General features: G+C 71.1%; 51 protein-coding genes, 1 pseudogene and 1 riboswitch (1 of these 53 running past the window's edge). Of the genes and pseudogenes, 27 read left to right on the forward strand and 25 right to left on the reverse strand.

From position 1 onward, the window contains the following. The first annotated feature begins 255 nt into the window (after positions 1 to 255). Complete coding sequence (locus ABZ453_RS18295) at positions 256 to 2,919, forward strand: glycosyltransferase family 4 protein (protein WP_359015977.1); 2,664 nt, start codon at positions 256 to 258, stop codon at positions 2,917 to 2,919. Positions 2,920 to 2,977: 58 nt separating this feature from the next. Here ABZ453_RS18295 and ABZ453_RS18300 read toward each other — a convergent pair. From ABZ453_RS18300 to ABZ453_RS18310, 3 genes and pseudogenes are all read right to left on the reverse strand, one after another. After that, positions 2,978 to 3,164, reverse strand: a pseudogene (locus ABZ453_RS18300) (TetR/AcrR family transcriptional regulator C-terminal domain-containing protein); the annotation flags it as partial. 135 nt (positions 3,165 to 3,299) lie between these two features. Then, a complete protein-coding gene (gene leuE, locus ABZ453_RS18305) occupies positions 3,300 to 3,950 on the reverse strand; it encodes a leucine efflux protein LeuE (protein ID WP_359015978.1) in 651 nt (216 codons plus the stop codon). A gap of 70 nt (positions 3,951 to 4,020) precedes the next feature. Further along, a complete protein-coding gene (locus ABZ453_RS18310) occupies positions 4,021 to 5,601 on the reverse strand; it encodes a methylmalonyl-CoA mutase family protein (protein WP_359015979.1) in 1,581 nt (526 codons plus the stop codon). A gap of 234 nt (positions 5,602 to 5,835) precedes the next feature. Here ABZ453_RS18310 and ABZ453_RS18315 point away from each other — a divergent pair, with 234 nt between their 5' ends. Then, positions 5,836 to 6,651 (forward strand): L,D-transpeptidase family protein, encoded by an 816-nt coding sequence (locus ABZ453_RS18315; protein WP_359015980.1) that lies wholly within the window; start codon positions 5,836 to 5,838, stop codon positions 6,649 to 6,651. 226 nt (positions 6,652 to 6,877) lie between these two features. On the opposite strand, the gene ABZ453_RS18320 is transcribed toward ABZ453_RS18315, so the two are convergent. From ABZ453_RS18320 to ABZ453_RS18340, 5 genes are all read right to left on the reverse strand, one after another. Continuing rightward, complete coding sequence (locus ABZ453_RS18320) at positions 6,878 to 8,104, reverse strand: hypothetical protein (protein ID WP_359015981.1); 1,227 nt, start codon at positions 8,102 to 8,104, stop codon at positions 6,878 to 6,880. Next, entirely contained in the window at positions 8,104 to 8,766 is a 663-nt protein-coding gene (locus ABZ453_RS18325; RefSeq protein ID WP_359015982.1) for an RNA polymerase sigma factor, read from the reverse strand. The genes ABZ453_RS18320 and ABZ453_RS18325 overlap by 1 nt, the downstream gene beginning before the upstream one ends. 299 nt (positions 8,767 to 9,065) lie before the next feature. Continuing rightward, entirely contained in the window at positions 9,066 to 9,803 is a 738-nt protein-coding gene (locus tag ABZ453_RS18330; protein ID WP_359015983.1) for a hypothetical protein, read from the reverse strand. After that, positions 9,796 to 10,089, reverse strand: a complete 294-nt coding sequence (locus ABZ453_RS18335; RefSeq protein ID WP_359015984.1) for a hypothetical protein — start codon at positions 10,087 to 10,089, stop codon at positions 9,796 to 9,798. Before ABZ453_RS18335 ends, ABZ453_RS18330 begins: the two co-directional genes overlap by 8 nt. Next, on the reverse strand, positions 10,086 to 10,703 hold the full coding sequence (locus ABZ453_RS18340; protein ID WP_359015985.1) for an RNA polymerase sigma factor: 618 nt from the start codon (positions 10,701 to 10,703) through the stop codon (positions 10,086 to 10,088). Before ABZ453_RS18340 ends, ABZ453_RS18335 begins: the two co-directional genes overlap by 4 nt. A 510-nt stretch (positions 10,704 to 11,213) precedes the next feature. Here ABZ453_RS18340 and ABZ453_RS18345 point away from each other — a divergent pair. Then, positions 11,214 to 13,265: a peptidoglycan recognition protein gene (locus ABZ453_RS18345; protein WP_359016103.1), complete on the forward strand. Its 2,052-nt coding sequence runs from the start codon at positions 11,214 to 11,216 to the stop codon at positions 13,263 to 13,265. A 22-nt stretch (positions 13,266 to 13,287) separates the two neighbouring features. Here the strand turns inward: ABZ453_RS18345 and ABZ453_RS18350 are convergent, their stop codons facing one another. Next, the gene (locus ABZ453_RS18350; RefSeq protein ID WP_359015986.1) at positions 13,288 to 14,760 is read right to left on the reverse strand and encodes an MFS transporter; all 1,473 of its coding nucleotides are present in this window, start codon (positions 14,758 to 14,760) and stop codon (positions 13,288 to 13,290) included. Between the two features lie 75 nt (positions 14,761 to 14,835). Next, entirely contained in the window at positions 14,836 to 15,225 is a 390-nt protein-coding gene (locus ABZ453_RS18355; protein ID WP_359015987.1) for a hypothetical protein, read from the reverse strand. Between the two features lie 167 nt (positions 15,226 to 15,392). On the opposite strand from ABZ453_RS18355, the gene ABZ453_RS18360 reads away from it, so the two are divergent. Further along, the gene (locus ABZ453_RS18360; protein WP_359015988.1) at positions 15,393 to 15,836 is read left to right on the forward strand and encodes a DUF1877 family protein; all 444 of its coding nucleotides are present in this window, start codon (positions 15,393 to 15,395) and stop codon (positions 15,834 to 15,836) included. On the opposite strand, the gene ABZ453_RS18365 is transcribed toward ABZ453_RS18360, so the two are convergent. The 3 genes from ABZ453_RS18365 to ABZ453_RS18375 form a co-directional block, all read right to left on the reverse strand. Continuing rightward, the gene (locus ABZ453_RS18365) at positions 15,825 to 16,409 is read right to left on the reverse strand and encodes a hypothetical protein (protein WP_359015989.1); all 585 of its coding nucleotides are present in this window, start codon (positions 16,407 to 16,409) and stop codon (positions 15,825 to 15,827) included. The two genes, ABZ453_RS18360 and ABZ453_RS18365, sit on opposite strands and share 12 nt — an antisense overlap. Positions 16,410 to 16,515: 106 nt before the next feature. Then, the gene (locus ABZ453_RS18370; protein WP_359015990.1) at positions 16,516 to 17,022 is read right to left on the reverse strand and encodes a hypothetical protein; all 507 of its coding nucleotides are present in this window, start codon (positions 17,020 to 17,022) and stop codon (positions 16,516 to 16,518) included. Between the two features lie 102 nt (positions 17,023 to 17,124). Further along, on the reverse strand, positions 17,125 to 18,753 hold the full coding sequence (locus ABZ453_RS18375) for a family 20 glycosylhydrolase (RefSeq protein ID WP_359015991.1): 1,629 nt from the start codon (positions 18,751 to 18,753) through the stop codon (positions 17,125 to 17,127). Between the two features lie 194 nt (positions 18,754 to 18,947). Here ABZ453_RS18375 and ABZ453_RS18380 point away from each other — a divergent pair, with 194 nt between their 5' ends. The 6 genes from ABZ453_RS18380 to ABZ453_RS18405 all read left to right on the forward strand — a co-directional run bounded on the left by ABZ453_RS18380 (position 18,948) and on the right by ABZ453_RS18405 (position 23,825). After that, the gene (locus tag ABZ453_RS18380; protein WP_359015992.1) at positions 18,948 to 19,460 is read left to right on the forward strand and encodes a 2-oxo-4-hydroxy-4-carboxy-5-ureidoimidazoline decarboxylase; all 513 of its coding nucleotides are present in this window, start codon (positions 18,948 to 18,950) and stop codon (positions 19,458 to 19,460) included. Between the two features lie 251 nt (positions 19,461 to 19,711). Beyond that, the gene (gene sdhC / locus ABZ453_RS18385) at positions 19,712 to 20,092 is read left to right on the forward strand and encodes a succinate dehydrogenase, cytochrome b556 subunit (protein ID WP_133043130.1); all 381 of its coding nucleotides are present in this window, start codon (positions 19,712 to 19,714) and stop codon (positions 20,090 to 20,092) included. A 5-nt stretch (positions 20,093 to 20,097) separates the two neighbouring features. After that, positions 20,098 to 20,580, forward strand: coding sequence for a succinate dehydrogenase hydrophobic membrane anchor subunit (locus ABZ453_RS18390; protein WP_359015993.1), 483 nt, complete (start codon positions 20,098 to 20,100; stop codon positions 20,578 to 20,580). Between the two features lie 19 nt (positions 20,581 to 20,599). Next, positions 20,600 to 22,354: a succinate dehydrogenase flavoprotein subunit gene (gene sdhA, locus ABZ453_RS18395; protein ID WP_358593302.1), complete on the forward strand. Its 1,755-nt coding sequence runs from the start codon at positions 20,600 to 20,602 to the stop codon at positions 22,352 to 22,354. After that, entirely contained in the window at positions 22,354 to 23,127 is a 774-nt protein-coding gene (locus ABZ453_RS18400) for a succinate dehydrogenase iron-sulfur subunit (protein ID WP_133043133.1), read from the forward strand. Before sdhA ends, ABZ453_RS18400 begins: the two co-directional genes overlap by 1 nt. A 125-nt stretch (positions 23,128 to 23,252) precedes the next feature. Continuing rightward, entirely contained in the window at positions 23,253 to 23,825 is a 573-nt protein-coding gene (locus ABZ453_RS18405; protein ID WP_359015994.1) for a hypothetical protein, read from the forward strand. Positions 23,826 to 23,828: 3 nt separating this feature from the next. On the opposite strand, the gene ABZ453_RS18410 is transcribed toward ABZ453_RS18405, so the two are convergent. Together ABZ453_RS18410 and ABZ453_RS18415 are read right to left on the reverse strand one after the other, a co-directional pair. After that, complete coding sequence (locus ABZ453_RS18410) at positions 23,829 to 26,294, reverse strand: DUF4132 domain-containing protein (protein WP_359015995.1); 2,466 nt, start codon at positions 26,292 to 26,294, stop codon at positions 23,829 to 23,831. Position 26,295: 1 nt separating this feature from the next. Then, a complete protein-coding gene (locus ABZ453_RS18415) occupies positions 26,296 to 26,688 on the reverse strand; it encodes a hypothetical protein (RefSeq protein WP_359015996.1) in 393 nt (130 codons plus the stop codon). A 68-nt stretch (positions 26,689 to 26,756) separates the two neighbouring features. Here ABZ453_RS18415 and ABZ453_RS18420 point away from each other — a divergent pair, with 68 nt between their 5' ends. The 3 genes from ABZ453_RS18420 (at position 26,757) to ABZ453_RS18430 (ending at position 28,646) form a co-directional block, all read left to right on the forward strand. After that, positions 26,757 to 27,167, forward strand: a complete 411-nt coding sequence (locus ABZ453_RS18420; RefSeq protein WP_359015997.1) for a VOC family protein — start codon at positions 26,757 to 26,759, stop codon at positions 27,165 to 27,167. Positions 27,168 to 27,218: 51 nt separating this feature from the next. Next, complete coding sequence (locus tag ABZ453_RS18425; RefSeq protein ID WP_359015998.1) at positions 27,219 to 27,962, forward strand: TetR family transcriptional regulator; 744 nt, start codon at positions 27,219 to 27,221, stop codon at positions 27,960 to 27,962. Between the two features lie 66 nt (positions 27,963 to 28,028). Next, complete coding sequence (locus tag ABZ453_RS18430; RefSeq protein ID WP_359015999.1) at positions 28,029 to 28,646, forward strand: Uma2 family endonuclease; 618 nt, start codon at positions 28,029 to 28,031, stop codon at positions 28,644 to 28,646. On the opposite strand, the gene ABZ453_RS18435 is transcribed toward ABZ453_RS18430, so the two are convergent. Continuing rightward, positions 28,639 to 31,047, reverse strand: coding sequence for an MMPL family transporter (locus ABZ453_RS18435; RefSeq protein WP_359016104.1), 2,409 nt, complete (start codon positions 31,045 to 31,047; stop codon positions 28,639 to 28,641). The genes ABZ453_RS18430 and ABZ453_RS18435 overlap by 8 nt on opposite strands. A 166-nt stretch (positions 31,048 to 31,213) precedes the next feature. Between ABZ453_RS18435 and ABZ453_RS18440 the strand changes: the two genes are divergently transcribed. Next, complete coding sequence (locus ABZ453_RS18440) at positions 31,214 to 31,903, forward strand: response regulator transcription factor (RefSeq protein WP_356762454.1); 690 nt, start codon at positions 31,214 to 31,216, stop codon at positions 31,901 to 31,903. Then, positions 31,900 to 33,354: a HAMP domain-containing sensor histidine kinase gene (locus ABZ453_RS18445; RefSeq protein WP_359016000.1), complete on the forward strand. Its 1,455-nt coding sequence runs from the start codon at positions 31,900 to 31,902 to the stop codon at positions 33,352 to 33,354. The genes ABZ453_RS18440 and ABZ453_RS18445 overlap by 4 nt, the downstream gene beginning before the upstream one ends. A gap of 24 nt (positions 33,355 to 33,378) precedes the next feature. On the opposite strand, the gene ABZ453_RS18450 is transcribed toward ABZ453_RS18445, so the two are convergent. The 4 genes from ABZ453_RS18450 to ABZ453_RS18465 all read right to left on the reverse strand — a co-directional run bounded on the left by ABZ453_RS18450 (position 33,379) and on the right by ABZ453_RS18465 (position 37,197). After that, a complete protein-coding gene (locus ABZ453_RS18450; protein WP_208778529.1) occupies positions 33,379 to 33,780 on the reverse strand; it encodes an ATP-binding protein in 402 nt (133 codons plus the stop codon). A 97-nt stretch (positions 33,781 to 33,877) separates the two neighbouring features. Then, positions 33,878 to 35,434, reverse strand: coding sequence for an ABC transporter substrate-binding protein (locus ABZ453_RS18455; protein ID WP_359016001.1), 1,557 nt, complete (start codon positions 35,432 to 35,434; stop codon positions 33,878 to 33,880). A 206-nt stretch (positions 35,435 to 35,640) separates the two neighbouring features. Next, positions 35,641 to 36,885 carry a metallophosphoesterase gene (locus ABZ453_RS18460; RefSeq protein WP_359016002.1) on the reverse strand — a complete coding sequence of 415 codons (1,245 nt, stop codon included), beginning with the start codon at positions 36,883 to 36,885 and terminating at the stop codon, positions 35,641 to 35,643. 72 nt (positions 36,886 to 36,957) lie between these two features. Next, a complete protein-coding gene (locus ABZ453_RS18465) occupies positions 36,958 to 37,197 on the reverse strand; it encodes a hypothetical protein (RefSeq protein WP_359016003.1) in 240 nt (79 codons plus the stop codon). A 91-nt stretch (positions 37,198 to 37,288) separates the two neighbouring features. Here ABZ453_RS18465 and ABZ453_RS18470 point away from each other — a divergent pair, with 91 nt between their 5' ends. Beyond that, a complete protein-coding gene (locus ABZ453_RS18470; protein WP_359016004.1) occupies positions 37,289 to 38,566 on the forward strand; it encodes a D-alanyl-D-alanine carboxypeptidase in 1,278 nt (425 codons plus the stop codon). On the opposite strand, the gene ABZ453_RS18475 is transcribed toward ABZ453_RS18470, so the two are convergent. Further along, a complete protein-coding gene (locus tag ABZ453_RS18475; protein ID WP_359016005.1) occupies positions 38,514 to 39,467 on the reverse strand; it encodes a YihY/virulence factor BrkB family protein in 954 nt (317 codons plus the stop codon). The genes ABZ453_RS18470 and ABZ453_RS18475 overlap by 53 nt on opposite strands. Before the next feature lie 130 nt (positions 39,468 to 39,597). Between ABZ453_RS18475 and ABZ453_RS18480 the strand changes: the two genes are divergently transcribed. Then, complete coding sequence (locus ABZ453_RS18480; protein ID WP_359016006.1) at positions 39,598 to 40,353, forward strand: decaprenylphospho-beta-D-erythro-pentofuranosid-2-ulose 2-reductase; 756 nt, start codon at positions 39,598 to 39,600, stop codon at positions 40,351 to 40,353. 26 nt (positions 40,354 to 40,379) lie between these two features. Here the strand turns inward: ABZ453_RS18480 and ABZ453_RS18485 are convergent, their stop codons facing one another. Continuing rightward, complete coding sequence (locus ABZ453_RS18485) at positions 40,380 to 40,958, reverse strand: 2'-5' RNA ligase family protein (protein ID WP_133043147.1); 579 nt, start codon at positions 40,956 to 40,958, stop codon at positions 40,380 to 40,382. Positions 40,959 to 41,094: 136 nt separating this feature from the next. Beyond that, a complete protein-coding gene (trpS, locus tag ABZ453_RS18490) occupies positions 41,095 to 42,108 on the reverse strand; it encodes a tryptophan--tRNA ligase (RefSeq protein WP_359016007.1) in 1,014 nt (337 codons plus the stop codon). Between the two features lie 89 nt (positions 42,109 to 42,197). On the opposite strand from trpS, the gene ABZ453_RS18495 reads away from it, so the two are divergent. The 3 genes from ABZ453_RS18495 to ABZ453_RS18505 all read left to right on the forward strand — a co-directional run bounded on the left by ABZ453_RS18495 (position 42,198) and on the right by ABZ453_RS18505 (position 44,715). Beyond that, positions 42,198 to 42,800: an RNA polymerase sigma factor gene (locus ABZ453_RS18495; protein ID WP_359016008.1), complete on the forward strand. Its 603-nt coding sequence runs from the start codon at positions 42,198 to 42,200 to the stop codon at positions 42,798 to 42,800. Between the two features lie 139 nt (positions 42,801 to 42,939). After that, entirely contained in the window at positions 42,940 to 43,833 is an 894-nt protein-coding gene (locus tag ABZ453_RS18500) for a hypothetical protein (RefSeq protein WP_359016105.1), read from the forward strand. Positions 43,834 to 43,998: 165 nt separating this feature from the next. Then, positions 43,999 to 44,715, forward strand: a complete 717-nt coding sequence (locus tag ABZ453_RS18505; RefSeq protein WP_359016009.1) for a hypothetical protein — start codon at positions 43,999 to 44,001, stop codon at positions 44,713 to 44,715. Positions 44,716 to 44,794: 79 nt separating this feature from the next. Here ABZ453_RS18505 and ABZ453_RS18510 read toward each other — a convergent pair whose 3' ends face one another. Beyond that, positions 44,795 to 46,246, reverse strand: coding sequence for a glycine hydroxymethyltransferase (locus ABZ453_RS18510; protein ID WP_359016010.1), 1,452 nt, complete (start codon positions 46,244 to 46,246; stop codon positions 44,795 to 44,797). A gap of 43 nt (positions 46,247 to 46,289) precedes the next feature. Next, positions 46,290 to 46,379: riboswitch (ZMP/ZTP riboswitch) on the reverse strand. Positions 46,380 to 46,498: 119 nt separating this feature from the next. On the opposite strand from ABZ453_RS18510, the gene rocD reads away from it, so the two are divergent. Together rocD and ABZ453_RS18520 are read left to right on the forward strand one after the other, a co-directional pair. After that, positions 46,499 to 47,704, forward strand: coding sequence for an ornithine--oxo-acid transaminase (gene rocD / locus ABZ453_RS18515; protein ID WP_359016011.1), 1,206 nt, complete (start codon positions 46,499 to 46,501; stop codon positions 47,702 to 47,704). Positions 47,705 to 48,047: 343 nt separating this feature from the next. Further along, complete coding sequence (locus ABZ453_RS18520) at positions 48,048 to 48,911, forward strand: DMT family transporter (RefSeq protein ID WP_359016106.1); 864 nt, start codon at positions 48,048 to 48,050, stop codon at positions 48,909 to 48,911. A gap of 388 nt (positions 48,912 to 49,299) precedes the next feature. Here the strand turns inward: ABZ453_RS18520 and ABZ453_RS18525 are convergent, their stop codons facing one another. Then, complete coding sequence (locus ABZ453_RS18525) at positions 49,300 to 50,079, reverse strand: DUF3050 domain-containing protein (protein ID WP_359016012.1); 780 nt, start codon at positions 50,077 to 50,079, stop codon at positions 49,300 to 49,302. 183 nt (positions 50,080 to 50,262) lie between these two features. On the opposite strand from ABZ453_RS18525, the gene ABZ453_RS18530 reads away from it, so the two are divergent. The 5 genes in view from ABZ453_RS18530 to ABZ453_RS18550 are tightly spaced (at most 29 nt apart) and all read left to right on the forward strand, a layout consistent with a single transcriptional unit that may run on beyond the window. Further along, positions 50,263 to 50,868, forward strand: a complete 606-nt coding sequence (locus ABZ453_RS18530; RefSeq protein WP_359016107.1) for a hypothetical protein — start codon at positions 50,263 to 50,265, stop codon at positions 50,866 to 50,868. A 29-nt stretch (positions 50,869 to 50,897) separates the two neighbouring features. Next, positions 50,898 to 53,141 (forward strand): aminodeoxychorismate synthase component I, encoded by a 2,244-nt coding sequence (gene pabB / locus ABZ453_RS18535; protein WP_359016013.1) that lies wholly within the window; start codon positions 50,898 to 50,900, stop codon positions 53,139 to 53,141. Continuing rightward, positions 53,138 to 54,661: an AMP-binding protein gene (locus tag ABZ453_RS18540; RefSeq protein ID WP_359016014.1), complete on the forward strand. Its 1,524-nt coding sequence runs from the start codon at positions 53,138 to 53,140 to the stop codon at positions 54,659 to 54,661. Before pabB ends, ABZ453_RS18540 begins: the two co-directional genes overlap by 4 nt. 23 nt (positions 54,662 to 54,684) lie before the next feature. After that, the gene (locus ABZ453_RS18545) at positions 54,685 to 56,247 is read left to right on the forward strand and encodes a class I adenylate-forming enzyme family protein (protein ID WP_359016015.1); all 1,563 of its coding nucleotides are present in this window, start codon (positions 54,685 to 54,687) and stop codon (positions 56,245 to 56,247) included. Next, positions 56,244 to 56,513, forward strand: partial view of an FAD-dependent monooxygenase gene (locus ABZ453_RS18550; protein WP_359016016.1) — the 5' portion only. The gene runs 909 nt beyond the window's last position; the window shows 270 of its 1,179 coding nt (coding positions 1-270); the start codon lies at positions 56,244 to 56,246; its stop codon lies off the right edge, out of view. Before ABZ453_RS18545 ends, ABZ453_RS18550 begins: the two co-directional genes overlap by 4 nt.

Raw genomic sequence — 56,513 nt, forward strand, 5'->3', positions numbered from 1 at the left:
GGGCCGTGGGGGGGGGGGGCGGGGGGGGGTTTTCCACGCCGTACACGCCCTCACCGCGCCCCGCCCCCCTCCGCCCGTGGGGGCCGGCGGGTGGTGACACCGCGCGACCGCAAGGAGCTTCCTACTTTTTTGGCCCCTTTTGGTCTCCCGCATAGGAACCCCATAGGCTCGCATACCCAGCTGTTCACCGATGGTTCCCCCGAAGTTCGATTACGGAGGGAACCCGTTCGTATTTCATGCCCTCTTATGAAGGTTATGCGCATCGCAGTCTTCGTCGAGAACCGCAACGGTGTCGGTCTCGCGGCGGAGATCATGAAGGCCCCCGGAGCCCACGCCCACTCGTTCCACCTGGTCACCGCCGACCGGGACGGGGATGTGGCGGGCTGGATCGAGCAGGAGGCCGCGGCCCGTTTCGACGACCTCAAGGTGCACAACCTCTTCCAGGTCGACGAGCCGCTCAGCGCCGCCGAGTTCCTCGAGGAGGTGGGCCGCCGGATGCGCGCGTTCACCGAGCAGGAACACATCGACCGGCTGGTGTTCTTCAACGACCAGTCGCAGCGCGGCCGCCGGGTCGCCGGTGAACTCGGCCGGACCCTGCCGCTGGTCCTCGTCCAGGACGGGCACCTCGACTTCCACTTCAAGAGGACCGACGCGGGCCTGCGCGACCAGAACTGGTACTACGGCTCCTCCTCCCCCGCCGCCGTCTGCGTCTGGGGCCCGGCGACCGCGCACCACCTGCTGTTCCGCTCCGCGGACGCCGACGCGCCGGTCCACATCACCGGCGCGCTCGGCCACAGCGACGACCCGCTGCTGCTGCGCGCGGCCCGCTCCACGACCCACCGGCACGCCAAACGCCCCGGTGAGCCGCTGCGCATGGTCGTCCTCGACCAGCCGCTCAGCGACCAGCGCAAGCTCTCCCGCAACGACCACCGCGAGCAGCTGACGGAGCTGTGCGAAGCGCTCACCGCCTTCGGCGAGGTGGAGATCAAGCCGCACCCCTCCACCCTGCGCGGCCACCTCGAATGGCTGCGGACCCTGCCCGACGTGACCGTGCTGGACGAGAGCGCGCTGCTGGAGGCCGAGGCCCTCGACGGCTACGACCTCGCCATCACCTTCTTCTCCACCACCTATCTGCAGACGCTGCGCGCGGGCACCCCGCTGATCCTGTTCAGCCCGCCCGCGCTGAACATCGTCTTCCCGACGATCAACCACCCGCTGCTGCGCAACGTCGGCACGGTCGGCGAACTCGTCGACGTCGCCGCCGACCTGCAGCGCTCGGGCAAGTTCACGGCCAACGCGCACGGCGAGCCGGTCGAGCACTTCGTCACCTTCCATGACGACGTCCCGGCCCGTGTGCTGCGCCGCATCGAGGAGGCCGAGATCCCCCTCGAGCGGCCGGCGCCCCGCTGGTCCGCCCCCGAGGACGGGCCGCGGGGCCACCTCTCGCGCGCCGAGCGCGCCCTGCGGGCGGTCGAGGGCCGGATGAACCGGCCGCGCTCGCTGGCGATCCTCGGTCTCGGCTTCTCCTACGTCACCGGTGTGGCGATCCCCGTGCTCACCTACACCCAGGCCCTGCTCGCGCAGTCCCCGGTCGACATCCGCTACTTCGACCTCGGGGTGTACTCGCGCACCGAGGACGTGCTGGCCGACCTGGAGGGCACCGAGGTCGTCCTGATCAACAGCCTTGCCCCGTTCTGGCGTTCGGCGCTCGCCAACGAACTGACCGAGGCGCTCGTCGCCCTGGGCAAGTCCGTGGTGCTGTACGCGCACGAGACCGAGTACGTCATGAACTTCGAGGGTGAGCAGCACGCGCTGCGGCACGCCGAGATGCTCAAGGTGCTGCCGAAGATCAAGGTGCTGTGCGTGTCCACCGCGCAGGCCGACATGTTCCGGCAGATCGGCGTGAGCGACCCGGTCGTCGTCTACAACACCGTGCCGCTCGACACCCACCGCGCCCGGGCCCGGCAGACGCCGGGCGAGCGGCCGCGGATCGTGATGGTCGGCTCGATGCAGGACCGCAAGGGACTGGACCTGTTCTCACGGGTCGCCGAACTGGCGTACGCGCAGGGGCTGCCGTGGCGGTTCGCCTGGATCGGCCACAAGACCTGGCGGATCGGCCCCTCGACGCTGCTGTCGGACCGCGTCGAGTGGATGGGAGCGCTCTCCCGGGACCGGGTGCGCGAGGAACTCGCCGCCTCCGACGTCTTCTTCCTCTCCAGCGTGGACGACCCGATGCCGCTGTCGGTGGTCGAGGCGGTGCAGCAGCGGCTGCGGACCGTCACCTACCACCGGGTGGGCTCGCGCGAGGTGCTGGAGGGCGTGCCCGGCTACCGCTCCTTCGCCGAGTACACGCCGGAGGCGGCGCTGGACGCGCTGCGGCACGTCCTCGACGAGGAGGTCTCGGAGGAGGAGTACCAGGACGTCGAGGCGCTGTTCGACATCTCCGCCTTCACCGCCCGGATGACGACGGCGCTGGGCCTGGCCGGCCCCGAGGACGTGGCGCCCGCCGCGGCCACCGAGGAGCCGGACGGTGAGACCACCTACGGCGAGGGCCCCTTCTCCGCGGTGCTCTCCCGGCACGGCAAGTACCTCGCCGAGGACTTCACCCGGCACTTCACCGCGGGCAAGCACGACGACGCGCTGCGGGTCGGCACCGAGATCCTGCGCCGCCGGCAGCCCGTGGACGTGCTGATCGGCATGGCCGAGATCCGCTCCGGGCGCGGCGACGTCGACGAGGCGTGCCGTCTGCTGTCCGCCGCCGCGATCGCGGGCGGCGACCGGATGCGGGTCTGGTCGGAGATCTACCGGGTGGCCGGCGGCCTCGGGGCGCGCGGCAAGGCGATACGGCAGCTCGCCCGCAAGGAGTCGATCCGGATCGACCTCGCCAACCGCTCGGCGCGGCTGCTGAAGTCCGACTGAGGGTGACCCTCGTGGGGTGAGGGCCTGACGTTCGCGTCGGGGCCTCACCCCCTTTCCGCTGGTAACGGGCCTCGATCCCCGCGACGATCAGCGCCGGGCCCTCCTCGAAGTGCCGGTCGTAGTCCTCGAAGATCTCCGCGCCCACGGACGCCGACAGCGGGAACTCGGCCGGCAGCCGGGCCCGTTCCGCCACGTCGTAGCCCTCCCTGCGCTCACTCTGGCGCGGGTTGGACGCCCCGCTCCTGGGCCGCGGTGAACAGGCGCGGGTTCTCCTCCATCTCCCGGCCGGACGGTTACGTCGGCTGGGAGGACGACTCCGCGGCCGGACTGAGCGCCCACCTCACCCGGGTCGGCCTGAGCTGACCCCTGCGCCGTACGCCCTACGCGCTCGCCAGCGACAGTTTCACCGCGAACCCGAGGAACAGCACCCCCGCCGCCGAAGTCGCCGTCGCCGAAAGCCGCTTACGGCGGCGGAAGGCGGCGGCGAGCCTGGTGCCGCCGCATATCAGCGCGCTGAGGTAGAGGAAGCTGGCGAGCTGGGCGAAGGCGCCGAGGACGACGAAGGACAGGGCCGGGTAGGCGTACCCCGGGTCGACGAACTGCACGAAGAAGGCGACGAAGAACAGGATCGCCTTGGGGTTGAAGAGGCTGACGACGAAGGCACGGCGGTAGGGCCGCTCGTCGGTGACACCGGCGGCGTCCCCCTCCACGGCCGCCGGTCCCCGCCGGTCGCGCCACAGCCCCCACGCGGCCCGCATCATCCCGACCGCGAGCCACGTCAGATAACCGGCCCCCGCGTACTTCACGATCCCGAACAGCACGGCGTTGGCCTGGAGCAGGGAGGCCACCCCGGCGGCCGACAGGGTCATCAGCACGGCGTCCCCGCACCACACCCCGGCCGCGGCGGTGTACCCGGCCCGCACGCCCTTGCGGGCGGCCACGGACAGCACGTACAGCGAGTTGGGCCCGGGCAGCAGGACGATCAGGACGAGGCCTGCCAGATAGGTGGGGAGATCGATGACGCCGAACATGGAAGGGAGTCTCGCACGGGGGTCTGACACTCCCCGGTGCCGGTGCCGGTCAGAAGGCGTCCGGTGCTGATCAGAAGGCGTCCGAGGGCACGTAGGTGCCCCAGACCTCCCGCAGCGCGTTGCAGACCTCGCCGACCGTCGCGCGGGCGCGCAGGGCGTCCTTCATCGGGTAGAGGACGTTGTCCTCGCCCTCGGCCGCCTTCTTCAGGGCGTCCAGGGCCGCGTCCACCGCCTGCTGGTCGCGCTCGGCGCGCAGCTTCGCCAGGCGTTCGGCCTGCTGGGCCTCGATGGCGGGGTCGACGCGCAGGGGCTCGTAGGGCTCCTCCTCGTCGAGCTGGAAGCGGTTGACGCCGACCACCACCCGCTCGCCGGAGTCCGTCTCCTGGGCGATGCGGTAGGCGCTGCGCTCGATCTCGTTCTTCTGGAAGCCGTGCTCGATGGCGGAGACGGCCCCTCCGAGGTCCTCGACCTTCCGCATCAGTTCCAGCGCCGCCGCCTCGACGTCGTCGGTCATCTTCTCGATGACGTAGGACCCGGCGAAGGGGTCGACGGTCGCCGTCACGTCCGTCTCGTAGGCGAGGACCTGCTGGGTGCGCAGGGCCAGACGGGCCGACTTGTCGGTCGGCAGGGCGATCGCCTCGTCGAAGGAGTTGGTGTGCAGGGACTGCGTGCCGCCGAGCACCGCGGCCAGGCCCTGGACGGCGACCCGGACCAGGTTCACCTCCGGCTGCTGGGCCGTCAGCTGCACGCCCGCCGTCTGCGTGTGGAAGCGCAGCATCAGCGACTTGGGGTTCTTCGCGCCGAACTCCTCCCGCATGACCCGGGCCCAGATGCGCCGTGCGGCACGGAACTTGGCGACCTCTTCGAGGATCGTCGTGCGCGCCACGAAGAAGAAGGACAGGCGCGGGGCGAAGTCGTCGACGTCCATGCCGGCGGCGACCGCCGTGCGCACGTACTCGATGCCGTCCGCGAGCGTGAACGCGATCTCCTGCGCGGGCGAGGCGCCGGCCTCCGCCATGTGGTAGCCGGAGATCGAGATGGTGTTCCACTTCGGGATCTCGGCCTTGCAGTACTTGAAGATGTCGGCGATCAGGCGCAGCGAGGGCTTGGGCGGGAAGATGTACGTCCCGCGGGCGATGTACTCCTTCAGCACGTCGTTCTGGATCGTGCCGGTCAACTGGTCGGCGGACACGCCCTGTTCCTCGGCGACCAGTTGGTACAGGAGCAGCAGCAACGACGCCGGCGCGTTGATCGTCATCGACGTGGAGACCTTGTCCAGCGGGATGCCGCCGAACAGCACCCGCATGTCGTCGACCGAGTCGATGGCGACGCCCACCTTGCCGACCTCGCCGTGCGCGATCGGCGCGTCGGAGTCGTGGCCCATCTGGGTGGGCAGGTCGAAGGCGACCGACAGACCCATCGTGCCGTTGGCGATCAGCTGCTTGTAACGGGCGTTGGACTCGGTCGCCGTACCGAAGCCGGCGTACTGGCGCATGGTCCAGGGCCGGCCGGTGTACATGGAGGGATACACGCCCCGCGTGAACGGGTACTCGCCCGGTTCGCCCAGCTTCTCGGCCGGGTCCCAGCCCTCCAGGCTCCCAGGCCCGTAGACCGGCTCGATGGGCAGTCCGGACTCCGACTCGCGCGCCATGGTGTGATGCCTCCCGCTGAGCTACTGGCCAGTACAGACCGACCCTCCTGCGGAGCGTAGCGGTGCCCGTGCGGCCCTTGCAGGGGAGCACGCTGGGACCTTCCTCACAGGTGTTCTGCGGCCTCCGTCACAACCATGCACCGCCGTTCGCGAGGCGTCACCCGCGGGCAGCATGTCAGGTGACACACGGGCTCATCGGTGAGACGTCGGGGGTCGGATTTGCGTACTACGGGCATGGGCACCAAGGCCGCCGTCGGCGCGGCGCTCGTGGCTCTGGTGAGCGTCTGGGGCTGCACCGTGCAGGGAGGCGACGGCAAGGGCGGATCGCCGGTGCACATCGTGCTGCCGAGCAGCACCCCGTCGGCCTCCGGGTCCGACGGCGGGCGGAGTACGCCCCCCGCCACATCCGGCACCGGCGCCGCCGTGCTGTGGTCGCGCGGCGACTCGGGATCGGGCGTGCGGGAACTCCAGGCACGGCTGCGGCAGGTGGACTGGCTCTTCGACGGTCCGACGGGGTCGTACGACGATCTGACCGAGGCCGCGGTCAAGGGGTTCCAGGGCAGACGGGGGCTGCCGAAGACGGGTGAGACGGACAGCGTCACCTGGCAGCGGCTGAAGAAGATGACCCACGAGCCGGGCACGTGGGAGCTGTACCTGATGGGCGGGCAGCCCGCCGGCGCGCCCGATCCGCGCTGCACGACCGGGCGTGTGCTGTGCATCGACAAGACCACCCGCACCCTGCGCTGGATGATCGACGGCCGGACGGTCTCGGAGATGTCCGTCCGCTTCGGCGCCGTGGGCACGCCCACCCGGGAGGGCGTGTTCCACGTGTACTGGAAGTCCCGCGACCACTGGTCGACGCTGTACGACTCCCCGATGCCGTACGCCATGTTCTTCAGCGGCGGCCAGGCGGTGCACTACTCCTACGACTTCGCGGCCCGCGGCTACGCCGGCGGCTCGCACGGCTGCGTCAATGTCCGGGACGAGGCGGCGATATCGAGCCTGTACGCGCAGGTGCGCAACGGCGACAAGGTCGTCGTGTACCGCTGAGGCGTACGGAAGGGGATGTGTGGGGCGCGGGCGGGACCGGGGGAACGTGTCCCGCCCGCGCCGAGGTGCACGAGCCGTGGGTACGGGGGGAACCCCGGCTCTGTGCGACGGCCGATGACCAGTCGGCTCACTCACTACTGCGTCGGAACGGCCGAAAACGTTACCGGCGAGGCCGAGAAAACATCACGGATCGCGTCGGCCCAGGTCAGAGGGGGCGACTGGCGGTTCAGAGGGCGATGTAGGTCGGGGTCGGCGCCGGGGTGTGCGCCGCCAGGGGCGCGGCGGACGTGAGGGGGCCGTCGCCCGTGCCCGTTCCGCTGCCGCCGGAGCCGTCACCAGGCGCTATGTGGTTGCCTTCGTCGTCGCCCTGGTCGCCCTGGCCTCCGGAGCCGTTGCCCTCGCCCCGGCCGCCTTTGCCATTGCCCTTGCCGTTGCCCCGGCCGTCGTTGCCCTTGCCGTTGCCCTTGCCGTTGCCCTTGCCGTTGCCCTTGCCCTCGATGCCCTTGCCGCCCTTGGTGTTCTTGCCGTCGCGGGCGTTGTCCTCGGCGCCGAGGACGGTCTTGCAGTACTTCCAGACGCGGTCGGGCGTGGCGCCGCCGGCCGCGTTCTCCAGGGCCTGTCTGCGGTGGGCGGTCAGTTCCTTGCCGCCGAGCGCGTCACGGCATGTCGAGGGGGCCTGCTTCCGCCACCAACTCCCGGCTTCGGCACCGGACTTGGCCGTCGGGCCGTCGTCGGGCGTGCCGCCCGGCCTGCCCGCTTCGGGGGTACCGCCGGTGGAGTCGTCGGGCGTGGGCGCGACCTGGGCTCCGCTCGGCGTGGGCGAGACCGGCGGACGGTCGCGCGTGACCCCGGCCGAGACGGCCGGGCTCGGCCTGTCACGGCCGAACGGCGTGGGCAGGATTCCGCTTGTCGCCGCGGCGGCGACCCCGCCGACCATGCCGACCGCCAGCGCGGCGGCCATCCCGAACCGCGCGGGCCGGCTCCAGCGGGACCGCCGGGCGGCACGGCCGGGGGCCCCGATACTGATGAGCCCGGCGTCGTGACCGCCCACGGAAGGGCCGCTGTGACCACCTGCACGGCGATCGACATCGGAGGTCTGGCTTACCGTGGGGGCGCTCCGGCCTGGGGCGCGGGGGCCGACGGCGGTCACGCGGCCGGGATGAGCGGCCGAGGCATGTCCGTCACGGTGTCCGTCTCGGGGGCCCGCGCTGGTCTCCTCGGCGGCGCCCGCGCCGGCGTCCGCGGTCGAGCGTGCTGCGCGGAACGCGGCCAGGGCGGCTGCCTCGCCAGGGAGTTCGGCGTGGCCCGGCTCCTCCGGGGTGAGCGACTCCAGGGTCTTCGCGAGCCGTTCGGCCTGGTCGCGGGCGGCGGCGTCGACAGCGTCCAGTGACTCACCGCGCAGCAAAAGCTCCGCTGTTTCGCGGTCCAGCCACTTGTACTGCTCGTCGGCCATCACATGTCCTTCTGCGTCCGCGCGCGCAGACGCGTCACACTCGCGGACGTCACCGCACGCCCGTGCGGTTCTCGCTGGGGCGGCAGCGCGTCGAGGCCGCCGCTCGATTCCGGATCCTCGCCGAGCAGTTCGGCGAGACGCTTCAGACCGCGGTGCGCGGCCGTACGGACGGCGCCCGGCCGCTTGCCGAGCGTCTCGGCCGCGCTCTTGGCGTCGAGGCCCACGACCACGCGCAGCACGACCGCCTCGGCCTGGTCCTGCGGCAGCCGGGCGATCAGGGAGAGGGTGTGGTCGGTGGCGAGGGACTCCATGGCCTCGCCCGCCGTGTCGGACTCCGCGGGCCTGGCGGTCAGTTCCGTCTCGTCGCCGCCGATCGCGGGGCGGCGGCCGCGCATCCGTATGTGGTCCAGGGCCCGGTTGCGGGCGATCCGGGCCGCCCAGCCCCGGAAGCGGTCCGCGTCTCCGCTGAACCGGTCCAGGTCGCGGGCGATCTGCAGCCAGGCCTCGGAGGCCACGTCCTCCGCGTCCGGGTCGCCGACGAGGGTACGGACGTATCCGAGCAGCCGGGGGTGCACGGTTCGGTACACAGCACGGAACGCGGTCTCGTCCCCGTCCTGTGCCGCAAGCACCGCGGCGGTCAGCTCCGCGTCGTCCCCCAGCACCCGTAATTCCTCAGTCGAAGGTCGGCCGGTGGTCACGGCGATCATGCGAGAGCCACGCCCGGCGCGAAAGGCACGTTACGACCTGAAACCGCTGCTCGTCCATGTCCGTACAATTCTCAACCACTCCGTTACGGGACTGGTCGCACCCGGGGTGTGACAGAAACCGCACTCATGGCGCTGTAGAAGATACGGGCCGCCGCGCGGCCCGACCGCGCGACGGCCGGGGCCTCTCCTGTGGGGGGTGGCGGCCCCGGCCGTTGCTTCGGTGGCCGAAACCGCCGGGTTCGCGGGGGTGGCTGTCAGCCGTTCTTCCCGTTGCCCTTGCCGTTGCCCTTGTCGGCGCTCTTGCCGTTGTCGGACGTTCCGGCGTCGTCGGCTCCGTTGCCCTTGCCGTTGTTGGGCATGGTGCTGGCCGTCTGGAGTCCCAGCTGCTCGGCGCAGTAGGCCGCGACGTTCGCCTCGCCGCCCGCGGCCGCGATCAGCCGTTGCCAGGCCGTCGACTGCAGTGCCTTGCCGTTGCCCTTGACGTGTTCGTACGCCTTGCAGTGGGCCTCGGTGTCCTGTGCGGTGGACGGGTGGGCCGGGTGCGCGGTGCCGGGCGCGGTCGAGCCGTCCGACGGCCGGACGGCCGGGTGGGTGGTGGGTGCGGTGGGCCGCGCCTGGGGCGGGTTCTTGTGGTCGGGGCCGGACGAGCCGACGGTGCCGATCGCCGCGAACGCGACGCCGCCCAGGGTGAGACCTGCCAGCGACAGGGTGAGCGTGGCCCTCAGGGAACGGCGGGTGCGGGTGCGCTCACGCGGGCGCCAGTCGTCACTGCGCCGGGTCCTCGCGCGGTGCGCACCGGCGTCCCTCGCCTCCCGGAACGCGGCCACCGCCCGTCGCTCGGCCTCGCCGTCGACGCCGCCGGACCGCATGACCCCGGCCAGCAGGAACTCCAGTTCTGGTCCGTTCGCCCGCTGCCCGGCCCCGGACACGCTGCCGTCATGGTGCGCACGCCGACGACCGGGGGCACCGCCCTCGCTCTGCCGTTCACCCATGCCCGCATCCATCCGTGTCCGACGGCCGTCCGCCGTCGCCGTAACCGCCACCACCAGGCCCGACCCGAAAGCCGAGCCACGCACCCGCGCGACCGCCCAAGCCGCCACGCGAGCCACCACCGACACCTGCGCCGGCCCATGAACCGACACCGGCACCGGCAGCTCCCGTGTCGGAGTCGGTGCGCGGAGCCGTCGTGGTGTCCTCGTACGTCGTGCGTCCGGTCGGGTCCGTCGCGTCGTCGGCGTCCACGCCGTGGTTGACGTACGTTCCGTCGCTGACGTTCATTTCGACTCCCCCAGCGTCCGGGGGTCGTCATTCGTCACACCCGGGGCGTCGAGCAGGGCGGCAAGGCGCTTCAGGCCCCGGTGGGCGGCCGTGCGGACCGCGCCGGGGCGTTTGCCGAGGACGCGGGCCGCGGCGGGGCCGTCGAGGCCGACGACCACCCGCAGCAGCACGGCCTCGGCCTGGTCGCGGGGCAGTTCGCGGAGGAGTTCCAGGGCGCGCTCGGTGGACAGCGCCTCCAGGGCCTGGTCGTGGGTGCTGTGCGGCCCGGGCAGGTCCAGTACGTCCTGCTCCAGCCCCGCCGACCGGGGCCGTACCTTCTGCCGGCGCAGATGGTCCAGCGCGCGGTGCCGGGCGATGGTCGCCGTCCAGCCGCGGAAGCCCGCCCCGTCGCCGCGGAACCGTCCGAGATCGCGGGCGATCTCCAGCCAGGCGTCCGACGCCACGTCCTCCGCGTCGTCGCCGACGATCCCGCGCAGATAGCCGAGCAGTCCGGGCTGCACGATCCGGTACGCCGCCGCGAACGCGGCCTCGTCGCCCTCCTGGGCCCGCGCGACGGCCGCGCCCAGCTCCCCGTCGGACGCCTGCGTGCGGCGGGGTTCCCGTGCCTGGCCCAACGACTGTCCTCGTTCGTACGCGTGCGAAGGTGGCCCTGCCGGGCCCGCCCCGTGCGGCACCTCCGTCCGTGCGCACACCTCCACGCTCATCAGCGCCAGGCGTCACGGAAGTGTCACAGCCCGTTCAATCGGGAGCGCCCGGAACACCCGGGTGACGTTTGACCCTCGGTCAACGCTGTGTGTATGTGCCACCTGTGCAACACGAGTGACAGGGGTGGCAGATGTGGCACGTTTGACGATCACGGTCTTTTCTTTTCTAGGGGTGGGGTAGTGAGTCCACGCGGCACGCGTGCGTACAGACCGCTGAGCTTCAAGCGCCGGGCGTGGCTGACGCTCGGCGCGGTGGTGCTGGGGAGCGGGGGTGTGGTGACGTACGCCGTCGCCGGCCCGTCCGCCGGCCACGGCGCCGGTGTCCGGGCCAAGCGTCCGGTGAAGGTCTACGACCTGGCGCTGAAGGGCACCACGAGCGGCAGGCGGGAGCTGCCCCGCACCGGGACCAGGCAGTTCTCGATGCTCGGCGTCTCCTGGACGGGGCCGACCCAGCGGCTGCACGGCACCGCCGAGGTCCGTACCCGCAGCCTGGAGACCGGCGCGTGGTCCGCCTGGCGCGACCTGGAGACGGACACGGCTCCGCTGGTCGACCCCGAGGCCGGTCCCGACGCCCGCGGCGCGTCCGAACCGCTGTGGGTCGGACCCTCCGACGGCGTCGAGGTCCAGGTCGTCCACAAGGACGGCTCCACCAGCGCGGGCCTGCCGAAGGGCCTGCAGGTCAACCTGGTCGACCCCGGCGTCGCGACGACCGCCGAGACGAAGGCCACCGAGCCGGCGGCGTACGTCTCGGAGGCGAGCCCGACGGACGGCACGTCCCCGGGCGACAGCCCGAGCCCGAGCGACTCCGCGCCGCCGACGGACTCCGCGTCACCGACCGACTCCGTCTCGCCGAGCGACAGCGTCTCGGCACCGGCGAGCGACTCGGCCTCTCCGTCCACGAGTTCGTCCCCGTCGGCGAGCGCGTCCGTGAGCGTCCCGCCGGCGCCGCCGTCCACAGTCCCCGAGCCGCCGATCGTCTCGCGGGCCGGCTGGGGCGCCGACGAGTCGCTCAGCCCCGATCCGTCGGAGTACAACGCCGATGTGAAGGCCGTGTTCGTGCACCACACGGACGGCTCGAACGACTACTCGTGCGCCGACTCCGCGGCGATCGTGCGGGGCATCTACGCGTACCACACGCAGACCAACGGCTGGAACGACATCGGCTACAACTTCCTGGTCGACAAGTGCGGCACGATCTTCGAGGGCCGCAAGGGCGGCGTCGACCGCCCAGTGCTGGGCGCGCACACCTACGGCTGGAACCGTGAGTCGGCCGGCATCGCGGTGCTCGGCGAGTACACCACCACCGCCGCCTCCAACGCCGCGCTGGAGTCGGTCGCCCGGATCGCGGCCTGGAAGCTCGGCCAGTACGACGCCGACCCGGCGACGACCGTGCAGCTCAAGTCGGGCGCCACGCAGACGAACTACTTCAGCACCGGCTTCACCGCGGGCGGTTCCTACACCTTCAACCGGATCTCCGGTCACCGCGACGGCTACAACACACAGTGCCCCGGCAGCTCCCTCTACGCCCAGTTGCCGACGATCCGCGCCTGGGCGTCCGGCCCGGTGCAGGGCCTGAAGCTCACCTCGCTGTCCGGTGCGGCCCTGTCCGGCTCGACGTACTACACCAAGGGCGCCATCACGGCGAAGTGGTCGACGACGACCCCGGGTTCGCTGATCTCCCGGTTCGAGCTGCTGGTGGACGGCAAGGTCGCGGCCACGGCCTCCGGCACCGCCACCTCGGTCGGCGCCACACTGCCCTCGGGCCGTCACGGCGTCGCCGTACGGGCCGTGCACCAGTCCGGCAAGACCGCGACGAGCTCCGCGCTGACCGTCGTCACCGACACCACGGCGCCCACCTTCACGACCGCGCCGAAGATCTCCCTGCGCACCGGCACCGTCAACACCACGGCCGTCCCGGTCACCCTCGGCTGGAAGGCGGCCGACGACGCGGCCCTGAAGTCGGTGAGCCTGCTGTCGCCGACGACGGCCACCTTCGGCCCGACCACGACCAGCTCCAGCCGCACCGCCACGTCCGGTACGGCGAGCACCTGGTCGATGAAGGCGTACGACTACGCGGGCAACACCCGCACCTCGTCGCCGTCCTACACGCCGGTGATCCTGCAGGAGACCTCGGCCGTCAGGTCCGGCAGCTGGACGGCCCGTTCGTCCAGCAGCTACCTCGGCGGGAAGTCGTACTCCAGCGGTTCCAAGGGAGCGAGCCTGACCTGGACCTTCACCGGCCGCTCGGCTTCCTGGGTGGTGTCGCGGGCGTCCACCTCGGGTCAGGCGTACGTGTACGTCGACGGCGTGAAGGTGAGCACGGTCGACCTGAAGTCCTCGACGACCCTGTACCGCCAGGCGATCTGGACCAAGACCTGGTCCGGGAGCGCCAAACACACGGTGAAGATCGTGGTGGTCGGCACGAGCGGCCGTCCGACGGTCACCACGGACGGCCTCGTGTACATCAAGTAGATCGTGTACATCAAGAAGTACGTCACATAGCGGTGTCCACCGGTTCGGGCGTCCTCTCCTGCGCGGCTTGCGGGGTGGGCGCCCGGTCCGCGTTCACGACCACTCCGGCGATCAGCGCGGCCAGCAGCAGCGCCGCCATCGCCCACCAGGTGGCGACGTTGAAGCCGTGCACGGTGGCCTCGGCCGCGAGCTGCCGCCGGTTCACCCCGGGTCCCGCGTGCGCGGTCAGATAGCGCGCGGTCACGGTCGCGGCGATGGTGTTCAGCAGCGCCGTACCGATCGAACCGCCCACCTGCTGTGCGGTGTTGAAGGTCGCGGAGGCCGCGCCGGAGTCGCGCGGCGGGACGCTTCCGGTGGCCAGCGACACGGACGTCATCATCGCCGTGCCCATGCCGAGGCCCAGCATCAGCATCGCGGGCAGGATGTGCGAGGCGTAGGCGGGCTCCACGCCCACCTGCGCGATGATCGCCAGCGCGCCCGCGGCCAGCAGCAGCCCCGGCACCATCAGCGCCCGGGGCGGCACCCGGTTCAGCAGCCGGGCGGCGACCTGCGTGGAGCCGGTGATCATGCCGACCGTGATGGGCAGATAGGCGAGGCCCGTCTTGACCGGCGAGTATCCGAGGATGCCCTGCATGTAGTAGGTGAGGAACAGGAAGACGCCGAACATGCCGATGGTGGTCAGCAGCACGGTCAGGAACGCCCCGATCCGCTGCCGGTCCTTCACCACCGACATCGGCAGCAGCGCCACCCGCGCCCGTGTCTGCCACCATCCGAACACCGCGAGCAGGACGACCCCGGCGGCGAGCAGCGTCAGCACCAGGCCGTCGCTCCACCCCCGGGACTCCGCCTCGGAGAAGCCGTACACCAGCGAGAGCATCCCGGCCGACCCGAGCAACGCGCCCGGCACGTCCAGACGGGCGCCGGGGTGGCGGACGCCGGACTCCAGCAGGGCCATGGCGCCGAAGAAGGCGATCAGGGCGATGGGCACGTTGACGTAGAGGCACCAGCGCCAGTTCAGGTACTGGGTCAGGAACCCGCCCGCGAGCAGGCCCACCGCGGCACCGGCGCCGATGATCGCGCCGAAGATGCCGAACGCCTTCCCGCGGTCCTTGGGGTCGGTGAAGGTCGTGGCCAGCAGCGACAGCGCGGACGGGGCGAGCAGCGCGGCGAAGACGCCCTGCAGGGCGCGCGCGCCGAACAGCATCCCGGAGTTCGCCGCGGCACCGCCGAGCGCGGAGGCGGCGGCGAAGCCGAGCAGCCCGATGACGAAGGTCGTCTTCCGGCCGACCAGGTCGGAGACCCGGCCGCCGAGCAGCAGCAGCCCACCGAAGGCCAGTGTGTACGCGGTGATGACCCACTGCCGGTTCCCGTCCGACATGTGCAGCGCGGACTGGGCGGACGGCAGGGCGATGTTCACGATGGTCATGTCGAGGACGACCATCAACTGGGCGAGCGCGATGACGACGAGGGCCCACCAACGACGGTTGTCAGCCATGCCCCCCATCGTGCTCCGCGTCACACTCGTTTGGGAACGGCCGCGTCTCTTATTACGGCGATTTTGCTCCCGCCCTTACCGCGCCCCTGCTCCCGCCTCCCGGCACAGCAACCGCAGCGACCCGTCACCAAGGAAGCACCGCCGGGCCTCGTCGACCGGATCCCACAGTCGCCCGTCCGGCGTGCGCAGCCAGTGCTCGCCCCCGCTCGCCCACCACTCGGCACCGGTCTGACGGACGATCACCTCACCCGCGTACGCCCCGAAGCCGCGCAGCACCCGCTCCACGGCGGCGTACGGCGGCGCGTCGCGGCGCATCTCGTCGATCAGGCGGTCGACGCGCCACAGGCTCTGCGCCGAATAGTCGAGGCGCAGCCGCGCCCCCTCCCGCATCGTCGCCACCGCGTCCGCCGCCCACCGCACGGGCTTCGCCGCCGCGTTCGGCCTGGTCTCCTGGAAGGTAGTCACATAGCCATGAGCGGTCCGGGCGTGCCGTGTGTCACACGAAATCGGGCCCTTCCCCGGGACCGGCGCAGGACCGCCCCAGCTCCGCCCCAGCATGGTCACAGGAACCCCTCAGCTGGGCGTTGTGCCCGGGAGTGACGCTTCGCCCGTTCCGTGCGCTCCTCTCACTGATGAGCCTGTACTTCCATCTCCGCGCGGTGCCGCCCTCGGCGCTGCGCAACAGCGCGAACTGGTTGCAGCGGCTGTTCGAGGACGACTGGGACACCGTGCGCGAACGTATGGACCGCCACCGTGAGGAGGTGCTGGACACGACCTACCTGGACCAGCACGCCCTCTACGGCCCGGCGGCCGACGTGGTCCTCGGCGGCACCTCAGTGCCCCCGTTCCTGCTGCTGACGGCGGCCCAGGTGGCCCGGGTCAGCACGTTCCTGCAGACGACGGACTTCGAGTCCCTCTGGCAGAAGGCGAGGGACGACCTGCTGGCCGACTACGGCGGCCCCGACGCCGAACCGGAACTGCACGCCCTGTTCGCGGCGGCCCACCGCGACCTCGCCGCCTTCTACGCCCGCACGACGGAGTACGGAGACGCCGTGGTGAAGTGCCTACTGCGCTGAGGGCCCCCGGTGCGTCCGGGCCCGCCGCGAGACGACGGCCCGCAGCACCCGGCGCCCCTCCACCGACACCTCCAGCGCCCGCCGCAGCCCGGCGGGACCATGCCCGGCGAGCAGCTCCAGTACGGTCGTCTGCCGCCGCAGCTCCGCCGCCACCAGCGGCGACATGCCCTCCGTCAGCCCCTCCCGCCGGGAGTCGACCGAGGAGGCGCGGTCGGCGAGCGGGTCCAGCAGCCGGTGTATCTGCAGCGCGGCGACCGAACACCCGTCCGCCCACACCCGCATCTCCCCGCCCGACCGCTCCGCCGGCGCGGCGGCCAGCATCCGCCGAGCCAGCAGCGCCGCCTCGTCCTCGACGGACCCGGCGTACTCCTCCGCCCCGGCCAGCTTCCCCCGCACCTGCTCCAGCAGCGTCCCCCACTCCGCGTCGTCCCCGGCGTCGGACAGGCTCCCCCACAGCGGCCGCAGCACCTCGTCGTCGCCGCCCAGCAGCGGCACACAGCGATCCAAACAAGCCAGCCCGCTGGCGGCCAGTCCGCGTTCGTCGGCCTGAGCGATCAGTTCCACCAGGCTCATCCACGCCTCCCTCTGCGGGCCCCTGCGAGGCTCCACCGGGCCTTCAGCGGGCCCTTCCTTAACGGAGCCCGCACTTCCCCTTACTGCGCGCGACGGCCCGTGAGTGTCACAGGGGCACCACCCCGAGCCGGTCGAGCAGGCGGAAGAAAAGATTTTCGGCCAAGAGGTCGGGCTCCGCGGTCAGGACCTCGACCAGCGGCTCCGCACTCACCTCGTGCCCGGCCTCCGCGGCCCAGGTCACGGCCCGCTCGGCCGCTTCGCGCGGTTCCAGGAAGTAGTCCTCGAGGGTGAGCCCCTCGTTCCCGGCGTCGAGGTACCCGGCCATCGCGGCCCGCCCCAGACACGTGGTCCAGGCGCCGCTCTCCGGCGCCGCCGCCTCCACGACCACCGACGCGCTGTCCATGACGTACCCGAAGAGCGCCGGCGCGCCGGTCTGAGCGGCGAGGACGTTCATGTTCCCGAGCTCGCCGTCCTCGCTCGGGTACTCCCAGACCTGCCAGCCGCCGGGCGCCTCGGCCCGCAGCTCCATGCCCTCCTTGGCGCCGGCCAGCGCGTCCAGCCCGGCGAGCGGCCGCTCGCCGCGCCCGACGACGTAGTACCCCCAGTAGCCCATGTCCGATCCCCCACGGCTCGTCGGCTTCGGCTCGCGCCGAACACACCACAGTCCTACGACACGTACGACTGTTCGCAGCCCTATGGGAGAAGAGAGCCGGCGTCAACCCAGCCGGTCGGCCAGCGCCTTGAACCGCGTCCACGACAGCGCGGGCCGCCCCGGATCCCACAGCTTCTGGACGGTGGCCCGCAGCGGCATCCGGATGCCGGCCGCGACCTGGTCCTGGGTCTGCGAGTTCGACAGGTCGCACCACACGGCGAAGGAACCGCCGAGGATCTGCCCGTCGTACCGCGAGGGAACCGCCGTGGTGCCGCGCACCACGAGCGGGGTCCACTGCTCGTAGATGCGCTGCCCGGTCGGGTAGACGAAGTTGTTGGGCTGTCCGAGCACGTAGTACAGGTACTCGTCGTTGTAGTTGATGACCTTCCGCCCCGCGCTCAGATACTCGACCGGCTGACGGGCCCCGTACTCCTTGCCGGTCCAGTACCCGACCTGGAGGTCCTTGGCGGGCTGCACGGACGTGCCGCGGAGGAAGCCGTCGTTCCAGGCACGCATCGTGCGGTCGTGGGCGCGGATCGTGTCCGCGCGGTCGTTGAGCCACCCGGTCGTCAGGTCGGAGACGGTCGCGCCGGAGCCGTACTTGTCCCGGGCGGCGGCGGCCAGTTGCGGGAAGGACGCCTGCGGGTTGGACACGACGAGCGCCTGGTACTCGTCACCGCCGAGGTTCCACTGGTCGCCGGGGAAGAGACCGGCGTACTCGTTCAGCAGATCGTCGACGATCTTCGCCGCGGCGGGCTTGGAGATGTCGACCGCGCCGCGCACGGGCACGCCCCGGACGTTGCGCAGCTGCAGATCCGGATGAGCGGCGATCACCGCTCCCAGATGCCCTGGCGAGTCGATCTCGGGCACCACGGTGATGTGCCGCGAGGCCGCGAGCGCGACGATCCGCCTCACCTCGGCCTTGGTCAGATGCGGCTGCGAGACGACCTCGGGATGGCTGCTGGACTCGATCCGGAAACCCTGGTCGTCGGAGAAGTGCAGGCCCAGCTGGTTGAACTTCAGGTCACCGAGCTCCCGCACCCGGTCCTCGATCCACCGCGCGGTGAAGTTCTTGCGCGCGATGTCCAGCATGAACCCGCGCACCGGCTTGGCCGGCTGGTCGCGTACGACACCCTCGGGCGCCGTGCGGCCGCCGTGGACCTCCTGCTTCAGCGTGCGCGTGCCGTAGAACACCCCGGAGTCGGCGGGCCCGCTGATGCTCACCCGTCCGCCGCGCACGGTCATGACGTACGACTCCGGATTCGCGCCCTGGCCGCCGCCCAGCGCCAGCCGCACGTCCCCGGCCTTGACGTCGTTCTTCTCGCCGGCGTACGTCAGCCCCAGCTCGGAGGCGATCAGCCGACCCTCGTCGGCCAGCCGCGGATCGCCCACCACCACGCGCTCACCGCGTGCGGGGCGCCAGCCGGGTCCGCGCGCCGCGGTGTGCGAGCGCACGGCGGGAATGGTCTGCGGGGCCTGCGAGAGGGGGTACGAGCGGGTGGGGCTCGGTGTCGGGCTGCCCGCGCGCGGCGCGGTGGACGTGGGGTCCGAGCCGCCGCCGGAGTTCTGCGCCTGCTCCCGCGCGGACGCGGCGGGCGCACTGTCGTCGCCTCCGGAGGCCCACAGCCCGAGGCTCACTCCCGCCCCGACCGTCACGGCGAGCGCCGCTCCGATCACGATCCCTGGCTTCACGTTCCGCGCCGGCCGCCGACGCCTCCTGTGCTGACTCACTCCGCCAACCTAAGACTCCCGGGCGGACGCGGGGGTCCACCAAGCGTTCCGAAACTCTCCCCTGCGGGTGAAATTCGGGCATCCGTCGGACACGTCACGCCCACTCTCGATAACGTGACGTCACACCTCCCACAGCTTCCCCTGCCGAAACACACGTGACGCCCACACACCTTCCCGACCGAGCGGCCATACCGACGCTGCCCACCCTCCTGGGCGTCTTCAACACGGCCCCGGCCGACGACGCCCGCAAGCTCCTCCTGGACTGTCTGCGCAGCCTCCGCTGGGCCCACCGGGTGGCGGACCACCGCCCCTACCCGGACCTCGCCGCGCTGCTGGCCGCCTCCGACGAGGCGGCGTACGACCTGAGCCCGGCGGACCTCTCGGAAGCCCTGGCCGCCGAGACCCTCCCCACGCTACCCGACGACACATACTCAGCCGCCCATACCGCGATGAGAGCGGCACAAGCCGCATACGAGACGAAATTCGGCCACGCCTTCGTGATCTGCGTGGACGGTCTGCCTCCGGGCCAGGTACTGGACCACGTACTGGCAGCCATCCGGTCACGTTTGACGAACGATCCGGAGGACGAGCGGGTGGTAGCGGCAGAGGAACTCCGGCGCCTGGCGAAAGAACGGTTGTCCGGCATGCTCAGGGGCGCGGGGCTGTGACATGTGCGGCTACCGCCGCGTGAGCGCGACCAGCCACGACGGCGCCGCACCCGGCACATAGCAGAACAACCCACCCCAGAAGCCGCAGAGCTCACCCATCCGCGTGCCACTTTGATCACACCGGTAGGCCCGGCGTAAGCGCCGCAGGCAACGGTGGATACGATGCTGAGGGCCGGTGGACCGTACCCGGCCGGGCCCGACCGACAGCACAAGCCGGCGCGGCCCCAATCCCCGCTCCCGGAGGGACTTCCGTGCCGGCTGGAACGCTGTACCGCGGCCGGGAAGGAATGTGGTCCTGGGTGGCTCACCGAGTCACCGGCGTCCTCATCTTCTTCTTCCTGTTCGTTCACGTGCTGGACACCGCTCTCGTCCGTGTGTCACCCGAGGACTACGACAAGGTCGTAGCCACGTACAAGACCCCGATCGTGGGACTGCTGGAGTACGGCCTCGTCGCCGCCATCCTCTTCCACGCGCTCAACGGCCTGCGCGTCATCGCCGTCGACTTCTGGTCGAAGGGCCCGCGCTACCAGAAGCAGATGCTCTGGTCCGTCGTGGGCATCTGGGTCGTGCTGATGATCGGGGCGATCTACCCCGTCCTCGGCCACGCCGCTCGTGAACTGTTCGGGAGCTGACACCGATGGCCACCACCGAATCCACCCCCTCCGGCGTCGGCCCGGTCGAGGGCGAGTCCCTCTACAACGTCGACAACCCGGCGCCGTTCATCGAGGCCCCGCGCAAGCGCACCAAGAAGACCCCGAAGTCCACCCGGGGCAACTTCGAGATGTACGGCTGGCTCTTCATGCGCCTGTCCGGCATCGTGCTGGTCGTCCTGGTCCTCGGCCACCTGCTGATCCAGCTCGTGCTCGACGGCGGTGTGTCGAAGGTCGGCTTCGCCTTCGTGGCCGGCCGCTGGGCGAGCCCCTTCTGGCAGGTCTGGGATCTGCTGATGCTGTGGCTCGCGATGCTGCACGGCGCCAACGGCCTGCGCACGGTCATCAACGACTACGCGGAGCGCGCGAACACCAGGCTGTGCCTCAAGGGCCTGCTCTACACCGCCACGGTGTTCACCATCCTGCTGGGCACGCTGGTGATCTTCACCTTCGACCCGAACATCCGCTAGGCACGGGGCTGCGAGAATCATGAAGATCCACAAGTACGACACCGTCATCGTCGGCGCCGGTGGCGCGGGCATGCGCGCGGCCATCGAGTCCACCAAGCGCAGCCGCACCGCCGTGCTGACCAAGCTCTACCCCACCCGCTCCCACACGGGCGCCGCGCAGGGCGGCATGGCCGCCGCGCTGGCGAACGTGGAGGAGGACAACTGGGAGTGGCACACCTTCGACACGGTCAAGGGCGGTGACTACCTGGTCGACCAGGACGCCGCCGAGATCCTGGCGAAGGAGGCCATCGACTCGGTCCTCGACCTGGAGAAGATGGGCCTGCCGTTCAACCGCACCCCGAACGGCACCATCGACCAGCGCCGCTTCGGCGGTCACAGCCGTAACCACGGTGAGGCGCCGGTCCGCCGGTCCTGCTACGCGGCCGACCGCACCGGCCACATGATCCTGCAGACGCTGTACCAGAACTGTGTGAAGGAGGGCGTGGAGTTCTTCAACGAGTTCTACGTCCTGGACCAGCTGATCACCGAGGTCGACGGCGTCAGGAAGTCCGCCGGTGTCGTGGCGTACGAGCTGGCGACCGGCGAGATCCACGTCTTCCAGGCGAAGGCCGTGATCTACGCGTCCGGCGGCTGCGGCAAGTTCTTCAAGGTGACGTCCAACGCGCACACCCTGACCGGTGACGGCCAGGCCGCCGTCTACCGTCGCGGGCTGCCGCTGGAGGACATGGAGTTCTTCCAGTTCCACCCGACCGGCATCTGGCGCATGGGCATCCTGCTGACGGAGGGCGCCCGTGGTGAGGGCGGCATCCTGCGCAACAAGGACGGCGAGCGCTTCATGGAGAAGTACGCGCCGGTCATGAAGGACCTCGCATCCCGTGACGTCGTCTCCCGCTCCATCTACACGGAGATCCGCGAGGGCCGCGGCTGCGGTCCCGAGGGCGACCACGTCTACCTCGACCTCACGCACCTGCCGCCGGAGCAGCTGGACGCCAAGCTCCCGGACATCACCGAGTTCGCACGCACCTACCTGGGCATCGAGCCGTACACGGACCCGATCCCGATCCAGCCCACCGCGCACTACGCGATGGGCGGAATCCCGACGAACGTCGAGGGTGAGGTCCTGGCGGACAACACGACGGTCGTCCCCGGCCTGTACGCGGCCGGCGAGGTCGCCTGCGTGTCGGTGCACGGCGCGAACCGTCTGGGCACCAACTCCCTCCTGGACATCAACGTGTTCGGCCGCCGGGCCGGTATCGCGGCGGCGGAGTACAGCCAGAAGGCCGACTTCGTCGAGCTGCCGGAGAACCCGGCCGAGCTCGTGGTCTCGACGATCGAGCAGCTGCGCACGTCGACGGGGACCGAGCGGGTCTCCGTGCTCCGCCGTGAGCTGCAGGAGACCATGGACGCCAACGTCATGGTGTTCCGCACCGAGCAGACGATCAAGACGGCCGTCGAGAAGATCGCCGAGCTGCGCGAGCGCTACAAGAACGTCGCGATCCAGGACAAGGGCAAGCGGTTCAACACGGACCTGCTGGAGGCCATCGAGCTGGGCAACCTGCTGGAGCTGGCCGAGGTCATGGCCGTCTCCGCGCTGGCCCGCAAGGAGTCCCGCGGCGGTCACTACCGCGAGGACTACCCCAACCGCGACGACGTCAACTTCATGCGCCACACCATGGCGTACCGCGAGGTGGGCGACGACGGCACCGAGACCGTGCGCCTGGACTACAAGCCGGTCGTCCAGACCCGCTACCAGCCGATGGAGCGTAAGTACTGATGGCAACTCCGACCCTGGAGAAGGCGGACGCGGCCCCCGAGCCCGGCTTCGCCGACTCCCCCTACATCACGGTCACCTTCCGGATCCGCCGCTTCAACCCGGAGGTCTCGGCCGAGGCGGTCTGGGAAGACTTCCAGCTGGAGATCGACCCGAAGGAGCGCGTCCTCGACGGCCTCCACAAGATCAAGTGGGACGTCGACGGCACGCTGACCTTCCGCCGCTCCTGCGCGCACGGCATCTGCGGTTCGGACGCGATGCGGATCAACGGCAAGAACCGTCTTGCCTGCAAGACCCTCATCAAGGACATCAACCCCGAGAAGCCGATCACGGTCGAGCCCATCAAGGGCCTCACGGTCCTGAAGGACCTGGTCGTGGACATGGAGCCGTTCTTCCAGGCGTACCGGGACGTCATGCCCTTCCTCATCACGAAGGACACGAACGAGCCCACGCGCGAGCGGCTGCAGACGGCGGAGGACCGCGAGCGCTTCGACGACACCACGAAGTGCATCCTCTGCGCGGCCTGCACCTCTTCGTGCCCGGTCTTCTGGAACGACGGCCAGTACTTCGGTCCGGCCGCCATCGTCAACGCGCACCGCTTCATCTTCGACTCGCGTGACGAGGCGGGCGAGCAGCGCCTGGAGATCCTCAACGACCGCGACGGCGTCTGGCGCTGCCGCACCACCTTCAACTGCACGGACGCCTGCCCCCGGGGCATCGAGGTCACCAAGGCGATCCAGGAAGTGAAGCGGGCCCTGATCACCCGCCGCTTCTGATCGGGCGTCTTCGGCGCTCGCGCGTCAAAAGCCGTACGACGAGGGGCCGTTCCTCCCAGTCCGGGAGGGGCGGTCCCTCGCTCGGTATAACCTGATTCGGTTACGGCGACAGACGGGGGACGAGCATGACCGAGCCGAATCCGTATCAGGGCGGGACGGGTGAGTGGGGGCCGGACAAGCCGCCCGCGCAGCCTCCGACGACGCCCCCGCCGGGGTACGGCTATCCCAACTCCGCACCCGGTTACGGCTATCCGCAGCAGCCCGCCGCACCGGCGTACGGCTACCCCGGACAACCCGCCACTCCGGCCTACGGCCTCCCGCAGCAGCCTGGTGCGCCGGCCCCCATGGGCGGCGCACCGGTGCTGGCCATCGGGGACATCACGGTGATGGGCGACCAGATCATCACGCCCGCCGGCACCATGCCGCTGCGCGGCGCGGTGTGGAACGCCACCGACATGTCGCACACCGAGGAGAAGATCCCGACGGTCGCCATCGTGCTCGCGATCATCTTCTTCATCTTCTGTCTGCTCGGTCTGTTCTTCCTCCTGATGAAGGAGAAGAAGACCACCGGCTTCATCCAGGTCACCGTGACCAGCGCGGGCCGGCACCACTCGACGATGGTCCCGGCCCTCGGCCCGCACACCTTCCCCGCGGTCATGGGACAGATCAACTACGCCCGGTCACTGAGCAACATGTGACCCTCACAGCTGGCTGAGGATCGTCGGGTCGGTGATCCTCGTGTCCTCGGCCAGCAGCATCGCCTTGCTGAGAATGACCCCGAGCATGCGGTCGCCCTCGTAGGGCAGGTAGCCGGTCTGCGGGGTGCCCGCGCCCGCCTTCGGGACGATGCACAGGTACTGGTCGTTCGGAGTCATGAGGATGTTGCCCGAGCCGAGATGGATCTTGTACGTGTGACGCTCGCCCTTCACGTGCAGGAAGCGGCCCTCGATGACGCACCGGTCGGCTATCGCGAGCCGGGGTATCAACCGCTCCAGCAGCGCCCGGCGGGTCTCGGCGCTCTGGCCCAGCTCGCCGAAGCCGTAGCCCGACCAGTAGGCGCGGAAGCGGCCGCCGGGGCCGCCGTCCTGCCAGGTCGGGTCGTTGCCGACGCTGGCCACACCGACGAACAGGTCGACGTCGCGCAGGACTTCGGACAGCACGAGGGGTGGGATGCCGGCGAGGGGAAGCGGATCGACCCGACCGACGCCGCCCCCGCGCCCCATGCGGTACTCGCCGCCGCAGCAGTGCGCCCGGTTCTGCGGGGCGTCGATCGGATAGAAGCGAACCTGGTCGGTGCGCAGCCGCAGGAAGCTGCCGGACTCGGTGATCCCCTCGAACTGCTCGCCGCCGTCGCCCTCGATCCAGTACTCGGCGCGCAGTCCCCAGCGGGGGAGCTCACGGGTGGCGGGCGGTGCCTCGTCGTCGACGGCCAGCCGCAGCTTGTTGCGCCAACCCCGGATCGCCGCGAGGGAGTTGAACTGGTGCTGGCGCAGGACATGCCCCGCGAAGCGGTTCGAGTACGTGCCAGTGGCGCGCTCGGCGTCGGTGAGGAGGTACACCTCGCGGTGGGCCTGCTTGAAGGGCTGGGTGACGCGGTGCCGCTCCAGCCAGTCCCGCCAGGCGACGATCTCGGCGGGCTCTTGGCCGACGGGGTGCCAGAGCCGGACCTCGGTACCCTCGGTGACGGGCTCGTCGGTGAGGGTCCGCAGGGCTCCGTCGGCGTGTCCGACGGTCCTGCCGTCCACCGTCCACAGCAGGCGTCGGGCGAGGGTGCCGACCAGGGGATGGTCCAGGTACCGCTCCCGCCAGGCGCCGTAGGCCCAGGTGCGGTCGGCGAGGAACTGGCGGTCCAGGCGCTCGCTCTGCGCCGAGAGCATCTTGTCGATGTCCCTGACGGACGCCTTGAGCTCCTTGAGCTCCTCGGGGTGGTCGCGCTTCACGGCCGCCGGCACGCTCTTGACGGCCTTCCCCGTCGCGCCGCGCCACCCCAACAGAGCCTTGCCGCCTGTCACTTCGACCAGGGCGGTGTGCTCGCCGAGCCGCAGCTCCGTCCGGCCCACCTCGGTCAGCCCGTAGGTGGGCACGGCCAGCTCCTCGATCTCCTCGCGGGTGAGGCCGAGGGCGGTGGCGCGGGACTCCAGGGCCGCGTCGATCAGCTTGCCGGTGGCCTTGTACGTCACCCGGGTGGCGAGCCGGGCCAGCTCGGCCAGGGCCGCCTCCCCGTCCATCCGGGCGAGCGCGTTCACTCCCGCGTTGGCGACCTTCGGGTTGCGCGGCCCGAGTCCGGCGACCTTCCGGAGGGAGGTGTCGATGAGCGCTCCCAAGGCGCGTGCGGTGTCGGGGTGGGGTGGCAGGAGGGCGAGCAGCCAGGCCAGCCCGCGCAGGGCGTTGGCGTTGTAGGGGTCGTACGCCTCGTTGAGATGGGATTCGTAGTCGCCGTGCAGCAGAGGGAAGGTGCGGGGTCGGCCGACCAGGGCGAGCCAGGGCAGGACGGTCGCCCGGACACGGTCCGGGCCCAGGGCATCCGCGAGCTCGGTGGCCCGCTTGTCCCACTTGGGGCTGGGCCTTGCCGCTGTCGCGGTCGCGGCGTGGGCGAGCAGGGCGTGCCAGTCGGGGTCGCCGCCCGCGTCCGCGAGGGCCCGCTCGGCCCACTCCTCGCCGACGTTCAGGGCGGGGTGGGTGAGCTTCTTCGCCGTGCGGTGCAGGGTCGCGTCCTGGTAGGTCTCCAGGGCGGAGCGGCGGAAGGCGGCCACGACGGCGGGCGCGAGCGGGCGGCCGACGGCCAGCTCGGCCTCGGCCAGGGCCTCGTAGTGCGACCCGCTCCAGAACGAGTGCTGCCGGCCCAGCTCGCCGAGCTTCTCCAGGCGCTGCGCCGCCAGCCAGTCCTCGGGCAGTCCGTGCGCGACGACCCCGAGCAGGGTCAGCGCGTTCTCCTGGGAGACGGGTCCGGCCAGGTCCGAGTGATAGGCGGCGGAGAACCCGTCGGCGAGCAGCCTGCGGGTGTCGGGCGGCAGTTCGCGCAGCCGGTCGAGCACGCCGCTCCACAGCCCCGACCAGCCGCCGTTGTTGGCGGCCGCCGCCTTGAGCATGTCGACGGCCAGCTCGTCCAGCTCCCCGGCGGCGACCCGCTGCCCGATGAGGTCCTTGTACCTCTGGACTTCGCCCATGTCATCCCCCCACCAGCGGCACGAGCTTCAGGAACGTCACCTCGGTGCCGAGCGGCAGCTCGACCTCCTCGTCCGGGTCCGTGACCTGCCGGTCCCCCACCAGGAGCAGGAAGCCGTTGCCCGCGAACGCCCTCAGCGCCAGCTCCGTCTGCGCCTCGGGGTCTATCCGGCGGGGCGTGCGCAACGCGTAGCCGTTCAGCACCCGCTCGGCGTCCTGCGGCCGCACCAGCCCCTGGAACACCTCCGGCGTGCGCGCGTTGTACTCGGCGACCTCCTGGAACACCCGGCGCCGGATCAGCTCGCGCACGGCGAGCCGCTCCTCGGCGACCTCGAGCTCCCAGCCCGCGCCCCGGTCCCCCGCAGTCGTCTCGTCGACGAACCTCACGAATCCCATGCCGACGACAGTAGAGGCGACCACTGACAATCACCGGTCCCGGCCGCCCCCGCCCCTATTCTGACGGTATGTCAGGTGATCACTCGTACAAACTGCTCGGATTCGACAACGTCCTGCTGCCCGTGGGGGACCTCGGCACGGCGGTCGGCTTCTACGAGCGTGCCGGGTTCGCGGTGGGCTTCCGCTTCGACGAGGCGGGCATCGCGCTGCTCAAGGTCGGTGCCGAGACGCCCGGCATCCTGCTGCGGCAGGAGGACGGGCTGGGACACCGCCCACCGTCCTGGCCCTCGCCCCGGCTGTGGATCGAGGTGACCGACGCCCGGAAGGCGGCCTCCTGGCTCGCCGCGGCAGGCATCGCACCGCTCGATGAGCCCATTGCCGTGGCCACCGGCTGGACCGTCGAGATCGCCGACCCCTGGGGCAACGTCATCGGGTTCACGGACTACGGCAAGCGCCCGGAACTGGGCCGCCGCCCCTGAGCAGGGACACGGGCCGGAAGGAGGGGCGCGTCACCCCGTAGGCTCTCGTGCGTGTCAGCGAAGAACGACGGCAGCAAGTCCGAGCAGACCCGTGCGCTGATCCTGGAGACCGCGATGCGGCTGTTCCAGGAGCGGGGCTACGACAGGACGACGATGCGGGCCATCGCCCAGGAGGCCGGGGTCTCGGTCGGCAACGCCTACTACTACTTCGCCGGCAAGGAACATCTCATCCAGGGCTTCTACGACCGGATCGCCGCCGAGCACCAGGTGGCGGTCCGGGAGATCCTGGCCCGGGAGACCGACCTCGAGGCGCGGCTGGCGGGTGTCCTGAAGGCCTGGCTGGACATCGCGACTCCGTACCACGAGTTCGCGGTCCAGTTCTTCAAGAACGCGGCCGATCCCGACAGCCCGCTCAGCCCCTTCTCCGAGGAGTCGGAGCACGCGCGCGAGGAGGCGATCTCGGTTCACCGCGAGGTCCTCGCCGGCGCCACGAGGACCAAGGTTCCGGACGAACTCCGTGACGTGCTGCCGGAGTTGCTGTGGCTCTCCCAGATGGGCCTGGTCCTGTACTGGATCTTCGACCGCACTCAGGGGCGGGAGCGCAGCTACCGGCTGGCCGAGAGGGGGGCCCGGCTGACGGCGCGTGGCGTGTCCCTGGCCCGGTTCCGGGTGCTGCGGCCGCTGGTGCGGGAGGTGCACGAGCTGTTCACGGACTTCCTGCCGGGGATGACGAAGGTGCTGCCGCAGCCGGGGGCGGCGGACGGTCATGATCCACGATCGGGTGAAGGGGCCTGAACGGGACGTTCGGGTCCTCTCCTGCCTACGATGATGCTCTCGACACCAGCCCCTAGGAGGCACGCGATGTCCGCTGCATCCGTCGAGCAGCCCTTCGACGACGACGAGCCGTTCTCGCTGACGGCCATCGCCGACGAGATCATGGAGCGCCATCCGGGCTACCGCGTCGAGATCATCGGAGGACATCTCCTCGTGACCCCTTCACCGGATGCCCCTCACGCCCGCGCCCTGACCGGCCTCATGATTCCGTTCATCGCAGCCGGCCTGCATGGGGACGAGACCGAGGTCCTCCAGAACGTCGGCCTCTGGCTGCCCACCGGGGACGAGGACTACGCCATTCCCGACCTCGTGATCGTGGACGCCGACATCGACGACCACTTCGTCGAGAACAACGCCTACGACCCGGTCTGCTTCCGCCTGGTCCTGGAGGTCACCTCCAGCAACTGGAAGGACGACCTGAAGACCAAGGCCGTCGCCTACGCCAAGGCGGAGGTGCCGGTCTACGTCATCGTCGACCGCAAACACCAGCGCCTGCACGTGCTCACCGACCCCGCCGGGGAGAAGTACGAGCACCACCGCCCGTACTCCCCCGGCGAGACCGTCACGCTGCCCGAGTCGATCGGCGCCAAGGTCACCCTCGACGTGGACGAGATCCTCAAGGCCGCGCAGAAGAAGGCTAATTGACCGCGTCCACCTCACCCTCGGCCAGCTCCACGTCGTACACCAGCGGCCCCTCGGCCACCACCACGTGCGCCGCCCGTGACCCGTACGACGGAGCCGTCGCCGCCAGCAGGTACGCGCCCGGTTCCGGCACGGACACGATGTACGAGCCGTCCGCGAGGGACGTCACCCGGTCCAGCTGACGCCCGCCCTTGGACATCAGCGTCACCGAGGCGCCGTCCACCGGGCCGCCGTCGACCGTTCGGATGAAACCGTGGATCACGGAGGCGCCGCCCTTGTCGGTCACCGGTGACTCCAGCGCCTCCTCCTTCGGCTCGACCGCGAGATGCGGCAGCCGCTTGTCGAGCCAGCCGGGCAGCCACCAGTTGGAATCGCCGAGCAGATGCATCGCCGCGGGCACCAGTGCCGTACGCAGGATGAACGCGTCCAGGGCGACCGCGGCGGCCAGGCCGACGCCCGCCATCGCCGCTCCCGAGTTGCCGCTCAGGACGAAGGCCAGGAACACGCAGACCATGATCAGCGCCGCGGAGTTGATGACCCGGCTGGTCTCCGCCAGGCCGACCCGCACCGCGCGCGCGTTGTCGCGCGTGTGGACCCACTCCTCGTGCATCCGGCTCACCAGGAACACCTGGTAGTCCATCGACAGGCCGAAGAGCAGGGACAGCATGATGACCGGGAGGAACGCGTTGATCGGGCCCTCCTTGCCGAGGCCCAGCAGGTCCAGGCCCCAGCCCCACTGGAAGACCGCGACGAGGATGCCGAAGGAGGCCGCCGCGGCGATCAGGTTCATCAGGGCCGCCGTCAGCGGGACCACCAGGGAGCGGAAGGCGATCAGCAGCAGCAGGAAGCCCAGTCCGATGATGGTCCCGATGAACAGCGGCAGACGGTCGCCGGTGACCGACGCGAAGTCCTTGGAGATCGCGGTCACACCGCCCACGTGCGCTTCCGCCCCCGCCTGCGGGATCACCTTCTCGCGCAGGGTGTCGATCAGGTCGTCCGTCTCCTTGGACTGAGGTGAGGTCGTCGGGACGACCTGGATCACCGTGACGCCCTTGACGGGCGGGAAGGGGGCGACCCGGGCCACGCCGGACGTCGACTCGATCCCCTTGACCAGCGCGGACGTGTCACCGCTCTTCGTGACGACCTGGAGGGGGCCGTTGAAGCCGGGGCCGAAGCCCTCGGCGAGCAGGTCGTAGGCCTTGCGGGTGGTCGTGGACGCGTCGTCGTTGCCCTGGTCGGTGGCGCCGAGGCGCAGCGACAGCACGGGGATGGCGAGGACGGCCATGACGACCAGGGCGAGCGCGGCGATCCTGCGGGGGCGCTTCTCGACGTTCACCGACCAGCGGGCGGCGAGACCGCTGGCCCGCTCCGGCTCGGGGCCCTCGGCGGCGAGCCTGCGCCGCTGGCGGCGGCTGAGCACCCGCGGGCCCAGGAAGCCGAGCAGCGCCGGGAGCAGGGTCGTGGCCGCCATGACGCTGAGCACGACCGTCAGGGAGGTGCCGACGACGACGCCGTCCAGGAAGCGCAGCCGCGTCACGAGCATGCCGGCCAGCGCGATGCAGACCGTACCGCCGGCGAACAGCACGGCCCGACCGGAGGTGTTGAGGGCCGTGACCGCCGACTCCTCGGGGTCCAGGCCGCGCAGGATGCCGCGCCGGTGCCGGGTGACGATGAACAGCGCGTAGTCGATGCCGACACCGAGGCCGATCAGGGAGGCGAGCAGCGGGGCGATGTCGGGGATGTCGGTGCTGTGGCTGAGCAACTGGGTGGAGAACAGGCCCATGCCGACCCCGAAGATCGCGATGGCGATCGGCAGCAGCATGGCGAAGAAGGAGCCGAAGGCCAGGAACAGCACGAGGGCCGCCGCGACGATGCCGACCATCTCCGACAGGCCCTGCGGGGGCTGCTCGACGCGCTGGATCGCCTGTCCGCCCAGCTCGACCTTCAGACCCTGTCGTGCGGCGCCGTGCGCGGTGTCGACGACGTTCTGGACGACGTCCTTGGGCACCTCGTTCGCCTGCTTGGCGAAGGTCAGCTGGGCGTAGGCGATCGTGCCGTCACGGCTGATCTGCGCAGCCCCCCGGGGACCGGTGTAGGGGCTGGTCACCGCGCCGACCCCGGGCATCTTCGCGATCTTGTCCAGGGCGGGCTGGATGCGGTCCTGGACCGCCTTGTCCCTTACCGAGCCCTGGTCGACCTTCCACACCACGGTGTCGGTGTCGCCCGAGGTGGTCGGGAAGGCCTTCTGCATCAGGTCGTACGCGCTCTTGGAGTCCGTGTCGGGGAGGGAGAAGACGTTCGCGTAGTTCGTTCCCGCCGTGGACGCCGAGAAGCCCAGGCCGAACAGTGCCCCCACCCACAGCAACAGGACCACCAGCCGGTGCTGATAGCACCACCGTGCCAATGCCGCCACGATCAAAGCTCCTTAGTCGGTCGTCGGTCGGTCCCCCAGGTCCTGGCACCAGGATTGGCGGCGCCGCTCGCGCGCGGAGGGAATGCGCCATGACTCTCAAGGAACTCCAAAGAGCGTTCCGGACCCCGCTGTCAGTGGCCCGTCCGATACTGGGGGCATGACGACGGCTCCAGGCACCGTGCTGGTGGTGGAGGACGAGCCGAGCATCGCGGACGTCCTCGCCATCGCCCTGCGCTACCACCGGTTCGAGGTGATGGTCGCGGGCACCGTCCGCGAGGCCCGCGCGCTCGCCGAGCGCACCCGGGCGGACGTGGCGCTGCTCGATGTCATGCTGCCGGACGGGGACGGGCGGGTCCTCGGGCGTGAACTGCGCGCCGAGCGGCCGGACATGGCGCTCGTCTTCCTCACCGCACGCGACTCGCCGGCCGAGATCGTCGGCGCCCTCGGCTTCGGTGACGACTACATCACCAAGCCGTTCAACATCGACGAGGTGGTCGCCCGCATCACGGCGGTGCTGCGCCGCACCCGCCCGGCGGACGTCCTGCCGCAGCGGCCGCCACTGCGCTACGGCGACCTGGAGCTGGACGAGACGACGTACAGCGTGCACCGCGCGGGCCGCAGCGTGGAGCTGACCCCCACCGAGTACGCGCTGCTGCGCTTCCTGGTCCGCAACGGCGGCCGGATCGTGCCCAAGGAGCAACTGCTGCGGCACGTCTGGCAGTACGAGCACACCCCGCAGGAGTCTACCGTCGTGGAGACCTACATCAGCTATCTGCGGCGCAAGCTGGACGCCCTGGGGCCGCCGGTGATCACCACGCGGCGTGGCGTCGGATACGGGCTGGCATGAGGCTCGGGGAAGGGCTCGGCCGCCGCCGCGGCATCCACTCGCTGCGCGCCAAGCTGACTCTGGCGAACGTCGCCCTGCTCGCGCTCGGCATCGTCGCGGCGACGGCGGTCAGCCTGATGGGCATGCGGCACTATCTGATCGGCCAGATCGACTCCGGGCTGACCAAGATGCGCGCGTCACTGGGCAGTTCGCAGCTCACCATGCGGCAGGTGGACTCGCTGGGCGTCCTCGCCTTCGCCCGGGACCGGCTCGTCGGTACGGACGAGCAGCCGCGGCCGGAGTCGATCTACACCGCCGTCGACGCCCGGTCCAGGCCGCTGAGCGTCTTCGGCGTCGCCCCGACCACGGCCCAGCGCGGCCTCGCCGCCGCCGTGCCCGACCCGCGCGCCCTGGTGAAGGACCCCGCACCGCACGAGGTCACGGTGAACGGCGCCACCTACCGCGCGACCGCCACCCGGCTCGCCGACGGCACCTACGTCCTGCTCGCCACCTCGACGGAGGCCCTGCACCGAGGCATCGGCAAAGCCCTCAAGCTCGACCTGGCCGTCGGGACCCTGCTGTTGACGCTCCTGTGCTGCCTGACGATGCTCAGCGTCCACCGCCGGATGCGGCCGCTGGAGGACATGGTGGAGACGTCCTCGGCGATCGCCGAGGGCGATCTGACCCGGCGCGTGCCTTCCAGCGAACATCCCACGCAGGAGGTGGAGCAGCTGCGCCTGGCCCTCAACTCGATGCTGCACCAGGTGGAGTCGGCGTACCGCACGCGCGAGCACAGCGCGGCCCAGCTGCGCCGCTTCGTCGCGGACGCCTCGCACGAGCTACGCACTCCGCTGTCGGCGATACGCGGCTATCTGCAGCTGTACGACCAGGGGATGCTGAGCGATCCGGACGAGCGCAAGCGGGTCTGGGAGCGGGTGCTGGCGGAGACCGACCGCATGGGGCGCCTGGTGGACGAGTTGCTCACGCTGGCCCGTCTGGACCAGCGGCCCGAGCTGCGCTTCCGCAACGTCGACGTCAGCCGACTGGTGCGGGACGCGGCCGAGGACCTGCGGGTGCAGCAGCCAAAGCGGCCCATCGAGGTGGCGGCCGACGGCTCCGTGCTGGTGAGCGCCGATGAGTCGGGGCTGAGGCAGGTGCTCGGCAACCTGGTGGGCAACGTCCGCACGCACACGCCGGCCGAGGTTCCGGTGCGGCTCGGCGTGGAACGGGAGGACGGGGTCGTACGGCTGAGTGTCGCGGACGAGGGTCCGGGGCTGTGCGAGAAGGACGCGGCACGGGTCTTCGACCGGTTCTTCCGGGCGGGCGGTGGCGCGGGCAGCGGGCTGGGGCTGGCGATCGTGCAGGGGGTCGTGCAGGCGCACGGCGGCGAGGTGGCGGTGCGTACGGCACCGGGCGAGGGGCTCGCGGTGACGGTCACCCTGCCGGCGCGGAGGGTGACGGCGGTGTCGTAACGGCCGTCGGCCCGGAAGTCGGTCTCACGTGGCGGACAGCACCAGGGCCCAGACGGTCTTGCCGTGCCGTCCTCGGGTCCACACACCCCAGGCCGCCGCGACGGCCTCCACCAGGTGCAGTCCGCGCCCGGTCTCCTCCCATTCCCCCACCACCCGCAGACGGGGCTCGAGTTGCCCCTCGTCGGACACCTCGATGAGACAGGACCCGTCGGCGAGGGCGGTCACCGCGACCTCGAACTCACGCTCTCGCAGCGGTCCGTGGCGTACGACGTTGGTGGCCAGCTCGGACACCAGCAGCAGCGCGTCCGTCAGCGCAGGGTCGTCCGGGCCGTGCCCCCAGTCGGCGAGATGGTCCCGCACCCGGCGCCGCGCCAGGCCCACGGAGGCCGGGTGCCGGGGCAGCCGGAAGGAGTTGCGTCTCAACACGTTTGCTCCTCACCCCGCCCACACCTCCGTCACACCGTCCTGCGTGGGGAGGATGCCCTGCGTCGCGGGGGCGAATGTCCCAACCTGTGAGATCGCGTCAGATCCAGTCCAGGCTCCACAAGCGGAACACGCCGGTCCCGTCGTCCAGATACTGGCTGCCGCCGACGTCCTCGGTGCTGAGCACGTACTCCTTGCCCTGCCACAGCGGGATCACCGGCACGTCGCGGGCGATGTCCTGCTGCAGGGCGCTGAAGTCGGAGGCGGCGTCACCGCGGTCGGCGAACTGCTGGCTGTCCTGGATCAGCCGGTCGACGCCCCTGGTGCTGTAGCCGGTGTTCATGGTGCCGCCCGTGCCGACGAGCGGGGCGCCGAAGGTGTCCGGGTCCGGGTAGTCGGCGACCCAGCCGACGGCGTACGCGTCGAGCTTTCCGGTCGCCCAGTGCTCCTGGAAGTCGGTCCACTCGTAGCCCTTGAGCGTGACCTTGAACAGGCCGCTCGCCTCCAGCTGCTTCTTGATGGCCTCGGCCTCCTCCTGGGAGGAGCCGCGGTTGACTGCGTAGCCGTAGGTGAAACGTACCGGCACCTTGACACCCGCCTCGCTGAGCAGGGCCTGCGCGGCCTTGGCGTCGGGCTTGGGGTAGGCGTCGAAGAACGACGTGGTGTGGCCGGTGATACCGGTCGGGATCAGCGAGTACAGCGGGTCGACGGTGCCCTCGTACACCGTGGCGGCCAGCTGCTCGCGGTTGATCAGCCAGGCCATCGCCCGGCGGACCAGGACGCTGTGCAGGGGCGAGCCCGCACGGGTGTTGAGGTAGAGGTTGCGGGTCTCGGAGCTCTCGGACTCGGAGAGCCGCTGGCCGGGGTCGCTGGGCGACAGGCCGGACAGCACCTTGGGCGGCAGCTGCCGGGTGGCGACGTCGACGTCCTTGGCCTTCCAGGCCTTCTCCAGGGCGGCGGGGTTGGTGTAGTAGAGCAGGTCGACGGGGCGCGCCGCGCTCTTGTCGGCCCCCTTGTAGTGGCCGTTGGGCGTGAGCACCGCCTTCTTGTTCTTCTGGTACGACGTCAGCTCGTACGGTCCGGTGCCGTCGGCGCCGGGGCCGGTGCGCAGGCGGCTCTTCGGGTACTTGTGGCTGTCGACGATCGAGCCCGCGCCGGTGGCGACCTTGAACGGGAAGGTGGCGTCGGGCGAGGACAGATGGAAGGTGACGGTCAGGCCGCCGGCGTCCACCGACCGCAGCGTGCTCAGCAGGGAGACCGGGCCGACCTCGGACTTGATCGCCTTGACCCGGTCGAAGGAGTACTTGACGTCCTCGGCGGTCATCGAGCGGCCGCTGGGGAAGGTCAGCCCCTGGCGCAGCGTGCAGCGGTACGTCGTCAGGGCGCTGCCCACGAAGTCACAGCTCTGCGCCGCGTCCGGGACCGGCGCGGTGCCGCCCGGGTCGAAGGTCAGCAGTGACTGGAAGACGTTGCTGAACAGGGCCCAGGAACCCGCGTCGTAGGCGCCGGCCGGGTCGAGCGCCGTGACGGCGTCCGTCGTACCGACCGTGATGGTCTTGCCCTTGTCCTCCTGCGACGGCAGCATCTGCCAGCCGCCGACTCCCACGCCCGCCAGCACGAGCAGCGTCGCGAGAATCCGCATGCGCACGGAACGCATCGGTATGCCCTCTCCGGGCCTCCGCGGGCCCCACCCCACACATGCCACTCCCCTGGTGGCGCGGCTCACCTAATCACAGAGGTTTCAACCGGGGGAAGAGGGATTTGTCGAGTTGAGAAAGAACTTACCGCAAGTGGTTTCAGCCAGGTTTCACAGCTTGTGCACAGGGTTCGCGGGGGACGGTTTCCGTCCGGCTCCGCCGCCCGTCACGCGTGCGTGGAGGCCAGTTCGATCACCGTGATGTCGGACGGCGCCCCCACGCGCGTGGGCGGTCCCCAGGCACCGGCGCCCCGGCTGACGTAGAGCTGGGTGTCGCCGTAGCGGTCGAGGCCCGCGACGGTCGGATTGGCGGCCGCCGCGATGAGGTTGCCGGGCCAGAGCTGGCCGCCGTGGGTGTGGCCGGAGAGCTGGAGGTCCACGCCGTGCTTGACGGCCTCGTGGATCTGGACGGGCTGGTGGGCGAGGAGCACGCACGCGCGTGCCGGGTCCCGGTCGCCGAGCGCCTTGGTGAAGTCGGGGCCCTGCCCCTCGCTCTCGCCCGCGAGGTCGTTGACGCCGGCCAAGTCGAACCAGGGCAGTTCCGTACGGGCGTTCTCCAGCGGATGCAGGCCGAGGCGCCGTACCTCCTCGACCCACTGCGCGGCGCCGGAGAAGTACTCGTGATTGCCGGTGACGAAGTAGGAGGGCGCCTTCAGCCGCGACAGGGGTGCCGCCGCCGGACCCAGGTTCTTCACGCTGCCGTCCACCAGGTCGCCGACGACCGCGACGATGTCCGGCTGGGTGGCGTTGACGGTGTCGACGACCTTCTGCGCGAAGTCCCGGCCGAGGATCGGGCCCAGGTGGATGTCGCTGACGACCGCGATGCGGTAACCGTGCGCCGCGCGCGGGAGCTTGGCCAGCGGCACGGTGACCCGCTTCACGCGCGGGCCGCGCAGGACGCCGTAGGTGCCGTATCCGACGGTCCCGACGGCGGCCGTGGCAGCGGCCGTGGCGAGGACCCGCGAGACGAACAGACGGCGGGAGGGGTCGGGGGCGGGCTCCGGGCCGGGCGACGGCTCCGGTTCGCCCTCAGCGGCCTTCGGCGGTACGGCCCCTGCGGGGACCGGCTCCGCCTGGCGTACGGCCGCCACGGCGCCCGTACGCCGCTTCGGCAGCCGTCGCAGCAGCGGCCGTACGACCTCGGCCGCCACCACCGCCAGCAGCAGGTAGACCGACAGTGCCAGCCACAGGAAACCGGGCCAGGCGAGCACCTGTTGCAGCCAGAAGGGGGCGCCCGCACGCTCGGCGACCAGGGCGCCGACCGCCAGCACCCAGCCGCCCGCGATCACCACCGCGCCGGCCCGGCGCACGAGGCCGGGACCCCGGGTGGTGTCGCGGAACAGGCGGCGCCATATGTACCAGTTGGCCGCCACCAGGACGACGAGCGCGAGCAACGCGAAGACGATGATCACCTGCGGTGGCTCCCCGCTGTCTGGTCGACGGCCGTCTGGTCGACAACTGTCCGATGGGCGGCTTTTCGGCGGTTATGAAGTGCGGCGCAATGCGCGCAGTCCGCGCAACCCGATGCCGCCGATGACCGTCCCCAATACGAAGGAAACGACGGCGAGCGTCAGGTGCACCCAGAAGTACGCCGTGGGGCGACCGTCGTCGAACGCGAGCCCGCTGCTGTCCTTGACCAGGTTTTTGACGAAAGTGACCCAGATGACCCAGCTCCACCCCCCGAAGGCGAGCAGGAACCAGGAGACCGGGCGGCTGAGCTTCATACGTTCAGTATCACCGGCGTCCGCGTGGCTCCGTGTCCGGGGTGGGGTGGTGGGTGGGACTTCACGCGCGGTGCCATGTACGTTCTCGTGCGTGTCCGCTCCCCAGAAGACCACCAGGCGATCCCTGCTGGTCACCTCCGCCGCCCTGTCGTCGCTCGCGCTGACCGCGCCCGTCGCCCTCGCGGCCCCCAGTCCGTCCACCAGCCCCTCCGCCACTCCCCCGGCGCGCATGTCGAGCGTGGGCGGCGGCCGCCTCGGCCAGGCGGGCACCCAGGTCGACCTGGGCAGCGGCGCCCCGGTGCTGCCGAAGGACATCACGGCGCGCTCCTGGATCGTCGCGGACGCGGAGTCCGGGGACGTGCTGGCCGCGCACAACGCGCACTGGCGGCTGCCTCCGGCGAGCACGATGAAGATGCTGTTCGCGGACACGGTGCTGCCGAAGTTCCCGAGCGGTGAGAAGCGCAAGGTGGCGCCCACCGACCTGGCCGGCATGGGCGCCGGCTCCAGCATGGTCGGCATAAAGGAGGGCGAGACGTACTCCGTGCGGGACCTGTGGCTCGGTGTCTTCCTGCGCTCCGGCAACGACGCCGTGCACGTGCTGTCGGCGATGAACGACGGCGTCGACAACACCGTCAAGGAGATGAACCAGCACGCCGAGGAGTTGCAGGCCCTCGACACGCACGTGGTCACCCCCGACGGCTACGACGCCCCGGGGCAGGTCTCCTCGGCCTACGACCTGACGCTGTTCGCGCGCTCCGGGCTGCAGAAGAAGGACTTCCGCGCGTACTGCTCGACGGTCCGCGCCCAGTTCCCGGGCGAGACGAAGAAGAACAAGAAGGGCAAGACCGTCCGCGAGTCCTTCGAGATCCAGAACACCAACCGACTGCTGGCCGGCGACTCCGACGTCTCCGTCTACCAGGGCATCGCGGGCGTCAAGAACGGCAACACCACCAACGCGGGCGCGACCTTCACGGGCGTCGCCGAGCGGGGCGGGCGGGTGCTGCTGGTGACCGTCATGCACCCGGAGAAGAACGAGCACAACGAGGTCTACAAGGAGACCGCCAAGCTCTTCGACTGGGGCTTCAAGGCGACCGGCAAGGCCCGCCCGATCGGTGAGCTGGTGCCGCCCAGGAGCGCCCAGGCCAGCGCGCAGCCGGGCGCCGAGGGACAGGCCGGCGGGGCCGGCGACCCGTCCGGCGCGCCCTCGGCGAGGACTTCGACGAAGGCGGCGGCCGAGGTCCGCTCCGGCGGCATGGGGACCGCGCTGGGGATCGCCGGCGGGGTGGTGGTGCTGCTCGCGGGCGCCGCGTTCGTGGTCAACCGCCGCTGGCCGCTGCCCGACCTGGTACGTCGTCGTCCTCGTCCCTGACCTTGCGCACCACCCCGGCCCGCTCCTCGCCCTCCTCCTCGCGCAGCTCCTGCTCCTTGTTCTGCGTCGCCGTCCAGGCGGCGCAGAACAGCACGAGTTTCGAGGTGAAGTTGATCCACAGCAGCAGGGCGACGGGGACCCCGAAGGCGCCGTACATGCTCTTCGCCGCCACCCCCTGCATATAGCCGCTGAGCAGCGTCTTCAGCAGCTCGAAGCCGACCGCGCCGGTCAGCGCCGCGACCCCCAGGCGGCGGCGCGGCGGCTCGACGCCGGGCAGCAGGGTGAGGACGTACAGGAGCAGCAGGAAGTCGGCCAGTACGGCGACGGTGAACGCGGCGACGTACAGCAGGATCCCGCCCCAGCCGCCCTTCTCGATGCCGAGTTGGCGGATGATCCAGCCGACCATCGCGGAGGCGACGGTGGAGGCGGCGAGGGTGACCAGGACGGCGCCGCCGAGGCCGATGAGGATGCCGAGGTCCTTGGCCTTGCGCAGGAGGAAGTTCTCCTCCGGGTCCGGCAGCTCCCAGACCGCCCGCAGACACTCCCGCGTCGAGCCGGCCCAGCCGATGCCGGTGAAGACCAGCAGGGCGCCGGCGATGAGACCGACGGTGCCGGCGTTCTGCACCAGGCCGTTGATGTCGAGCTGGTCGGAGATGCCGGGAACCTGCTCGGCGATCTTGTCCTGCAGATCGGTCTGCTGCTTCTGGCTGAGCAGCGCCGCGCCGATCGCCGCGGCCACGGTGAGCAGCGGGAACAGCGCGACGAAGCTGGTGAACGTCATCGCGGCGGCCAGCCGGGCCCACTTCACCCGCTCCAGACGCTCGAACGACCGCCACGCGTGCGTGGCCGTCGCCCGCGCCAGCAGCGGCCCCACGAAGGGAAGCTTCTTCAGCCAGTCCATGATCCGACTCTGCCCTGGGTACGGATGCCCGACGCGCGAGTACCCCGAAAGAACCCGCGTGTGACGTGTTCAGGGGAGGTTAAGCATGTTCTGCGCCGATCGCCCGCATGGCGGCGATACGGTCACCGTCATGCCTGACGCCTTCGGCCTCCCCCAGTCCCTGCTCGTCCTCGGCGGTACGTCCGAGATCGCCCTCGCCACCGCCCGCCGTCTGATCGCCCGCCGTACCCGCACGGTGTGGCTCGCCGGACGCCCCTCACCCGCCCTGGAGCAGGCCGCGGAACACCTGCGCTCGCTCGGCGCGGACGTGCACACCCTCCCCTTCGACGCGCTCGACCCCGACTCCCACGAGGCCGTCCTGGGCAAGGCGTTCGCGGAGGGCGACGTCGACATGGTGCTGCTCGCCTTCGGCGTCCTCGGCGACCAGGCACGCGACGAGCGCGATCCGGCCGCGGCGGTGCGGGTCGCGCAGACCAACTACACCGGAGCGGTGTCCGCGGGCCTGGTGAGCGCCCGCGCGTTGCAGGCACAGGGCCACGGCTCGCTCGTCGTGCTGTCCTCCGTCGCCGGTGAGCGGGCCCGCCGCGGTGACTTCATCTACGGCTCCAGCAAGGCCGGCCTGGACACCTTCGCGCAGGGCCTGGGCGACGCCCTGCACGGCACGGGCGCGCACGTGATGGTCGTCCGCCCGGGGTTCGTCCGCTCGAGGATGACGGCCGGTCTGCCCGAGGCGCCGCTCGCGACGACCCCGGAGGCGGTGGCGACGGCGATCGAACTGGGCCTGCGCAGACGCTCGGAGAGGGTCTGGGTGCCCGGCGCGCTGCGGGTGGTGATGTCGGCGCTGCGGCACGTCCCGCGCGCGGTGTTCCGCCGGCTGCCGCTGTGATGCCCACCGGCTGCGGAAAGGCCCTGCTACCGGCTGCTGATGGTGCCGCGCTCCACGTGCCCCGCCTGCGGCGGCACCACGGACCCGCCGAAGGCGAACTCGCGGAGCTTGCGCCACACACCGTCCGCGCCCTGCTCGTAGAGGGCGAAGCCGGTGCAGGGCCAGTCGGCCTCGTAGTCGGCGAGCTCCTCGAACGCGCGGTCCATCGCCGCCTCGTCGATGCCGTGCGCGACGGTGACGTGCGGGTGGTAGGGGAACTGCAGTTCGCGTGACACGGGGCCGGAGGCGTCACGGACCTGCTTCTGCAGCCAGGTGCACGCCTCGGCGCCCTCGACCACGCGCACGTACACGACGGGTGACAGGGGCCGGAACGTCCCGGTGCCCCGCAGCCGCATCGGGAACGGCCGGCCGGCCGCGGCGACCTCGGTCAGATGCGCCTCGACGGCCGCCAGGGCGTCGCCGTCGATCTCCGTCGGCGGCAGCAGGGTGACGTGGGTGGGGATGCCGTGCGCCGCGGCGTCGCCGAAGCCCGCGCGCAGCTGCTGGATCTGGCTGCCGTGTGGCTCCGGGACCGCGATCGACACGCCGATCGTTACGGTCCCCACGTCGTCTCCTGTCGTCGTGACGGATTTGTTCTCAGCCGTCCGGCTATCGACTGTACGGCCACGGCTGTGTTGGGGGCAGGCGCAACCGTAGTGATGTGCAGCGCTCTGCCCAGTGGTACGTCGGTACGCGGGTGCGTCAGTGCTTGGCGGGCAGGAAACCCACCTTGTCGTACGTCTGCGCGAGGGTCTCCGCGGCGACGGCGCGCGCCTTCTCCGCGCCCTTGGCGAGGATCGAGTCCAGCGTCTCCGAGTCGCCGAGGTACTGCTCGGTGCGCTCCCGGAAGGGCGTCACGAACTCCACCATGATCTCGGCGAGGTCCGTCTTGAGCGCGCCGTACATCTTGCCCTCGTACTCCCGCTCCAGCTCGGCGATCGACTTGCCGGTGAGGGTGGAGTGGATGGTGAGCAGGTTGCTGACGCCGGGCTTGTTCTCGGCGTCGTAGCGGATGACGGTGTCCGTGTCGGTGACCGCGCTCTTGACCTTCTTGGCGGTGGCCTTGGGGTCGTCGAGGAGGTTGATCAGGCCCTTCGGCGTGGACGCCGACTTGCTCATCTTGATCGTCGGGTCCTGCAGGTCGTAGATCTTCGCCGTCTCCTTGAGGATGTACGGCTTCGGGATCGTGAAGGTCTCGCCGAAGCGGCCGTTGAAGCGCGTGGCGAGGTCGCGGGTCAGCTCGACGTGCTGGCGCTGGTCCTCGCCGACGGGAACCTCGTTGGCCTGGTAGAGCAGGATGTCGGCGACCTGCAGGATCGGGTACGTGAACAGGCCGACGCTCGCCCGGTCGGCACCCTGCTTGGCGGACTTGTCCTTGAACTGGGTCATGCGGGAGGCCTCGCCGAAGCCGGTGAGGCAGTTCATGACCCAGGCCAGCTGGGCGTGCTCGGGGACGTGGCTCTGGACGAAGAGCGTGCAGCGCTCGGGGTCGAGGCCCGCCGCGAGGAGCTGGGCGGTGGCGAGCCGGGTGTTGGCGCGCAGCTCGGCCGGGTCCTGCGGGACCGTGATCGCGTGCAGGTCGACGACCATGTAGAACGCGTCGTGGGTCTCCTGCAGGGCCACCCACTGACGGACGGCGCCGAGGTAGTTGCCGAGGTGGAACGAGCCTGCGGTGGGCTGGATTCCGGAGAGCACGCGGGGACGGTCTGAGGCCATGCTCACCATTCTCTCAGGTCTGGGGGGCCGATCCGGAACACGTGGGAAACAGGTGGGAACCGATCCGTCCTGCGCGGTGTAACAAGAGTGTGAGAACGCGGGAGGGGGGCCGCATCGTCGATGAGGCCGCGGTGATCGCCCGGGTGCGCGCCGGAGAGCCGGAGGCGTACGCGGAGCTGGTGCGGGCCCATACGGGCATCGCGCTCAGGGCGGCCGCGGCGCTCGGGGCGGGTGCGGACGCGGAGGACGTGGTGCAGCAGGCCTTCGTCAAGGCGTACTGCGCGCTGGGCAGGTTCCGGGAGGACAGGGCCTTCAAGCCGTGGCTGTTGTCGATCGTCGCCAATGAGACGAGGAACACAGTGCGTACGGCTGCCCGGCAGCGCACGCTCGCCGGCCGGGAGGCGGCCTTCGTGGAGGCGGAGCCGCTGATACCGGAATCGGCGGACCCGGCGGTGGCGACCCTGCACACGGAGCGCCGCGCGGCCCTCCTCGCCGCCCTGGAGCAGTTGAGCGAGGAGCACCGCCTGGTCGTCACCTACCGCTATCTCCTGGAGATGGACGAGTCCGAGACGGCCCAGGCCCTGGGCTGGCCGCGCGGGACGGTCAAGTCCCGCCTCAACCGCGCCCTGCGCAAACTGGGCCGGCTCCTGCCGGATTTCGAGTCCCGGGAAGGGGGTGAAGAGCGTGAGTGAGGGACGGGAGGCGTACGGCGGTGAGGGCGGCCGGGGGCCGGTGGGCGCCGGCGGCCGGGGTCCGCGCGGCCGGGGCGGCGACCGGGGTGCGGGAGCGCGGGGGCGTGACCGGTGGCGTCGTGAGGACGGTGCCGCCCGGCTGCCGGACGAGTTGCGGGCGCTGGGCCGGTCACTGGACCCGGACGGCGCGGAAGGCTCGGAGGGCGCGGGCCGCGGCGACGGTTCCTTCGGCTCCGAGACGATGGTCGAGCGGGTGCTCGGGCAGATACTGGCCGAGCATCTGGCGGTCCCGGTCGCCGAACACCGGGGCGCCCGGGAGCGGCTGCGTGCGGTCCGGCGCTGGACGCGGACGCGGTGGCGCTCGCTGACCGCGGCGCTGTGCGGCCTGCTGACGGTGCTCGCGCTCACGCCTCCGGTGCGGGCCGCGGTGCTGGACTGGTTCGACTACGGCGGGGTGCAGGTGCGGTACGACCCGTCGGCGGTGCCTTCGGCGGGTGCCGAGGTGCCCGGCTGCGGCAGGTCGGTCTCACTCGGTCAGGCGCGGCGCCGGGCCGGCTTCGAGCCACTGGTCCCGGACCGGCTCGGGATGCCGGACACGGTGACGGTGACGGGCGAGCCGCACGGACGGTTCCTGGTGAGCCTGTGCTGGCGGGAGGGCGGGCGGGGCGGGCGGACGATCCGCCTGGACGAGTTCCCGGCCTCGCTCGACGCGGGGTTCACCAAGCGGCTGCGGGAGTCACCGGAGTGGATCGGGCTGGGCGGGAAGCCCTCGGCGTCCGGTGTGCAGCGCTACGCCCTGTGGTTCGCCCACCCGCATCTGCTGAGCTTCTGGCTGGTCGACGCGGACGGCGACCGTTTCACCCGAAAGGAGCGGACCGCGGGGCCGACACTGCTGTGGACCCACCCGAGCGGCGACGGCCGCGGCGAGGTGACGCTGCGGTTGGAGGGGGTGGCGTCCAGATCCAGGGCGGTGGAGATCGCGAAATCCCTCGAGACGTCGGCGTCGGCGCCTCCGCGGAAATCTTCCCGTTGATGTGCGGAGGGTGGGAACCCCGGCGGGTCGGGCGGTGTACCAGAAGTGACACGCGGCTCGCGGTGGGCCGCAGGGAGCGACTGGCTGGGGGATCGCATGTGGAGGGGTCTGGTTCGTGAACTGACGGCCGTGGCGGGAGCGTTGGCGGTCGTGTTGGGGGTGGGGATGGCCGGTCGGGCTGCGGCTTCGGGGCATGACGGTGACTCCTCGGTGCCGCGGCCGTCGCAGGACGCCCAGGCTTCACCGCGGGTTCCGGGCCGGGACGTCCCGGATCTGGCGATGATCGTCGCGGGTGGCACCGGGCGGACGGCGGTGCTGCGGTCCCCTGAGCCGGCCTTCGCCCGGCTTCGGGAGCTGCTGCGGCCGACGTACGAGGGGACGGAGCGAGTGCCGGCGAGCTGGAACGAGGACCGCTATCCGCCGGTGGAATTCACGGTGATCTGGGGGCTGACAGGGGTCGGAGGCTGGCCGCAGACCAACCGGGCGCCGGGTGATGACGTGGCCGTCGAGCGGCAGGACCAGCTGTTCGTGGCGCCGGACGGCACGCCCTGGATACGCAGCGATCCCGCGCCGGACGTCCAGGACGACGACATCCGCTGGCATCGGGCACCGCGCTCGGTGTTCGTCCGGCTGGAGCAGGAGAGGGTGCTCAGCGGGCTGGGCGGGGCGGGGCGCGCTGACGACGGGGGTGCCGAAGACGCGGCCGGGCGGGGGGCCGCTCGGGCGGAGTCCGGCCGGGACGGTGTCCGGTGGGCGGTTGCGGGGCTGGCCGTGGGGATCGCCGTCGGGGCGGGCGGCACCGTGCTGATACGCCGCGCGGCGGCCCGGCGAGATGCGGGGCCGCCGCGGGAGGAACCACGACAGGAGCTCATCGATCTGTGAAGGCCGACCTGTGAGAGCCGATCTCCGGGAGTCGCCGGTCCTTGACAACTCAAGAGGGTGCGTCGCGCGAGGGGCGCGTTCAGCCCAGGTCGATCTCCGGGTACAGCGGGAAGCCGGCCACGAGGTCGGTCGCGCGGTGGGAGATCTCGTCCGCGATCTTCGGGTCGAGGACGTGCTGGGCCTTGGACGGCGCGCCCGACTTGGTGGTGCCGGGCTCCGCCGTGGTCAGGACACGGTCGATGAGGCCGGCGACCTCGTCCATCTCGGCGGTGCCCAGTCCGCGGGTGGTCAGGGCGGGGGTGCCGACGCGGATGCCGGAGGTGTACCAGGCGCCGTTCGGGTCGGCGGGGATGGCGTTGCGGTTGGTGACGATGCCGGACTCCAGCAGCGCGGCCTCGGCCTGACGGCCGGTGAGGCCGTAGGAGGTGGCGACGTCGATCAGGTTGAGGTGGTTGTCCGTGCCGCCGGTGACGAGGGTGGCGCCGCGTCGCATCAGGCCGTCCGCCAGCGCACGGGAGTTGTCGACGATGCGCTGGGCGTAGTCCTGGAACGAGGGCTGCCGGGCCTCGGCGAGGGCGACGGCCTTGGCTGCCATCACGTGCGGGAGCGGGCCGCCGAGCACCATCGGGCAGCCGCGGTCGACCTGGTCCTTGAGGGAGTCGTCGCACAGCACCATGCCGCCGCGCGGGCCGCGCAGTGACTTGTGGGTGGTGGTGGTGACGATCTGGGCGTGCGGGACCGGGTCGAAGTCGCCGGTCAGCACCTTGCCCGCGACCAGACCGGCGAAGTGCGCCATGTCCACCATCAGGGTCGCCCCGACCTCGTCGGCGATCTCCCGCATGATCCGGAAGTTCACGAGGCGTGGGTAGGCGGAGTAGCCGGCGACGATGATCAGCGGCTTGAAGTCGCGGGCGGACGCGCGCAGCGCCTCGTAGTCGATCAGGCCGGTGGCCGGGTCGGTGCCGTAGGAGCGCTGGTCGAACATCTTGCCGGAGATGTTCGGGCGGAAGCCGTGGGTCAGATGGCCACCGGCGTCCAGGGACATGCCGAGCATGCGCTGGTTGCCGAAGGCCTGCCGCAGTTCGGCCCAGTCGGCCTCGCTGAGGTCGTTGACCTGGCGGACGCCGGCCTTCTCCAGGGCGGGGGTCTCGACGCGCTGGGCGAGCACGGACCAGAAGGCGACGAGGTTGGCGTCGATGCCGGAGTGCGGCTGGACGTAGGCGTGCCGGGCGCCGAAGAGTGCCTTGGCGTGGTCGGCGGCGAGGGACTCGACGGTGTCCACGTTGCGGCAGCCGGCGTAGAAGCGGCGGCCGATGGTGCCCTCGGCGTACTTGTCGCTGAACCAGTTGCCCATCGCGAGCAGGGTGGCCGGGGAGGCGTAGTTCTCGGAGGCGATCAGCTTGAGCATCTCGCGCTGGTCGGCGACCTCCTGGCCGATGGCGTCGGCCACGCCGGGCTCGACGGCGCGGATCACGTCGAGGGCTGCGCGGAAGGCGGTGGACTCGGTGGAGAGGGGCTGCTGCTCTGTCATGTCGTCGGCCTCCGGGTGGCGTGGCTTGAAGCGTTCACGGTTCACGGTTGGCCCAGGCGCACGGCACTCGCTCACTCGCAGGCCGCTCCCCGATGGTCGGTCCCATCCCAGCGCGCCAGTCACGGCCCGTCGGCCAGCCTACCGGCCGTGCCGCACGCGTGAGATCCCACGTCCACCATGCGAGCGAGGATAGGAAGGGGGCCACACCGTCGACCTCACCACCGTCCCCTCTCGGCACCGTCTGGAGATCCCGTGACCGCTACGGAGACACTCATCGCCGCCGCCGACGCGCACAGCGCGCACAACTACCACCCGCTGCCCGTGGTCGTCGCCTCGGCCGACGGCGCCTGGATGACGGATGTGGAGGGGCGGCGCTATCTGGACCTGCTGGCCGGCTACTCCGCCCTCAACTTCGGCCACCGCAACCGACGGCTGCTGGAAGCGGCGAAGGCTCAGCTGGACCGGGTGACGCTCACCTCGCGGGCGTTTCACCACGATCGGTTCGCCGCGTTCTGCGAGCAGCTCGCAGAGCTGTGCCGCATGGAGATGGTGCTGCCGATGAACACGGGCGCCGAGGCGGTGGAGACCGCGGTGAAGACGGCCCGGAAATGGGGCTACCGGGTCAAGGGCGTGCCCGCGGAGATGGCGAAGATCGTCGTCGCGGGCAACAACTTCCACGGCCGTACGACGACCCTCATCAGCTTCTCGACCGACACGGAGGCCCGGGCCGACTACGGGCCGTACACGCCGGGCTTCGAGATCGTGCCGTACGGGGATGTGACGGCGATGCGTTCGGCGGTCACGGAGAACACGGTGGCCGTGCTGCTGGAGCCGATCCAGGGCGAGGCGGGGGTGCTGGTGCCGCCTGCGGGATATCTGCGGGCGGTGCGGGAGCTGACGCGGGAGCGGGATGTGCTGTTCGTCGCCGACGAGATCCAGTCGGGGCTGGGACGGACGGGGCGGACCTTCGCGTGCGAGCACGAGGGCGTGGTGCCCGACATGTATGTGCTCGGAAAGGCGCTGGGCGGCGGAATCGTGCCGGTGTCGGCGGTGGTGTCGAGCGCGGCGGTGCTCGGGGTGTTCCGGCCCGGGGAACACGGGTCGACGTTCGGCGGGAATCCGCTGGCCTGTGCGGTGGCACTGGAGGTGATCGCGATGCTGCGGACGGGCGAGTTCCAGGCACGGGCGGCGGAGCTGGGCGGGCATCTGCACCGGGAACTGGGGGCGTTGGCCGGGACGGGCCGGCTGACCGCGGTGCGCGGACGGGGTCTGTGGGCCGGCGTCGACGTCCATCCGCGCCACGGCACCGGTCGCGAGGTGTCCGAGAAGCTGATGGACCGGGGTGTGCTGGTCAAGGACACCCATGGCGCGACGATCCGGATCGCGCCGCCGCTGGTCATCACCGAGGAGGACCTGGACTGGGGCCTGGCCCGCCTGCGGGACGTGCTCGGCGAGTGAGACGCCCTCCATCGACGCCGGCGCCACCACGCACGACCGTCACCGCACGCGGCCACACGCACCGCTTGTCGGGGTCGGCGGAGCAGGCGGCGCGGGTGGCGGCGAGCAGGCCCATGCCGCCGAGTACGACCGTGCCCGACCGGAGTTGTCTGCGTGCGTCCGCCATGGCGTGTCTCCCCGTTGATGTGACCGTCGGTGTGGCTGTGGCTGTGGCTGTGGTGTGGTTGTGGGTGCGGCCGCTTGCGGCGGCCCTCTGGCCGCCGGCCTGGAGATCGAGAGGAGATCGGCCCCCGGCACCCCCACTCCGGACGCTCTCCCCTACAGTCACTTTGTGATCTTTGGGATGGTGTGCGCGCTCGGAGCGGCGGTCTGTTTCGGTACGGCGACGGTGCTGCAGGCGGTCGCCGCGCGGGCCGCGACCACCGGTGGCGGCGGTGAGGCCGCACTGCTGCTGCGGGCGCTGCGGCAGTGGCGGTATCTGGCCGGACTCGGGCTGGACGGGCTGGGGTTCCTGCTGCAGATCGCGGCGCTGCGGTCGCTGCCCATCTACGCGGTCGCCGCGGCCCTGGCGTCCAGCCTGGCGGTGACCGGGGTGGTCGCGGCACGGCTGCTGCACGTGCGGCTGAGCCGGATGGAGTGGAGTGCGGTCGGCGTGGTGTGCGCCGGACTCGCGATGCTGGGACTGGCGTCGGGCGCCGAGGGGGATCGCCACGGCTCCATGGCGCTGAAATGGGCGATGCTCGCGATCGCGGTGGCGGTGCTGACGCTCGGGCTGTTGAGCGGACGCTGGTCCGGGCGGGGACGGGACCTGGTGCTGGGACTGGGGGCCGGATTCGGGTTCGGGGTGGTCGAGGTGGCGGTCCGGCTGATCGACTCGCTCGCACCGCTGGAGCTCCTCGCCAACCCGGCGACGTACGCCCTGCTGATCGGTGGCGGCGCCGCCTTCCTGCTGCTGACCTCGGCGTTGCAGCGCGGTTCGGTCACCACGGCCACCGCCGGCATGGTCATCGGCGAGACGCTCTGGCCGGCGACGGTGGGCGTGGTGTGGCTCGGCGACCGGACGCGGGAGGGGCTTGCCTGGCTGGCGGTGCTGGGGTTCCTCGTCGCGGTGGCGGGAGCGCTGGCACTGGCACGGTTCGGCGAGGCACCGACTCCGTCCGAACCGGAGACCTCCCAGGGTTCAACTGCGGGACCGCCGGCCGCCTGAGCGGCTGAGGCCGACGCACTGAACGGCTGAAGCCGACGGCAGCGGCCGGGGCCGGTGCGCTGAGCGGCCGGCGACCGGCGGCCTTACCGCTGAGACCGACGGCCTGAGCGACTGAGCCCGAGGCGCGAGCGGCTGAGACCGGCGACCGGTGCCGCCGAGACCGACACGCGAGCGGCCGAGACCCCCGCCCCGCACCACCGAGACCGACCCCGAGCCGCTAAGACCGACGCCCCGGAGCCGCCGAGACCGACGCACGAGCGGCTGAGGCCGCCGCCCCACGCAAGCGAGGCCGACGCACCACCGAGACCCACACACGAGCCGCCGAGACCGACGCCCCACGCAACCGAGGCCGGCGCGCTGGGCCGGTCCCCCACCCACGTGCCGGTGCTCAGCCCATCGCCTCCATGATGCCGTCCCACAGGCGTGACCTGGCCTCCAGGGCGAGGATCGCCGTCTCGACGGCCTGCTCCCAGCGGGTGTCGTCGGTGCCGCAGAGGTCGGCGACCATCTGCATGGCCATGGGGGTGTGTTCCTCGCCGTCGACCTCGATGTGGCGGGCGAGGTAGTCGCAGAAGAGCGGGAAGCGTTCCGTGCCCTCCTTCTTGATGACCTGGTCGAACATGTCGGGGATCAGGTCCTCGCGGGAGAAGGCGAAGGCGGCGGCCCGGCAGTGCAGGGGGCGGTCCTCGATGATGCCGAAGGTCGTGCGCACGAAGTCGGACGCGGGGAGCGGGACTTGGGCGCCGCGCAGTGCGGCCGGCACGCCGTGACCCTCCCCAATCAGGCCGAGGAAGGTGTCGATACGCGTCGCGTCGGCCCCCGCCTCCTCCATGCCGGCGCGGTAGAGCTCGAAGTGGCTGGTGAAGCCGCCGTTCAGCTCGTCGCTCTCCTCGACGAGGACGATGTCGTTGATGAGGCGCCGGCTGACCTGTGAACCACGCGGACGCCAGGGGACGTCGACGCAGGTGAGTTCGCGTTGCAGCGACTTCAGCAGGGACATGAAGTCCCACACCGCGAAGACGTGGTGGGCCATGAACGTGGCCATGTCGGCCCGGCTGTTTATCTGCCGGTAAATCGGGTGCGCGGTCACTTCTTTTCGTGCTGGTTCGATCACGGAACGGGCCCGGTCGATTCCTTCGTGCTGCATGTCCCAGTCGTACCTGGACATGATTCTCCTTCGGTCGGGGGAAGGCGATCGTGCAGCTTTTACCAGTTACTCGGCAAGCGCTTCCAAAAATTTCGCGGAAGTTACCTCAAGTACAGTTCCCTACAACACGTCAAGGCGCCCAAAAGGCTGATAAACAGCCACTATCCGGACACTCGAAAAAACCGTCGTTGAAAATTGAACGCCATGTGGAGATCTTGCGTACCAGTCGTCGTGAGCAGCAATCCCGTCACCGTCACCGTGGCCTACCACGTGGTGCCGGGCCGAGAGGCCGACTTCCACTCGTGGGGGTGGGCGATGCTGGGCGCGAGCGCTCAACAGCCGGGCTTCCTGGGGGGTGGCGTCCTTGTCGACCGAGAGGCGGAGTGGCATGTGGTCTATCGCTTCGCCAGTGATGACACGGCTCGGACCTGGGAGGACTCCGCCGAGCGGGCGCAGTGGGATGTACGGACGGCGGGCTTCGCCAGGCAGGCGGAGCGCCGGAGCGTACGCGGGTCCAAGGTGTGGTTCGACTCCCAGACCATCGCGCCGAAGGCGCCGACCCCGCCTCCGAAATGGAAACTCTGGTTCATCAACATGAGCGCGGTTTTTCCGCCGGTGCTCCTGTTCAATCTGCTTGTCATTCCCTATCTCGGCGGACTCAATCCGCTCGTCCGCACACTGCTGTTGTGCCTGTGTGTGACGGCCCTCGTCACCTGGATCCTCATGCCACGGCTTCAGCGTTTCTTCAAGAAATGGCTGTATCCACCGCTCCAGGCACTGCGGGGACGGCACAAAAGACGGACCGCATAGGCCCGGAACGAAAAAAGGGAGGTGGGCGGGTGAAGACCCTGCTCATCGACAATTACGACTCGTACACGTACAACCTGTTCCAGCTGATCGCCGAGGTCAACGGCGAGGAACCGGTTGTGGTCCTGAACGACGTCGCCGACAGAATTCCCGATCTGGTGGGGTATCTCGCGGAATTCGACAATGTCGTCATCTCGCCGGGGCCCGGGCACCCCGCCGAACCTCGGGACTTCGGGCTCAGTGCCGCCGTGCTCGTCGTGTCCCCGATCCCCGTGCTCGGGGTCTGTCTGGGGCACCAGGGCATGGCGCTCGGCGAGGGGGCCCGGGTGGAACCCGCCCCTCAGCCACGGCACGGGCATCTGTCCACGGTCCGGCACGACGGACGGGACCTGTTCCTGGGGCTGCCGCAGGACTTCACCGCGGTGCGTTACCACTCGCTGGCCGTGCCCGAGCCGCTCCCGGAGACCCTGGAGGCCACCGCCTGGGCGGAGGACGGTGTGCTGATGGGGGTCAAGCACCGGAGCCGACCGCTGTGGGGGGTGCAGTTCCATCCGGAGTCGGTGCTGACCGAGTACGGCCACCGCATGCTCGTCAACTTCCGCAATCTGACGGCGGAACGGGCCCGTAAGCAGCGTACGAAGAACACCGCCGTCACCCCGGCCGTGGCGGCGATCCCCCAGCCGGCGGTCCCGCGTCCCCGGCACGCCGCCTCCCCGGCCTCCGCGCCGGCCATCCCCCGCCCCCGGCGCGCGACCCCCGCCTACCGTCTGCACACCCGGCGCATCGCCGGCGCGGTCGACCCGGAGGCGGCCTTCACGCGGATGTACGGGACCTCACGGCGGGCGTTCTGGCTGGACAGTGCCCTGGTGGAGGAGGGGCTCGCGCGGTTCTCGTTCTTCGGGGACGACAGCGGGCCGCTGGCGGAGTTCGTCCGTTACGACGTCGACAGCGGCCGGTGCAAGATCGAGCGGGCCGGGCGGCCGCCGCGCAAGGTGGCAGCGAGCGTCTTCGACTATCTGCGACGGCAGTTGACGAGCCGTCGAGTGGACGGCACCGGGCTGCCCTTCGACTTCACGGGGGGTTATGTCGGCTACTTCGGCTACGAGACGAAGGCCGACTGCGGGTCACCGAACCGGCACTCCTCCGACGTGCCGGACGCCTGTTGGCTGTTCGCGGACCGGATCGTCGCGGTGGACCATCTGAAGGGGTTCACCTACGCGGTCTGTCTCGCCGAGGACACCCCGCAGGCCGCGCGGGAGGCCGAGGACTGGCTCGAGAGCGCGCTGGCGCAGCTGTCGTTCGTCGCCGCCGAGTCCGAACCGTCCCCGCTGCCCGCGCGGGCGGAGCCCGATCTCGGCGCCGCGGAGCCCTGGCTGGTGCGGGACCGGGCGACGTATCTCGCGGACATCGAGGCGTGCCGACGGGAGTTGCGCAAGGGCACCAGCTACGAGATATGCCTGACGAACGCCGCGCGGTTACCCGCCCCGCCGGACGCGTTCGACTTCTACCGGGTGCTGCGGCGGGTGAACCCGGCGCCGTACGCGGCCTTCCTGCGGTTCGGGGACGTGGACGTGGCCGGCTCCTCCCCCGAGCGGTTCCTGCGGATCACCCGGGACGGCGTCGCCGAGGCGCGGCCCGTCAAGGGCACCGCGCCCCGGGGTGAGGGGCCCGAGGAGGACGCCCGGCTGCGGGACGCGCTGGCGGCGGACGCGAAGACCCGCGCCGAGAACCTGATGATCGTCGATCTGCTCCGCAACGACCTGGGCCGGGTCTGCCGGACCGGCTCGGTGCGGGTGACCCGGCTGATGGCCACCGAGACGTACGCGACGGTGCACCAGCTGGTCTCCACCGTCGAGGGACGGCTGCGGGAGGGCACGGACGCGGTGGACTGCGTACGGGCCTGCTTCCCCGGCGGCTCGATGACCGGGGCGCCCAAGCTGCGCACCCTGGAGATCATCGACTCCCTGGAGACGGAGGCCCGGGGTGTGTACGCCGGCGCTCTCGGCTACCTGGGGTGCAGCGGGGGCGCGGATCTCAACATCGTCATCCGTACGGCCGTGTTCGCGGACGGGCTGATGCAGCTGGGGGCCGGGGGCGCGATCGTCCTGGACTCCGATCCGGTCGCCGAGTACGACGAGATGCTGCTGAAGACGGCGGCCCAGATGCGGGCCCTGCACCTGCATACGGCGGAACGGATCCGTGAGCAGCGGCAGCACGCCTCGGCCCGTGCCGACGCCCGTCAGGAGCGCGCGGCGAGCGAGGAGCCGGTGCGATGACGACTCCGCAGAGCACGCTGGCCCCGGCCGACTTCGACGCGCCCGGCAACCTGGCCGCGCAGCTCGCCGGGCTCGCCGAGTGGCGGGGCTGGACCGACCGGCCCGCCTTCCACCAGGGGCACCGGGTGTGGACCCACGGTCAGGTGCACGCCCTGGCGGCGAAGGCGGCGACCGTGCTCGAGGGGCACGGGGTGCGGCCCGGGGACCGGGTGGTGCTGGCGCTGCCCGACGGGATCGCCTGGGTGACGGCGTTCCTCGCCACCGCCCGGCTCGGCGCCGTCGCCGTCCTGGTCAACCCCGAACTCCCCGCCGCCGACCAGGCGTTCATGGCCGCGGACACCACCGCCGTGCTGTGTGTGACGGGACCGGGCCCGGAGGACCGCTTCGCGGGCCGGGAGCGGCTCGGCGCCGACCAGCTCCTCGCGCTCAGTGCCTCCGCCGGACCGGCCCCGGCCCACCCGGTCGACGCGCACACACCGCTGTATGTGCAGTACACGTCCGGTACGACGGGCCGTCCAAAGGGTGTGGTGCACACGCACGGCGACCCGAAGACGTACCACGACCTCATCGGGCGGCGGCTGCTGCGGATCACCCGGGACGACGTCACCCTGTCGGTGTCGAAGCTGTACTTCGCCTACGGCTTCGGCAACGCGTTCGTCTTCCCGCTCTTCTCCGGCTCCTCCGCCGTGCTGGTGGACCGGCGTCCGACCCCGGCCGCCGTGGACGCGCTGGTCGCCCGGCACCGTGTGACGCTGCTGTACTCGGTACCGTCCGCCTACGCCGCGCTGGTGGCCGACCGGGGCAGCGGGCACGAGGCCTGCTTCGCCTCCGTGCGGGCCGCGGTGTCGGCCGGCGAGGGGCTGCCGGACGGGCTCGGCGGACGCATCACCGAGCTGCTCGGGGCGCCGGTGCTGGAGCAGATCGGCTCCACCGAGGCCGGTCACGCCTTCTGCGCCAACGGTTTCGAGCACAATCACCCGGGCACCGTCGGGCGTCCCGTGCCCGGTTTCGAGGTGGAGCTGCGCGACCGCGCGGGCCGGCCGGTCCCGGACGGCATCGAGGGCGAACTGTGGGTGCGCGGCCCGACGGTGACCCCCGGTTACCTCAACCGTCCCGAGGAGACGGCCCGCACCCTCGTCGGCGGCTGGCTCGCCACGCACGACCGGGCGGTGCGCGAACCGGACGGCGCCTACCGGCACCTCGGCCGGGCCGACGACATGGAGATGGTCGGTGGGATCACCGTCTCCCCGCTGGAGGTGGAGGCGGTACTGCGCACCCATCCGGCGGTGCGGGAGGTCGCGGTCGTGACCGTCACCGACGGCACCGGCGTCAGCCGGCTGCGCGCCTTCGTCGTCCCCGTCACGCCCGTCCCGGACGGTCTGCGGGACGACCTCCTGCGCCTGGCGCGCGAACAGCTCGCCGCCTTCAAGGTGCCCCGCAGCGTGAGCCTGGTGGCGTCCCTGCCCCGCACCCCCACCGGCAAGCTCCGCCGTCACCTCGTCCGCCAGGGCGCCTGGTGACCGTCACTGAAGGGAACGGCCAGATGCGACAGCAGCAACCACCGCTCGCCGACCGGGGGTTCTACCTGGGTCAGGTGTTCCGCCGGGCGGCCGACCGGCACGGAGCCGTCTTCGTCACCCTGGACCGGCCGCTGGACACCCACCCCGCCCTCGGCGTCGACCTCACCTACTCGGCGCTCGCGGACGCCGTCGAGGACCTGTCGGGCCGACTGTGGGCGGCCGGGGTACGGCCCTCGGAGCAGGTGGTCGTGCACAAGACGGACAACGTCGACATCGTGTTGCTGACCTGCGCGATCTCCCGGATCGGCGCGGTGCCGGTGCTGCTGTCCCCGGCCTTGTCGGGCGAGGTGGTGGGGCAGTTGACCGAGCGGCTGCGCGAGCCTTGGCTGATCACCGACCGGGCCAAGCTGGAGGGGCCGCTGAAGGGGCTGAAGCCCGCCGTGCGGTGCGTGGTGTCCGTGGACGACGCGCCCGGCGCCGAGCCCCTGGCCGAGCACGCGGGCGCCGAACGCCCGGCCCCGGTGCGTCTGCATCCGCGCGAACCGTCGCTCATCACCCACAGTTCGGGCACGACCGGCTTGCCCAAGCTCGCCGTGCACTGCGCGAACACCATGTGGAACCGGCTGGTGCCGCAGAAGGCGATGGGCTGGCCGACGCGCGGCGAGACGGCCGCGCTGCACATGTCGTTCGTGCACTCGCGCTTCTACCATCTGCTCGGCGTGCTGCTGCACTTCGGCAGTCCGCTGGTGCTGATCACCGACCCCGACCCGGCCACCGTGGGACCCCTGCTCACCCGGCACCGGCCCGGCATCGTCGAGACCCACCCCAACACCTTCGTGCTGTGGGAGGAGTTGGCGGACGCAGCGGGCGCGCCCCTGTCACGGGTGAAGTCGTACGGCTCGACGTTCGACGCGATCCATCCGCGCACGGTACGGCGGCTGCTGGACGCCTCCAGGCGCCGTACGCCCTGGCTGATCCAGCTGTACGGGCAGAGCGAGACCGGGCCGGTCGCCTTCCAGTGGTTCACCCGGCGCAGTGCCGCGCGCGCGGACGGACGGCGGGTCGGGATCGCGATACCGGGGTTCACCCGGGTGCGGGTCACCGGGCCCGACGGGCGGCCCGTGGCGCCGGGCACGCCCGGACGGATCGAGGCGCGCACCCGGGGACGGATCCTCACGTATCTCGGCATGCGGGACCGCTACGACCGGCAGCTGAACGACGGCTGGTGGGAGATGGGCGACATGGGGCATCGCAGCCGCTTGGGCGCCCTGTACCTGATCGACCGGGAGATCGACCGGATTGACTCCGTGCACAGCAATCTGGAGGTCGAGGACGCGCTGATGGACCGCCTGGAGGAGCTGCGTGAGGTCGTCATCGTGCCGGGCGCGGACCGGGAGCCGGTGCCGGTGGTGTGTGTACGGGGCGAGCGGCCACTGGACCCGGAGCGCTGGCGGGAGGCGACCGCCGATCTGCCGGCGTTGGCCGAGCCTCGGCAGTGGCGGTTCGAGGAACTGCCGATGACCGCGACCTGGAAGGTCAAGCGGGTGGAGATCAGCCGGATGCTGACGGAGGGCGCACGCGCGTGATTCCGGTCGTGGTGGTCGGCGCCGGGCCCGTGGGGCTGTCGGCGGCGCTCGGGCTGCGGGCGCGCGGGCTGCCGGTGGTGCTGCTGGAGGCGGACGCCGAGGGCCGCGAACGGCCGGGCAGCCGGGCCCTGTTCGTGCACCGCGAGACTCTCGCGCTGCTCGACGGGATGCTGCCGGGGCTGGCCGGGGAGATCACGGCGTACGGGCGTGTCTGGCAGACGAAACGGACCCTGTACCGGGGGCGGGAGGTGTACTCCCGCACCTTC

The sequence above is a fragment of the Streptomyces sp. NPDC005799 genome (assembly GCF_040630525.1).
GTDB lineage: Bacteria > Actinomycetota > Actinomycetes > Streptomycetales > Streptomycetaceae > Streptomyces > Streptomyces griseorubiginosus_B.

Coding starts and splice junctions, on each gene's coding strand:
- ABZ453_RS18295 (WP_359015977.1), top strand. CDS start 256: ATGCGCATCGCAGTCTTCGTCGAGAACCGCAACGGTGTCGGTCTCGCG.
- leuE (WP_359015978.1), bottom strand. CDS start 3,950: ATGTTCGGCGTCATCGATCTCCCCACCTATCTGGCAGGCCTCGTCCTG.
- ABZ453_RS18310 (WP_359015979.1), bottom strand. CDS start 5,601: ATGGCGCGCGAGTCGGAGTCCGGACTGCCCATCGAGCCGGTCTACGGG.
- ABZ453_RS18315 (WP_359015980.1), top strand. CDS start 5,836: ATGGGCACCAAGGCCGCCGTCGGCGCGGCGCTCGTGGCTCTGGTGAGC.
- ABZ453_RS18320 (WP_359015981.1), bottom strand. CDS start 8,104: ATGGCCGACGAGCAGTACAAGTGGCTGGACCGCGAAACAGCGGAGCTT.
- ABZ453_RS18330 (WP_359015983.1), bottom strand. CDS start 9,803: ATGGGTGAACGGCAGAGCGAGGGCGGTGCCCCCGGTCGTCGGCGTGCG.
- ABZ453_RS18335 (WP_359015984.1), bottom strand. CDS start 10,089: ATGAACGTCAGCGACGGAACGTACGTCAACCACGGCGTGGACGCCGAC.
- ABZ453_RS18345 (WP_359016103.1), top strand. CDS start 11,214: ATGCTCGGCGTCTCCTGGACGGGGCCGACCCAGCGGCTGCACGGCACC.
- ABZ453_RS18350 (WP_359015986.1), bottom strand. CDS start 14,760: ATGGCTGACAACCGTCGTTGGTGGGCCCTCGTCGTCATCGCGCTCGCC.
- ABZ453_RS18360 (WP_359015988.1), top strand. CDS start 15,393: ATGAGCCTGTACTTCCATCTCCGCGCGGTGCCGCCCTCGGCGCTGCGC.
- ABZ453_RS18365 (WP_359015989.1), bottom strand. CDS start 16,409: ATGAGCCTGGTGGAACTGATCGCTCAGGCCGACGAACGCGGACTGGCC.
- ABZ453_RS18370 (WP_359015990.1), bottom strand. CDS start 17,022: ATGGGCTACTGGGGGTACTACGTCGTCGGGCGCGGCGAGCGGCCGCTC.
- ABZ453_RS18390 (WP_359015993.1), top strand. CDS start 20,098: ATGGCCACCACCGAATCCACCCCCTCCGGCGTCGGCCCGGTCGAGGGC.
- sdhA (WP_358593302.1), top strand. CDS start 20,600: ATGAAGATCCACAAGTACGACACCGTCATCGTCGGCGCCGGTGGCGCG.
- ABZ453_RS18400 (WP_133043133.1), top strand. CDS start 22,354: ATGGCAACTCCGACCCTGGAGAAGGCGGACGCGGCCCCCGAGCCCGGC.
- ABZ453_RS18405 (WP_359015994.1), top strand. CDS start 23,253: ATGACCGAGCCGAATCCGTATCAGGGCGGGACGGGTGAGTGGGGGCCG.
- ABZ453_RS18410 (WP_359015995.1), bottom strand. CDS start 26,294: ATGGGCGAAGTCCAGAGGTACAAGGACCTCATCGGGCAGCGGGTCGCC.
- ABZ453_RS18415 (WP_359015996.1), bottom strand. CDS start 26,688: ATGGGATTCGTGAGGTTCGTCGACGAGACGACTGCGGGGGACCGGGGC.
- ABZ453_RS18420 (WP_359015997.1), top strand. CDS start 26,757: ATGTCAGGTGATCACTCGTACAAACTGCTCGGATTCGACAACGTCCTG.
- ABZ453_RS18430 (WP_359015999.1), top strand. CDS start 28,029: ATGTCCGCTGCATCCGTCGAGCAGCCCTTCGACGACGACGAGCCGTTC.
- ABZ453_RS18440 (WP_356762454.1), top strand. CDS start 31,214: ATGACGACGGCTCCAGGCACCGTGCTGGTGGTGGAGGACGAGCCGAGC.
- ABZ453_RS18445 (WP_359016000.1), top strand. CDS start 31,900: ATGAGGCTCGGGGAAGGGCTCGGCCGCCGCCGCGGCATCCACTCGCTG.
- ABZ453_RS18455 (WP_359016001.1), bottom strand. CDS start 35,434: ATGCGTTCCGTGCGCATGCGGATTCTCGCGACGCTGCTCGTGCTGGCG.
- ABZ453_RS18465 (WP_359016003.1), bottom strand. CDS start 37,197: ATGAAGCTCAGCCGCCCGGTCTCCTGGTTCCTGCTCGCCTTCGGGGGG.
- ABZ453_RS18475 (WP_359016005.1), bottom strand. CDS start 39,467: ATGGACTGGCTGAAGAAGCTTCCCTTCGTGGGGCCGCTGCTGGCGCGG.
- ABZ453_RS18480 (WP_359016006.1), top strand. CDS start 39,598: ATGCCTGACGCCTTCGGCCTCCCCCAGTCCCTGCTCGTCCTCGGCGGT.
- trpS (WP_359016007.1), bottom strand. CDS start 42,108: ATGGCCTCAGACCGTCCCCGCGTGCTCTCCGGAATCCAGCCCACCGCA.
- ABZ453_RS18505 (WP_359016009.1), top strand. CDS start 43,999: ATGGCCGGTCGGGCTGCGGCTTCGGGGCATGACGGTGACTCCTCGGTG.
- ABZ453_RS18510 (WP_359016010.1), bottom strand. CDS start 46,246: ATGACAGAGCAGCAGCCCCTCTCCACCGAGTCCACCGCCTTCCGCGCA.
- ABZ453_RS18520 (WP_359016106.1), top strand. CDS start 48,048: ATGGTGTGCGCGCTCGGAGCGGCGGTCTGTTTCGGTACGGCGACGGTG.
- ABZ453_RS18525 (WP_359016012.1), bottom strand. CDS start 50,079: ATGTCCAGGTACGACTGGGACATGCAGCACGAAGGAATCGACCGGGCC.
- ABZ453_RS18530 (WP_359016107.1), top strand. CDS start 50,263: ATGTGGAGATCTTGCGTACCAGTCGTCGTGAGCAGCAATCCCGTCACC.
- ABZ453_RS18540 (WP_359016014.1), top strand. CDS start 53,138: ATGACGACTCCGCAGAGCACGCTGGCCCCGGCCGACTTCGACGCGCCC.
- ABZ453_RS18545 (WP_359016015.1), top strand. CDS start 54,685: ATGCGACAGCAGCAACCACCGCTCGCCGACCGGGGGTTCTACCTGGGT.